This is a genomic window from Mesorhizobium sp. WSM4828, assembly GCF_055811175.1.
In genome coordinates this window covers 1-57671 of the sequence record NZ_JBVVQK010000032.1, presented here as the reverse complement: position 1 = coordinate 57671, position 57671 = coordinate 1, and the positions used below count along the sequence as shown (strand labels likewise).

Genomic DNA, 57671 nt, shown 5'->3' with positions numbered 1-57671 from the left:
CATCGAAGCCCGCTACCGCGAACGCGCCTCGTAGAAGGCTATCGCGGCGCAGTGCCGCAAGACGGGCGGTGCGGTCACGGACAAAGGTCGGGTTCCTATGCCAACCTGCCGTTTTCGCCGTGCAGGGCAGTTCTCGAACGTCCGCAAAAAGGCATTTAGGATTTGGCGACGGCATTTCGTTGTTCCTGCCGTTCAGCAGAAAGCATCGGCAGAATTGGTCGAGGGTACAGTCAAAAAATTCAGGATCGACATCGCATTCGATGGCCCTTGGCACGCTTCTGACTTCTGGCTGTCCTCGATCTGCATGAGCGGAAGGGTAATTTCCCCCATGGAAATCTCTCGAGTCAATTTCGGCGGCGTCAGGTGGGAGAAATAGTCTCGGCAGACGTCATCGATCGGGTTAATGGCCTTACCACCATACTGAGCCATCAAAAGCAGTGCCGTGTTTATGCCGGGGCTACCACCTCCAGTCTGGAGCCTAGCAAGCCGCCCGACTGGTTCAACCTTCCGTCACGGCCGGGCAGGGGGAGGGCGTGCGAAAGGGTTGGTACGACCTAATAAATGGTCAGGCGTCGAGTCAGTAGAGCGCTACCGCCTTTCGCCACATCCGCGTTACCTACTTCGTTGCTGCGGGTGAAGCGCCAGCTGGCTCCCCATTTGAGCACATACTGCGGAACGAGTATCCCAAAGGCTATGATCGAAACGCACTCGCGTTGTTGACGGGCTCGGCGGGAAAGCAACGACGCAATAGCAATCGTGTTGTATGGGTGTAATCTCTAAGTATCGATAAGAGGTAACTATCGATAGTGAGAAAGACGCCAGAGAAAATCCCCTGCAAGTCAACTTAACTGCCGGATAGCTTGAATAACGCGAATCGGCCATCATGAAAACAATGGCTTACACGCTCGACAAACTGCCCCTGGAAATCCTAATCGGACCGGTTTCCCGCGCCACCGAGGTTTTGGCCCGCCTTGACGAGCGGCTGGCTCGTTCTCCCGTCCGCGACGGTTTTGTCGAGCGCCAGCACTTCGTCGACCCAGCCGCCGCGCTCTGGCTCGAGGGCGAGCTCGTCCACCTCGAAGACCTCGTCCTGCACGACGCCCACATGGACATTCGCACCACAACCCACGAACTCACCCGCGCGCACGCGGTCCTGCGTACCCGTCGGCGCATTTTTGTGCAGAGGCCGGACTGGGCGCTCAGTCGCGACGGTTTTTTGGCCCTGACCCGTCGGGACGGCGCTACGCCTGCGGCGGGACAAAAAAGCCGGGAAGGGGAGGGGGGATAATACCATCTTTACGAAATTATCGAACTTGACGAACTTACGATCTGTAACCATATTGGTGACAGCAAGAGGTTGTCATCATGGCCGCTCCAAAACGCAGCAATCATAGCGGGACCGCATCCCATGCGGGAGTCGCCGCCCTGAGTTTTACCACAAAGTTGCCGGCACAGGCCGATTTCAAGAAGGCGTTGCTCGAACGCTATCAGGAGGCCATCGCACGCAGCCGCAAGATCGGCCATCGCGTGTCGTTCCGGGTAGAGGTCGACCCGGCGGCCGGCGCGCAGACGATCACGCCGGTCGAGGAACAGCCGAGCGCCTCAGATGCCTTTCCCGTCGAGGACACGGGCAAGCCCGACGCTGAACTTGAGGCAGCGCTCGCCGAGGCGCGCGAACGTGGTCTCAAGCGTGTTGCCGAAATTGTCGCCGGCGAGGACATGCTGAGCGCGGACGCCTTTGCCAAGCTGATCGGCACGTCGCGGGTGACGGTCAACGCCAAGCGGCAGAATGGCCAGGTGCTCGGGGTCGATGGCGCCAAGCGCGGCTTCCGCTTTCCCGTCTGGCAGCTCGACAAGGACGGCCGTCCGTTTGGGGCATTGCCGGCGCTCCATGCCATGTTGGGCAATGCGTGGGCGGTGTACCGATTTCTGGTGTCGCGCCACAGCGCGCTTGATGGGCGGACCGGCCTTCGAGCTCTCCAGCAGGGTGACAACGCCGCGGTGTTGGCAGTGGCAGAAGGCATGGCCAGGGGCGATTTCGACTGAATGCCTGGCGTTTCACCTCCACCCGATTTCGGGCGCGCAAAGCTCGAAATCGAGACCATACCGCCGGGGCGGACATTTGGTCGGATCTACTGGAGCACCTATCCTGATCCCCTCGGATACGGGAAGTCGACGAGCCGTTTCAGCGATCCGCGGCGTCGTGTTGCTGCCAACCGTTTTGGCGTTCTCTACCTCGGCGACTCTCTGAAGGTGTGCTTCCTCGAGACCGTGCTCCGAGATCGGCGCGAAGGACTATTCGACGACCTCCCGATAGAGGAGGTGGAACTGACCCTACGGCGCTATGCGGAGATCACCACCACTGCAGACCTTCGCCTTGTCGACCTCAGGGGCGACAATGCGGTCAGGATGGGTGTTCCCACCGACGTCGTTCGGGCACAGCGCCAGAACTTGGCGCGCTGGTGGTCGGTGGCGTTTCACGAGCACCCGTCTCAGCCTGATGGAATCATTTACCCCTCGCGCCTGAACGGCGCGACCGATCTCGCCATCTACGATCGTTCGATAGGAAAGCTACAGGCGAAGCGCGTTGTGACGCTCCTCGGCGCGCCGGGATTGGCCCAGGTTCTCGGGGATTTCAAAGTCGGTTTGGTGTAGTGCCTTTGGCCCGGTCGTGTGGCATGACAAGGGGCTGTCGGATCGGGTGGCATTAAACGACCGGAATTGGGGCCGACAGCAGATCGGCAGCTTTCGAGCATCCAGTTGGCAATGCAGCCATTCAGCTCACGACCCCAGGCGGACCCTCGTTCGCCCTTCGCCGAATTCGCGCCCCTGACCGATTCCAGACATTCGTCAGATCCTAGACCGAACATCTAGCTTGGAACTCAAGGGGGCGACCGAGCCGAAACGACCAGACTAGGAGGCAAGTTGACCACAATACTTGGCTGGTATGCTGTCCCGGTTGCGCGATCCAGAACGGTCACTCGTCGAGCCAGTATTGGCGGGAACAGCCGAACTGGCGCGAGGCGACAGATTGGCGCTTGGCGACAAATGCCATTGTGAAGAGACTCCGGGGCGAGTTGTTCGCTTTCACACCAGGCACGATCATGTAACCCTGATCGACCAGTTGCAATTTCAGCTCCCTGAGATGCCGTTTGAAGCCGTTCTCGATTTGACTCCGAGGGTAGCGCCATCCGCTTCTGCACGCTCGGATGAGAATGTCGGAATACAATTCGGCGCTAACGGCTCTCATAGCATCTTCGGAAATCAGCTTGCCACCAGATTGCGTGCCTTCGGACAAGCATGGTCCAGCCGACAAAGACAGCATCAGCATTGCGGCAAAGATAGATGACTTCGTCATGGAGACCTCCTGTTTCCAGAATGGATCGGGGGTTCTGCGACCCGACGAAACCCTTCGACAGGAACCCTAGAATTGCTGGCGGTCGGATGGGATCGTGCAAATGCAGTGTTTTCGAGATCGCATCTGTAGTATTTTGCCGTGCCGGGTCGGCCACAACTCGTAGCGGATCGGAGACTTGAAGCGATGCTTCGCGCCGTGAACAATCCTCTGACCAGTCTGTCGGACCGGGAGCGGGTGGTCGCTGCAAAATTCGCCGAGGGGATGACCTACCGTGAAATCGGCGAGACGCTCTTCATAGCGCCGACTACCGTTCGGACCCATCTGTCGGCCATCTATCGGAAACTCGATATTCGAAGCAAAGTGGCGCTTGCAACCTTGCTTGCCGACCAACGCGGGCAAGACACCGGCGGTGCACCATCCGGTGGCTTTTCGGTAGAGGACTCTGGGCCAACAGTCGTTGCGGTTCTCCCTTTCGACAATCTGAGCGTGGACGAGCCATGGAACCGCTTGGCCGATGGCCTGTCGGCGGACATCATGGTCGATCTCGCTCGCTACCCCGACCTTGCGGTTATCGCCCGCCAGACCATGCTCTCGTACAAGGGACGGCGCGATGACGTGCGTTCCATCGGGCGGGAACTGAAGGCGGATTACCTACTTGAGGGAACTTTGCAGGCGGCAGCGCAGCAGCTGCGGATCTGCGTCCAACTCGTCGACGCGCGCACTGGAGTCGATTTGTGGACAGCCCGCTATGATCGATCAGCGGAAGACCTGTTTGCGATGCAGGACATGGTCACCGAAAACGTCGTCAATGTCCTTGCTAGCTGTTGCGGCAAGCTCGCAAAACTTCGACGCGATGTTGTCCGGCGAAAACACCCCGCCAGCCTGCGTGCCTATGACTACTATCTGCTCGGCGTCGAGCAGCACAATTTGTACACGCACGCTTCGAATGCGGAAGCGGTGCGGCTTTTGACGCGTGCCATCGAACTCGACCCTGGTCTAGCCAGAGCCTGGACAGTCTTGGGGCTGGCGCACGCCGTCGCCGCCATCAATGCGTTTACCAATGACCCTTCCGCCGCAAAGGAGCGCTGGAAACTCTGCCTCGAACGAGCTTTGGCGCTCGACGCGGGTGATACCCATGCGCGCATATGTCTGGCCGAGCTTCGAGCCTTGCAGGGCGATCTCGATGCCACAGCAAGAGAACATGATCTTGCGTTAGCGGCCGCCCCGCACGATGCCGATACCCTCGCCTTGCTTGCCGGAGGAAAGGCATTCGTGACGGGCGACCCGCAGGAAGGATATGAACTGGCGAAGCGCGCGATCCGTCTCAATCCGCATGTTTCCTGGTACTATAGCATGCTGGGCCGATCGAGCTTCGTTGTTGGCCTCCACAGGGAGTGCCTGACCGCGTTCAGCCAAGCTCCGCCGGACTCGCCTGCAACGCTGCTGTTCCAGGCCATGGCGCACGCCATGCTCGGCGAAGCACCTCAGGCAATGAAGATTACCAACCGGTTGGCGAGAGAATTTGCAAACATTTCGGCCGAAGGGTTTATCGCCTCCTATCCAGTCACCAATCCTCCCGCTATTGCCGCGATCCGGGAGGGCGCCCGCCGCGCGGGGCTGGCCTAGCTTCAATTGAGATACCACTGCGGAGTCCTCGGCGCGACCAAGCGAATCTTAGCGACAATGTTGATTGCCTATTGTGTCGTAGACGCTGTCGGCTACGCGCAGGCGCAAAGTCCGCTCACCATCACCGCACCAGTCTCTGGCCAGACTGTGGATGGGACGCTCTCCTTTTCCGGGACGGCTTCCGTCAACAGCATTACACGGCGCGGAACTATTAGCGGACAGACCAATACCGGGGTCGAATGCCGAGGGACGGCTACCGTCAATCTCACGTTCTCGCATGGACAAGGAACGATCGTTTGCGGGCAACTCTCATCCCGGTTCGTGTTCTCGCTGACCAGCAGACAACCCCCAGCCGGCACAGGAACGGGAACCCTTTCCGACGGGCGCAAGGTGATGTTGAGAATAGGACAATGACCACAAATCGACAGCCCTTCTGTCGAGAAGTGGCGAGCTGAAACATTGGCGTAAGTTGGCTCGATTACTACTCCTGCCAAAGCCGATGCCGAGCCGGTCGATGCCCTCGCACGCGGAAAACGGAAGCCTGCGAGGCCCGGTCGTAGCGGATCAAGGGTGGGCGACGCTTTCTCACGGCGCCAAATAGCGCCACGTCAGCTGCGCTATTTGCGTGCGAGCACGACGTGAGCCTCTTGGGGGAATATCAGCTCCCCTCCAGTTGAATAGATTGCCAGCGAAGAACTTAGATCCGCCGTGATCGCTGCGATGACTGCGGCCCGATGTCCGGCCTCCATTCCGCTGATCAGCCCAGCCTGCGGAGTCGCTGCCAGCTGTAATCGCACATATTGCTTTGACGAGGGGAACCGGATGTTCTGCGTCGTCGTGTGGATGGTCACCTGACGAAATCCCGCCCCGGCCACCAATCGGTAAAGCTCGTCCGCATCGGCGAGTGAATGCTCGGACCGTTTCGTTGCCGAAGCGCCCGGACCGAGGTGTCGATCCAAGGCATCCGCCAACGCCTTGGCCGCGGGAGTGTGCTCGATGGCGCTGAAAACGCTTTAGACCAGTCGGCCGTCCGGCACCAGAACCCGGAACATCTCACGTAGCGCACTCGATCGGTCCGGAAAAAACTGCAGTCCGAGCTGGTAAAGAACCAAAATCAAAGGTGGAGTCAGGGAACGGCATTTCCAGCGCGCTTCCCTCGTGCCAGTCGATGAGCGGTCCAGCGCCTCTCGGGAGCGCGCGAGCAACGGCAAGCATCCCCGTGTTGATGTCGAGGCCGACGACCTGCCCATTTCCCATACGCTCGGCCGCCGAGCGTGCCACCACGCCGGTGCCGCAAGCTACGTCCAGAATCCGTTCACCAGATTGAGGCGCAGCACGATCCAAAAGGTCGGCAGCCCATAGGGCTGTGATTGCCGGGACCAGGTAGCGCTCGTAGAGTTCCGCAGCGCTGCCTTCCAGCTGCTACTGCTCCTGCTGGGCCATGGCGTCCCTCCCGCACAACGAGCCGCTCGGCGATGAAAACAAGGATACAGAGCAGATCACCTGGACGGTCGGCTCACCCCCCTAACGAGACGTCTACTGCTGTTTCGGCGGACGCCGGAAATGGCGCAACTGTGACCTCCAGTACCGTCGCCGGCGATGTCTGCTTCCAGGGAGCGACAAAGTTCTACGGCTGACATGCCGAAAGCAGACTGGCAGCTCGTGTTTGCCAAAGGCAGGGAGGCGGACATCAAGCTTAGAGCCTAGCCCTGCGCGGCACACCATTCGGATTGGGAGCCAATTCCGGTCTGTCTTTCGTCTCAACATTGTAGACGCGAACGTGCCCGTCTAGGCCTTTGAACTGGCGAGTACTGAGGTCAACGATCGGTATTTTGTCATGCAGATGGCGCGCTACTGAATAATCGATGAGTATTTGTCGATCCTCAGCGCACGAACACAGCCGCGACGCAAGGTTAACGACATTGCCGATCGCGGTGTAGTCAACGCGGGCTTCGTAACCAATGCGACCCACCGTTGCCCACCCCATCGCAAGCCCCATGCCGAAGCCAATCTGATAGCCACGCTGCCTCCACCCAGATATGAGTTCTTGAATTGCTTCCTGCATGTCGACACCCATTTTTACGGCATGAAGCGCCAGCTCTTCACATGGAACCGGGGCGTTGACGAGAATCATCAATCCATCCGCCGAAAAACTGGTCAGCATCACCTCATACCGGGTGATGATCGCGCCGAGCGCCTCGTAGTTCTCACGCAAGAGCTGCATGACGTCCTCAGGCTGAGCGTGCGCCGAAAATGCGGTGAAGCCACGCAAATCGCAAAAAACAGCGACCACTTCCGCGCGCTGTCCGGCGAGCATTCTCTCGTCGCCAGCCTTTTCTACGAGCTCCGCCACCTGTGGTGCCAGGAAGCGCTTCAAACGCGTCATTCGCTCAGCGCGGTCCGGCCATATGGCGAGTTCCTGCGCCATTTGGTTGAACCGCGCAGCCAGCCGCTCGAGTTCGTCTCCACTGACAATGTTGATCCGATGATCGAATTGCCCGGCACCGATCTTGAGGGCGCCTTCTTCCAGCAATCGGATGGGCCCGCTCATCCGTCTGGCAAGCCAATAGGCGAGTACCGCCGCAAGGACTGTGGCGGCGAGGAACAACCCGCCGGTCCGCCACAATGAAGCGTATAGAGGTGCAAAAGCCTCTGCCTGCGACTGCTCGACAATTACCGTCCAGCCGGCCGCGGTAACCGGCGCGCCAGCAGTCACAACGCGTTCATTCTCGGCGTTGCGGCTTGCAATCGCAGTGCCGCCTGCGGCAGCGATCGCATCCCGCAATCCGCGCAGGGCCAACGCTGCTCTCTCGTCGGCGCCCTGCATCATTTTGCTGATGGCGGGGTGAGCGATGAGGTGGCCGGCCTGGTCGACGACAAATGCCTGGCCGCTGCGGCCCACGCGGATTTCGGAAACGATGAGCCAGATAGGCTTCAGGCTGATTTCGGCGATTATCGTGTTTTTTAGGACTGTATCGTCGTAGTTCGCCATCGCCATGGTTACCGACGGTTCGGAACCCTGGCGATAGGCGACCGGGCCATACCAGACCTTCGCCGTCCTGGCGCCCACGACAGCGGGATCGCCCGAGCGATCCGCCCCGCCTTCCGTCCTGTTCGAGCCCGTGCGCGAGACGTGCAGCCGTTCAGCGCCGGCGCCGTCGACGAAACTGATGCCGAGAATTCCCGGGACCTGGTGCATCACGCGTACGACAAGGAGCCGAAGCTGTTTCACGCCGGCCTGGGCCGACACGTCCTCGGGGATCGTGGAGCCGAGCGGAATCTTGATGTCGTCGAGAAAGCTCTCGATCCTGTCGGCCGCCGATGTTGCCTCGGACCGCAGCAGGGCACTGAGGATCGCACGCTGGTCGACATAGCTGAACCACGTTTCGCTGATGCCACTAGCAGCCATCGGAAAAACGACCGCCGCGAACAAAACCAGAAAGTATTTCCGGAATAGCGATCGACGCATGGGAGCGGCTTTGGCCCCACAAAAGCGCCCGACGAGAAGTCGGACAATTCAATAGAGAAAGATACCCGAAGTTCCGTCCAATTGGTATGGGTGGGGGCGTCCACCACCCAATGTCTCCACCACGCTAGGTCCGTTCGTGTCGTTTGAACACAAAGCTGTAAGCGGTCTGTGGAGCTTCATCCACTTTCGGCGTGGATATGGCCGGGCTAATAAGCGCTAAGCGGAATATGGGCATCGCGCCGCGACGGTTGACATTTAATCGCGGCTCAGCGCTCGCCGGAGAGCACTGAAACGAATGCGATATTGCTGGGGCGTCAGTCCGATCTTGCGCCGGAACAGGCGCCCGAAAAAACTCGCATCCTCATAGCCCACTTCATTGGCCACCACCTCGACCTGCAGGTCGCCCGTCTCGAGCAGTTCCTTGGCCGCTTCGAGCCTGAGCGCGTGGATGTAGTCGATTGCCTTCATCTCCGTCGCCTTGGCGAAGCGGCGCACGAAGGAGCGCTCGGACAGGCCTGACAGCCTGGTCATGGCGGCGACGGGCGAGGGCGTCCGGTAGTTGAGCTCCGCCCATTTCTGGCAGCGGTTGATCACAGCGTCGCTGGTCTGGCGAAAGCGGATCAGCGCGGCGAAGGGCTGCTGGCCCATGTCGTGCCACTGCAGCATGTAGACCTTGGCGACCTCCATCGCCTCCTTGAGGCCGACGAAGCGGGCGATGAGATAGAGGGCGAGATCCTGCCAGCTCGAGCCGCCCCCGGCCATGACGATGCGCTGGGCCTCGCCGCTCAGCACCAGCGACTGGCCCGCCTTCACCTTCACACCGGGATAGTTGTTAGCGAGCGTCGCGACATAGCCCCAATGGATTGTGGCCTCGCGATTTTCCAGCAAGCCGGCTTCGCCGAGCAGGACCGCGCCGGAACAGGCGCTGGCCAACATGGCGCCGTCCGCATGCGCCTGCCGTAGCCAGCGGGCCTCGGCATCATACTGCCCGGCGACGCTTTCGCCCGGATTGACGAAGAAATCGGGGATGCAGACGATGTCGGGTCGCGGGCAGTCGGAAAGCGCGTGGTCCGGGCGTACCCAGACGCCGTTTGAGGCGCGAAACGCGCTGCCGTCCCCAGCAACCACATAGGGCCGCATGCGCGGCGTGCCCGCCGCACCGCTGGTGATGAACAGGAAATCCCTGCCGGGCGAGGAAAACAGGTCGAACATGCCGTAGATCGTGGAGGCGGTAGGCTCCGGAACGGCAAGGATCGCCACATTCAATGGGCCGGTCTGTTCAACCATGGCAGAAATGACCGCCTTCCAGCATTTTCGACTTTAGTGCCCGTGCCCGCGCTGCGCTAGCGTGTGTGAAACGAGGAGACCGCCACATGGCCACCGCCGCCACCCTTGCACCATCGAGCATCGAAAGCTTCCGTTCAACGATGCGTGGCGAGGTGCTGGAGCCGTCTAGCCCGTCCTACGATGCGACGCGGGTCGTCTGGAACGGCATGATCGACCGCCGTCCCGCCGTCATCGCGCGCTGCCGGAATGCTGCCGATGTCGCGGCATCGGTGAATTTCGCGCGCGAAGAGCGGCTGGCGATCGCGATCCGCTCGGGAGGCCATAATGTCGCAGGGTATGCCGTCTGCGACGGCGGCTTGATGATTGACATGTCGCTGATGAGTGGCGTGCGGGTCGCCGGCCTCGATCGTGTTTTCGTAGAGGGCGGCGCTATTTGGGCCGATGTCGATGCGACCACCACCCCGCTTGGCCGCGCCACGCCGGGCGGCCTGATCTCGGCAACTGGCGTTGCCGGCCTGACACTCTCAGGAGGCATCGGCTGGCTGCGCGGCAGCCACGGCCTCAGCGTCGACAATCTGCTGGCCGCCGATCTGGTGACCGCCGATGGACGCCTCATCCATGTCGATGCGACGCAGAACCCGGATCTCTTCTGGGCGTTGCGCGGCGGCGGCGGCAATTTCGGCGTGGTGACGAGCTTCGAGTTCAAGCTGCACCCGATCGAACCGGAGCTGATGTTCTGCGGTCCTGCCTATCCGGAAGAGCGCGCCAACGAGATCATTCCGCTTTGGCGCGACTTCATGCTAACCGCCCCCGACCGCCTGAGCGGGCTGGCCGAGTTCTCCACCCTTCCGGAGGATCCCTCCGTTCCCGAACACGCCTGGGGCCGCCGCGTCCTGGCGCTTGCGCATGTCTATGACGGACCGGCGGACGAGGGCGAGCGCGTCGCGGCGCCGCTGCGCAGCTTTGGCGAATCGCTCGTCGATTTCAGCGGCCGCATGCCATATCGCACCATCCAGTCGCTCTATGACGGCCTGTTCCCGAAAGGCCGCGACCGCTGCTACTGGAAATCCACCTACCTCTCGCGCCTCGACGACGAGGTCATCGGGGAGATCACCGCGCGGATGGCGAAGCGGCCCTCCGAGATGACCTTCGCCTCGATCTGGAAGTTCGGCGGTTTCGTCCAGCGCGTTGCAGCCGATGCGACCGCCTTCGGCGACCGCTCCATGCCCTTCATGCTCAGCCTCGACGCCATCTGGCCAGGCGCTGACGATGACGATGCGAACATCGGCTGGGTTCGCAGCTTCTGGCAGGACATGCAGCGCTATTCGACCGGCCGCTTCTATCTGAACTTCCCCGGCCATGGCGAAGGAGCGAATCTCGTGCGCGACGCCTTCGGAGCCGAGGTCTACGCGCGGCTCGCCAAGATCAAGCACAGATACGATCCGGACAATCTGTTCCGCCTCAACCAGAACATCCTGCCAATGCACTGACGTACAATCCAAATTGGGCGTACGGTTGCGTCTTTCGTCTCGGCCGTGGTGGCTTTGATCGCGCTGAGTCGCGAGCGTGGTCGCCGCGATGTCCGCTAAGTCAGCGTCCAAGGCCTGAGAGCCCAGGAGAACGCCCGCTTACAGGAATTAAGCAGATGGAGGCGAACGGCCGACATGAGGCGCCAAGCTGACCTTGAGGCGGCAAGTTCAACCTAAAGCATGTTCATGGTTTGTGCACCGAAAGTTGCATAAGAGTGCATTGTGGTGCCTCCTACCGAGTAGAACGGCGCGGTGCCGAGAGGGCGTCAAGCCCCTCCTGAAGGTGGCCGTTGAGGACAATCATTTCCTTGAGCGCCCTACTTTGATCGACTTTGTTCCCCGCACCAACCAGACCCAGTCCTGGTACCTAGTGGTGCGAATCTGACACTTGATGCATTGGTCGACTGCTGCGAGTGTAGTGAGCAATGCGGCTAACGCCCGAGTTGGTCGCCAGAGTGCTCAGTGCGGACGATTCTCTGCCACAGCCCTTCACCGCGCCGTCCGATGCCGACCATGATGACACCGTCCGGGCGATACTAGCCGCCGCACGGTCAGCTGATGATGTCTGGCTCTTTGCCTATGGATCTCTGATGTGGAACCCGGCCTGTGATTTCGTGGAGCAGCGGGTAGGCTTCGTGCCCGGGTGGCACCGCTCCTTCTGCCTCGGTTGGGACCGGTGGTTTCGTGGATCAGACAGCAAACCTGGTCTCATGTTGTCGCTCGACCGTGGCGGGCAGTGCAAAGGCGCGGTCTATCGCCTGCCGCCGGATGCTATCGAGGCCAATCTCGGCAGGCTCTTTCGTCGTGAGATGCGCGCCAAGCCGTCCGCTCATTCGCCGCGCTGGGTGAATGTTCGCACCGAGAACGGACCGCTCCAAGCGATCACCTTTGTGATTAACCGGAACAGCGGACGCTATGTCCGCGGGCTGTCGCTGGAACAGATCGCCGACGCGCTCGCGGTCGCGTGCGGTCCGTGGGGCTCCATGGCCGACTATCTTCACAGCACTGTAAGTCACCTTGAAGGTATGGGGATTCACGACGGCCAATTGTGGCGTTTGCAAGAGCTGATAGCCGAACGCATCGAAGCGTCGACGGCCGAGGATCTTCCCGTGAAATGAGCCAACGGGACTCAACCCTCGGACCATGCCCACTTAGGTGGCGAATTGGAAAGCAATGGCACCACGCCTGCCAAGTTCTTGGTTTGTGCTTCTGCAGACTGGAACGCGAGAGTGCAACTTGAGTCAGTTCGGAAAGAAGCTAATCGACGGGGCCGGCGCTGAGCACCAGCAAGTCGCAGCCGGCTATCTCGCACTGGCATCGTGCCCCACGTTTCGCGGCCACCATTCAATTGGCTGTTGCCACCATCGTCGTCTCCGTAGTTGAGTACCGGGCAAATGAGCGCGCGCAAATGAGCGTGCCCAGAGAAACCCAGGATAGCTATGGAAGGGCGGGCACGGCGCGTGTGCGTGATGTGGAGACCTGGGCGGCAGATTGCTGCAAGTGTTCAGAAACGATCGTGTGAGCCAAATTGTCTGGCGACAGAAGGCGGGAAGTTCCCCTGCCTTTTTCGGGCTTGCCTATCCTCCCGCGTAGGATGGTGGCCGCGCGGCATTGCCCGACGACCGCGTGCAGCTTGTTGCATCCTTGGCTCCATGGAGTGGCTACAGGTGGTCCACAGCAATGTCATTGAAAGAGAGCCTAAGTTGGCCCACATGGACATTGCGTCGGATGTCTCCTCCCATTTGTCCGGCGCGTTCCCTATTGGAGGTTTCAGCTTTCATACTTGGCCGGGGCTAAACAGTCCGGCCTTTTTCTTTTTGTCGTTCGGTGGGCTGCGGTCATCAGTTATGATGCGCATTCGCACATTCGCACTGTCCCGCTCGACAAGCATTATGACCAGTCAGGATCATTAAATGGCAAATCCTCCACGCCGACCCACAGATCCGATGTCAGCCGCTGAAGCCGCCTTTAAGCCGATCAAAAGGCCGGCGGTGCCGGTTCGCGGACCGTTCGCTGCTCCGAACATCAGAGAGCTTGTTTCGATCAGGATCGACAGGGCCGTGCTGGACCATTTCCAGGAAGAGGGGCCGGGCTGGCAGGATCGGATAAACGACACCTTGCGGCGCGTTATCTCCAAAAAACCGTCCAATGCGGATGGCGAACGATCAAACGACTACTGATCGGCACGGCGCCGATAGCGGCGAGCAGATGGAGTTGAAACGGAAGCGTAAAGCGTAAGCGATTGCCTTTTCGACCACCAACAACGCGTATCCTGGATTTTTGCATCGAGTCGCGGCCGAACCCCTCTATGCTCTGTGGGCGGAGACCCGAATGGCATTTCGATTCGTACACACGGCCGACATTCACCTCGACTCGCCGCTGCGTTCGCTGGCGCTGCGAAACCCTGATCTTGCCGAACTCGTCGGAGATGCCAGTCGTCAGGCGTTTGTTTCAATCGTGGATCTCTGCCTTGCCGAGCGCGTCGATGCGCTGGTCATTGCCGGCGATCTCTATGATGGCGATCAGACTTCGATGAAAACCGCCCGGTTCCTTGGCTCGCAATTGGCCCGCCTCCACCAGGCCAGTATCAGGGTTTTCAAGATCCGCGGCAATCACGACGCCCTGTCGCGCATATCGAAACAACTCGTCTTCCCCGACACTGTGACGATCTTCGGCGGCCGTCCCCAGTCCCTGCTGCAAACAGCCGGCGGGCTGGACGTCATGTTCCACGGATTGAGCTTCGCCAACCTCAAGGCGCCGGAAAGCCTGCTGCCCAAGTATCCGGCCGCCCGCGAAGGTGGGGTCAATGTGGGCATCATGCACACGAGCCTTGCTGGATCGCCCGGTCACGACGTCTATGCCCCTTGCAGCGTCGCAGACCTGCACAGCCATGGTTTTGACTATTGGGCACTCGGACATATCCACGTCCGCCAAGTCCATGCTGGAGCAAGCACGGTGGTGATGCCGGGAATGCCGCAGGGCAGGGACATCAACGAGGCAGGAGAGAAATCCGTTACTCTGGTAACGATACGAGATGACCGGTCCGTCGAAATAGAGGAAAGACTGACCAGTGTCGCGCAGTTCGAGCGGGCGAGCGTCGATCTGACCGGGACGGTGGAATGGTCCGAGGTCGTCGGCCGTGTCCGATCCGCGCTCGAAGAGATCCGGGCTTCCGTCAGGTCCCGCCATGCTGTGGTCCGTCTCGGACTGGCCGGGGCGGCGCCTTTGTCCTGGGCGCTGATCCGCGATAGGGACTTGCTGCTGGCCGAAGCCGAGCAGGCGGCGGAACAGACGGGCGACACATGGGTGGAAAAGCTTGAGCTTGATCTCGTTCCACAGAGCGCGGAAACACCCGACGGCATCGCTGATCCGATTTTCGAACTCGCCGAGTCCATGCATGCCGATGCCAAGTCAGAGGCCTTCCGCGCCGAGGCGAGGGCGCTTGTCCAGAAGATGGTTGCCGATCTGCCGCCGGACGGGCGCGACTTCGCCGGACGGGACGAAGCCGGGCTGGAACTGTTCCTCGACAGGGTGCTTGCCAGCGGCGCCGACCTGGTCACGGCCCGCCTCAAGGCAGGTGGGGCGCAATGAGGCTCCGGCGCCTTGATCTCATTCGTTACGGCAAGTTCACCGATGGGACGATCGACTTCGGCCCAAGGCCTCAGGCCGGTCCCGACTTCCATATTGTGTTCGGGCTGAACGAGGCCGGCAAGTCGACCGCGCTTTCCGGTTATCTGGACCTGCTGTTCGGTATCGAGGAACGCAGCCGCTACAATTTCCTGCACGAATACAGCGCGATGCGTATCGGCGGGGTGCTCGAACTCGCCGGGACTGAGCACACATTCACGCGCACCAAGCAGCGCACCAACTCGCTGCTGAACGCGATCGACCAACCGGTGAGCGAGGTGGCGATAACGGCGCATCTCGCAGGTCTGTCGCGTGACGCTTACGAGACCATGTTCTCGCTGGACGACGAGACGCTGGAAGCAGGCGGAAAATCGATCCTGGAGTCCCGCGGCGACCTGGGCAAGCTCCTGTTCACCGCCAGCGCCGGTCTTGGGCATGCGAGCGACACGCTGAGCGCACTGGAGGCCGAAGCGGACAGGCTCTATCGCAAGCAGGCGCACGGAACCGAACTTGCGCTGCTCAAGAAGCGGCTTGCGGAACTCAAGTCACGCAGGGACGCGATCGACACCTTGGCCTCGACTTTTGAGAGCCTTGAGGCCGAATGTCTCGACGCGACGGAAAAGTATGGCCGCAGTATCGCCGAACGGTCGTTGCTGTCGGCTCGGCTCGACACGATTGCCACGTATCTTCGCGCGATCCCAATCCTCGCCGACATCCGGCGCAAGGCAGCCCAGCTTGCCGAGTTGCCTGACATTCCCTCACCACTACGGACCTGGACAGGCAGCGTCACCGAACTGATCGACGACGACGCCAGCCTGAGAACGCGGCTGTCAGGGAACTTCGATGACGCCGAGCGCGTGACAATGAGAGTCGCGTCGTTCGATGTGGACGAGGCGATCCTGGCAATCTCCGAGCGGGTTCGGGCGCTCGCGGACCGCAAAGTGCGCTATGTCTCCGCAGGGCTGGACCTGCCAAGTCGCAGGACCGAGCTGCAGATACTCGACAAAGCCGTGGCGACTTGCCTTGCCGCGCTTGGGAGGTCGTCCGAGGCAGACCCGGCTGCGCTGCTTTTGCCTGCTGCCACCGTTGGCGCCGTCCGCGCCATGCTCGAGGAGCGATCGGGAATCGCCACCAGCGTGCGCGTTGCCCGCAACGAAGCCGCGGCGGCGCTCGATGCACTGCAGGCGGCACGCGAGCGGGTTGGGCAAGAGAGGGCTGTACCCGAACCTGCAAGGGCAAGGCTGGCCTCAGCTTTGTCGAAGGCGCGAGCCAGCGGGCACCTGAAAGACGTCAGGATGGCGCGCGAGGCGGAGGACGCGGGCACGGTTCGATGGGAGGCGGCAATCCCTCGCCTGCATCCCTGGTCCGGAGATGCCCAGACACTGGCCAGGCTGCCGGTTCCCAGTGCTGGGCAGGTTGGCGCCTGGAAAACTCGGGCAGCAGAGCTGGGAAAGGGCAGGGCTGTCCTGTCCGAACGCCTCGCCGAACACCAGGACAGTCAGGACCTGCTCTCGGCGCGCCTGGATGCGCTTCGTGCCTCGGTCGATGTAACCGACGATGAAGCGGCCTCTGCCATTCGCCGCGCCCGGGATGAGGCCTGGGCAAGGCATCGAGGTGAGCTCAGCGGCGAAACGGCGGACGAATTCGAGACCCTATTGGCGCGTGACGACAGTGTTGGAGTGGTTCGGCTGGCCAACGCGCGGGAGCTCGCCGAGATCCGCACAACAATCCGCAGCCTCGCTGAAACAACAGCCGCCATCACACGTATCCGCGACCAGCTCGCGCAGATCGACCTGGACGATCAGGCTGTACTCTTCGAACTTCGCGCGGTGGCCAGCGAGCTGCTGGCAGAATGCCTGGAATTCTCGCCCGAGCGTCTGATCGAAATCATGGAGGATCGTGCCTCTGGCCGCAGTGATGCGCTCGCGGCCTGGGAAGAAGTCGAGCTGGCACGCAAGAAAGCCCGCCGCGCGCTCGACGAGGGAGAGCAGGTACAGCTGGAGTTGATCCGGGCGCTGGCGAGCGTCGGCATAGACTCGGAACCCGGCGACAGCGTGGAGACAGCCATGGCCGTGGCAGAACTGTTCCTCGACAGGCAGCTCAAAGTCGATGCGGAACGTGCCGAGGCGCTTAAGACCGTGAGCGCGAAAGAGGAGGACTTGGCCGCCAGACGGCGGGCTTTGGACGTGGCTGAAAGGCGCGAGGAGGAATGGTTGGCCGGCATTACGGAGGCGCTTGCCGGCACCTGGCTTGAAAGCGGCATTTCGGCGCCTGGCGTCGGCAACGTGCTCGATCAATTGGCTGAGCTGTCGAAAAGCATGCAGGAGCGGGATGCCATGCAGCTCCGAATCGAGAAAATGGAGGCAGACAGAGACAATTTCATTGTCGAGGTCACCGCTGCCGCGGCTGAAGCGGGTGAGCCCGCGAACGGCGACGAACCGGAGCAGTTGGCCATTCGGTTAGCTGAGCGTCTGGAACGCGCCGATCGCGCCAGGGAGCTGAAGACAAACGTCATCAATGACCTGCAGCGCCTGCAGGACGCTCGTGACAGTCTCAATCTCGAGATAGCGGCGCATGAGCGACGCAAAAGTGAGGTCTTGGCCGCCTTCGGCGTGGCCACCTTGTCGGAAGTCGTCGAACGCGACGAGTTGCTACGGGAAAGGGATCGGCTGCGCGCTGCCGTTGCCGAGCTTGAGGAGCAGTTGTCGGCTGAGCTGGCGGTGGAAGGGTTCGACCAGGCGCGTTCCGTGCTGGATTGTGTCGAGGTCGATAGCCTCCTGGTCGTGAAGGCCGAAAGTGAGCAGCGGCTTCGGGATCTCGATGAAGCGATACAACAGCAGCTTATTCGCCAGACCCGGGCGGCCGACAAGCTGGACGCAATCGGCGGCGACAGCGCGGTTGCGCGGATAGATGCGGAGCGCCGCACCGTTCTTCTGGAAATCGAAGAAAAGGCGGTCCGCTACATCGAGCTGAAACTGGGCGTCATGGCCGCCGGGAACGCTCTGCGCGTTTACCGCGAGCGCCATCGCTCCGGGATGATGAAGCGGGCATCTGACGCTTTCGCACTCATCACGCGCGGTCAGTATTCGGGGCTTGCGACCCAACCTGTGAAAGGCGGGGAAGTCCTCATTGCATTGCAGCGCGACGGGCAGTCCAAGGTCGCCGACGCGCTCTCAAAGGGGGCGCGTTTTCAGCTCTATCTGGCGCTGCGGCTTGCCGGTTATTACGAGTTCGCCCAATTCCGACCCTCAGTGCCATTCATTGCCGATGACATCATGGAGACCTTCGACCATTTCCGGTCCGAGGAGGTTTTCAGGTTGTTTGGCGAGATGGCAAGTGCGGGTCAGGTGATTTATCTGACGCATCACCAGCACCTGTGCGAAATTGCCAAGGCTGTTGTGCCGGGCGTAACGATCCACGAGCTCGCATAGTTGCCTGCTGTCGCGTGGCATGAGTTGATGCCCCTGCTACCAAGACGACTTTCCTAGGCCGAACCTTGGATGACCGCTTCGCGCCTATCTCGGCCGTTGCGGCGAGCTTTGCCACTGGCTGAAAGCGGACGCTAGTCTAGCGGCGATCACAAGCCAGATCTGGCCGAGCACCCAGAAGGAAAGCGCCGACGGGAGCAGCAGCCAGAGATGCGGTGTTGGTATTTTTCAGACCCCGCTGTTAATTCGGTCGTCTGAGTTTGATGGAGAAGTTCGAACAGGCCAGGCATTGATCGGCAGCAGCATCAATTCTATCAGGATCAGCGGCAAGCTGCCGATGAGGGATTGATCCTACCTGTACTTCTAACGAACGCTTTGCATGCGGGGACAGCTGATTGATCGTGTTTTGAAGGTCACATTTCCCAATTGGTGTCATTGGGCAAGGGTTTGTAGTTGGGTCCGCATTTGGAAGTTTTGAAAGCTTTTGCCTCCACAAGCCGACTCCAGCATGGTGGCCCGTCGAGTAAAAGTTAATCATTCCGGAAAGCCAGCCTTGCGAAGGCCTTCGAGGTACATGTCTCGCAAGGCCAGGTCGCGATAGGGCTGGGATTCGACCCAATGGCTAATTTTGAAATGGTGGTTTGTTGCCAGATATAGCGTGGCCTCTTCACGCGCTTCCTCTAACCGGCCGAGCCGCGCCAGGATCGAGGCCAAATTAACCCTGGATTCGGTTCGATAGGTTGCATCATTCCTCAGAGTTTTCACTGCTTCCTCATACTTACCGGCAGCGGATTGGGCACCTCCGAGTAACCAGAAATACCAGCTCGGCGGGCGCGGATTCAGGCGAAATGCCTTCTCGATGCAGGCGATGGCCTCTGCTCCGCGACCCTCATAGGTCTTCAAATCCCCGAAGTTAGCCCAAGCATCGGCATCGTTTGGATTGAGGCGGAGCGAAATCTCGTACTCTTTGGCAGACTCATCCCATTGGCGCTCAAGGAGGAGTATGAACGCGAGCACCCAATGCGTGCCAGAATTTTCGGGATCGAGTTCAATCGCCTTTCTTGCCGACGCCACAGACTGTTGACGAAGGGGATTCATCGGATGGTTCCTAAAGACCCAAGCCTCGCACTGACTGATTGCCAACCAGCGATAGGCATCCGCGTAGTTAGGATCGAGCGCGATGGCCCGCTCGAACAAGGGAATGGCCGCAACGCCTGCCTCGGTGGAGTGTGCCCATTCAGCCCGCCCCCGTAGATACAGATCATAGGCCCCCAGGTTCGTTGGCCGATAACGCTCCTTCAGGTTTGCCGCGGCCAACTTGCCGGCGAGCCCTTCCACAATCTTGCCGACGACTTCGTCTTGTGCCGCGAAGACATCGGCAAGGTCCCGGTCGAAGCGATCCGCCCAGATGTGCCCACCGGCGGGTGCATCGATGAGCTGGGCATTGATTCGCACCCGGTCCGCCACCCGTCGGGCGCTACCCTCCAGTACATATTTCACGCCCAGTTCGCGAGCGATCTGGCGGGTGTCTACCGACCTGCCCTTATAGGCAAAGGATGAGTTCCGGGCGATGACGAAGAGCTCGTGCACTTTGGAGAGGTCGGTAATCAGATCCTCCGTCAATCCATCGACGAAATACGCCTGCTCGGCGTCAGCACTCATATTCACAAAGGGGAGGACCACTATTGACGGCTTATTGGGAAGAGAAAGTTCGACGGCGGAGACTATCGCCGCGGCTCCATCCTTGCCCGCGAGCCGATAGGTTTGGATCGGTCGATCGATGTTTTTGAGAGTCTGCGGGCCCGACGAAACGAATGAATATGGCAGCTTGCCGTTGATCTGCTCGAAGACGCTTCCCGAGATGCATAATCCACCGGGCTCCGACAGACTCTCGAGCCGAGCAGCAACGTTGACTCCGTCGCCGTAGAGATCGCTGCCCTCCACCATCACATCGCCGAGATTAATTCCAGCACGCAATACAATGCGTCGGTCCACAGCCACATCTGCATTCGCGGCATCCATAGCTTTCTGCAATTCGACAGCGCAGTCTACGGCGTTGACCGCGCTTCCGAACTCTATTAGCGCGCCATCCCCTATCAGTTTGATGAGGCGACCGCGATGTTTGGAGATCACTGGATGAAGGATCTCTCGGCGTCGAGATTTGAGCGTAGCCAAGGTACCTACCTCGTCGCGCTCCGTGAGGCGGCTATAGCCAACCACGTCGATGGCCAGAATGGCAGCAAGGCGGCGTTGAACGCGCTCTTCGGACATCGCAGGGGTGCTCTCACTGCGGCAAATTGTATTAGTATCACGAGGAGGAGTCTATTCGCCTACCTTTCCGCTCTGGTCCGTGCACGTCGGTTTGACTTGCCTTCGCCGTCCCAACGCGCGAGCAGGGTTCATAGGTGGCGCGGTACATCCTCCTTCCCGTTCTGTGCCAGCAACGGCATGTTGCGGCTATATGAGACGCCACATCGCCAAGATTTATCCCGATGCAGAACACAATCCGCTCATGCTCCGGCAGTCCACCATTGCGAACGGCCACATCTTTTTGAATTTCGGCTGCGCAGATTACCGCATCGACCACGCTGTCGAAGACGCCGACAAGTGCGCCATCTCCTAATAGTTTGACAATTCGACCCTGGTGCAGAGCGATCGCCGTATCGGTTACGTCGGCCCGGATGCATTGGCAGTGCGATACGGACTGAGATACAAGCTGTGATACAAATCGCTATGGAATGGTCCATTTGGACTGGAACATAGCGGAATGACGCCCGCATCTCGCGTGCGCAATGACCCAAGCTTGCATCAAATCGACGCAAACTACGTTGTCGGATCCGACGCAGATGACGCGACTTCAACGACTCAGGGCGTGCAGCGCCCTTTGTGCCGCGATGAGGTCGACGATTGGATACTTGGTGTTAAATGTGTGGACCACCGCTTGCAGACGCGTCGCGGCCTCGTGGTCACGACCTTGACGTGCCAGAACTGGTGCGAGTTGCGTTGCGGCGCGAAGCTCGAACAGTTTTGCTTGCTGCCGACGGGCAGTGGCAATTGCTGTTTCGAATAGCCGAGCGGCACCCGTCAGGTCACCTCGGCGAGCGGCGATTTGGCCACGGAAGCGAATACATTCTGTTAGATGGCATGCTTCGTCCGTATCGAGAATGAGCGCATCGACGTCATCAAGCACTTGCGATGCTTCTTCGATGCGACCGGCCCGCAGGAGAAGATCGCAGAGTGCGCATATTTTCTCGGGGGTATGAAATACGACGCCCTGCCCACGCCAGAGAATCGTGCTCTCCCGGACGTCATCGATGCCGGCTTCAAGTTCACCTAAATGCGAGCGGGCATAGCCACGCCACCTGATGCCGCTGCTTCGCCGCGCCGCGTAGCCATGCCGCTCGCAAATTTGGACGATCTTCGTGGCGGTCTCAAGTAGTTCCTCGTATTGACCGAATATAGCAAAAAATTCACACTGAGCGAGAAGATACCAGGCGAGGTCGAAGGGTTTATCGGGCTGACTGACGGTTCGAATCAGTTGCTCTTTTTCTTCGATGGCTTCGTCAAAGAAGCCCAATATGATCAGTGAGTCGCTAAGATATTCTTGGGCAGAGAGACGTTGATCCGCACCAGCGAACAAGATGCGACGACTTGCTTCAACACGTTCAATCAGAGCTAAGGCCTTGCGTAGGGCCTCCGCTGCCAGCGGTTGTTCTCCCCGGTTGTAGTGAGCAATCCCCTTTGCCGCCCAAAGTGCACTCAGATAGGCCGCTGGAACGAGATTGGCATCGTTTGCGAGCTGCTCTTCGGCCAGGGTCAGGTAATCTTGATTGCGCCCAGTGGCATAAAAAAATGGAGCGAGTGAAAGCGCAACGTCACATTGCAATTCGACCGATGCAGTGTTCGCGGCGGCAAGACGTGCATCTTCAAGCGTCTTCCCAAGGCGCTCAGAACGATACCCTTCAGCCTGCATCAAGGCATTGGCCATCGCAAGGTGGAGACGGGTCATCCGTTCGGCGCCGCCGGACACATCGCCAAGTCTCCTGCTGCAGTCGATAGCACTGGCAAAGTGCGACACGGCTTCCCGAGTGGCAGCTCTGGCCGCGGCGGCCCTTCCCGCCTTTTGCCAGTGATCGAGCGCGCCGGCCCAATCCCCAGCTTCCTGAAGGTGGTGCGCGAGGAGCTCGGGTTGCGCTTCAGTGAGTTCGGTCCACTTTTCCTCCAACACATCTGCGACACGCTTATGTATCTCCTGCCGCTTGGCGCGCAGCAGCGTGCCATACGCTGCGTCCTGAACGAGCGCATGCTTGAAGAGGTAAGTGGCCACTGGCCGCCTCCCGCGGCAGAACACCAGACCGGCGCCGACGAGTTGATCCAGGGCGTCATTTAGATCAGCGGCATTTCGCTGTGCGACCGCTGCCAGCAATTCGTAGGAGAACTCCCGACCGAGAACCGCGCCGACCTGTGCGACCTCCTTAACCGTTGAGCCGAGGCGATCGAGCCGCGCCATCAACGATGCATGCAGCGTGGCGGGGACGTTCAACGCCGTCGCAGCAGCTCTTGAGAGCACTGTCCTGGCGTTGCCGCTCTCCAACACCGCCTTGGTCAGCTCCTCGACGAACAATGGCACCCCATCCGTGCGCTCGATGATCTCCGCGACAACGTCGCTCGGCAGCTCTCCTGTGCCGACGACCCGCTGGACCAGCGCGGCGCCTTCACGACGGTCGAGCCGATTGAGGACCAGAACCGTGACTTGCGACTGCCCGATCCACGGCGGTTGAAACTCGGGGCGAAACGTGAGGAGAAGCAGCACTGGCAGGCGCGGCACCCGCTCGATGACCAGGTCGAGCAGCTCGCGAGAGCTGGGGTCGACCCAGTGCACATCCTCGAAGAGCATCAGCACCGGACCTTGTCGCGCCAGGTCTTCGAGCTGCCGGAGCAGCGCATCGAAGGTTTTCTCTTTTTTGCGCTGGGGCGTCAGTTGGAGAGGCGGGAAGCGGCCTTCGGTCGGCAACGACAGCAGCTCGGCCAGCAGCGCCCCATCCTCCGGCGAGGCCGGGCCAAACAGGGCCGCAAGCTTATCCAGCTTCCTCTCAAGCGTGTCGTCACGCTCCAACCCGGCGGCACGTTCTAGCTGCGCAATGGTCGGGTGGAGCGCGCTGTCTTGATGGTGCGGCGAGCAGAAATAGCGCAAGCGGGTGTGTGGCTCATTCTGGATCCGCTCCTGCAAGGTCACGGTCAGGCGCGACTTCCCGATGCCGGGCTCGCCTGAGAGCAGCACCACGCGACCTTCACCACTTTTCGCGCGATGCCAGTGGCGCTGCAGCAGGTCGATCTCGTCGTCACGCCCGACCAGCGGTGTGGGCGTCGTCCCATGCAGCGCCTCGAACCGGCTTTCGACAGAACTCTCACGAACCACTTGATAGGGATGGATCGGCTCCGGAAAGCCTTTCACCTCGACGGCGCCAAGATCGCGGTATTCGAAGAGATCGCCGACCAGCTGCCGCGTTTGCGGCCCGATCACGACCGCGTCGGGTTCGGCAAGAGCTTGCAGGCGGGCGGCGAGGTTCGGCGTCTCGCCGACGACGCCGCGCTCTTGCCCTTCGCCGGCGGTGATCAGATCGCCAACGACGACCTGTCCGGTGCCGATGCCGATACGAACCCGCAATGGCTCGGGCTCTGGGAGTAGCCTAACGGCATCGACGAGAGCAAGGCCAGCGCGCACCGCCTGCTCGGCGGCGTTCTCGTGCGCCTGCGGATAGCCGAAATACACCAAAACTCCGTCACCCATATACTTGGCGACAAAGCCGCCGAAGTGGACGACCGTATCGGAGACACAGCGGTGATACGCTCCGATGGTCTCACGCAGGTCTTCGGGATCCAGACGCGTCGCCAGCGCCGTCGAGCCGACGAGATCCACGAACATGACGGTCAGCTGTCGACGCTCCGCGCTCGGTTCCTGGGTGCGGCTCTGAGCCGCGATGTCATCGGTGCTCGCGTCGGAATGGCTTGGCGACGGCCCCAGCCACGCTACCGCCTTGCGGAATCGCTTGCGATGACCGAGGAGCATACCGAGCTTCTCGAGGTCGGCATCGGTCAGTTCCGGCAGGACTTCCGCGTCGATCGCGTTGTCGCGAAATGCCTGCTCGTATTGCTGGAGGCCGAGACCTCGCAACCAAGCAGCAACGTCCACACAGCTCTCCCTAGGCTGAATTAGGTCCTCAACCGCAATATTAACTCAGATGCCAGGGAAATGCTGTAGTCCGACACGGTTACCGGGGCGGTGATAGCTTCTGGCAGCAAAGCGGACGATACGCTCCTAGTGGTCAAGCGTCCGCATCGGTCAGGTGAGGACAGAGCCTACGCCTGTCGATGCCGGCTCAATACTCCCCAGAAGTGCCGTTTGAATCTTCCCCAGTTTAGCGCTGTCGCCGGTCTTCCGGAGCGCGCTCCGGGAGACCGGCGGCGCATGATCGTTGATGCTTCTCCTGATGGTCGGGAGAGGGATTTCGGTGATCAAGATCGGGGAGATGATGATGATACTGGATTTGCATCGGCAGGGCCTGTCGGTGTCGGCGATCGCCAGGGAGAGCGGGATCGACCGCAAGACGGTGCGCAAATACATTGCGCGCGGGCTCGAGGCTCCGGCCTACGGACCGCGCAAGCCGCGTCAGGCGGTAATCGATCCCTTCACGGCCCATCTTCGCGAACATGTCACGCGATGTCCTGGGCTCACCGGCAGCCGGCTTTTCCGCGAACTGAAGGACCTCGGCTATGGCGGCGGCTACACGGCCGTTACCGACTTCCTGCGCGACGTCCGTCCTGCCGCGGCGGAGCGTGGATACGAGGTTCGCTTCGAGACCCCGCCCGGCGAGCAGGCGCAGGTCGACTTCGCCCAGTTCAATGTCGTCTTTGCCGATGAGCCGACCACGCCGAGAATCGTCTGGCTATTCTCCTTGGTGCTTGGCTTCAGTCGCCTTATCTGGGCACGCTTCGTCGTCCACCAGGATCTGCCGACTGTCTTGCGCTGCCATGCCGGGGCTTTCGAGGCGCTGGGCGGCGCTCCTCGCGAAGTGCTTTTACGACCGTATGAAGACGGCTGTGATCGGCGAAGGCGATACCGGCGGCATCGTCTACAACCGTGCCCTCGTTGATCTTGCCCGCCACTATGGTTTCCATCCCAAGGCGTGTCGGCCTTACCGCGCCAAAACGAAAGGCAAGGTCGAGCGGCCGTTCCGCTACATTCGCGAGGACTTCTTCCGGGCCCGGTCCTTTCGCAATCTCGAAGACCTGAACGCCCAGTTGCGTCACTGGCTGGACACGGTCGCAAACCCGAGGGTTCACGCCACCACAAGGCGTGTCGTCAACGAAGCTTTCGCCGAGGAGCGGGTCGCAACATCCACGTCCACAAGCGCCGACAAAGACTGAGGAACGACGAGGTCATTCTTCATGGCTCGGGCGACAGGGTCGCTCAGCGCCCGTTGGCCTTCTACGACGCCGTCGCCCGGGTGATGGCGAAGGAGCAACGTCCATGACGAACGCGCTCGACACCACGCCCTCCACCATCGACCGGATCCGCCGCGACCTCGTCGGCCTGAAGATGCCGCGGGCGCTCGAAGCGCTCGATCATGTCGTGCGCCGGCTCGAGAAAGGCGAGATCGCCGCCCTCGAAGCCATGGACATCCTGCTCTCGGAAGAGTTGACCCTGCGCGAGAACAGCCGGATCAAGACGGCACTGCGCATGGGGCGCCTGGCCACGGTCAAGACGCTCGCCGGCTTCGACTTCTCTTTCCAGCCCTCGCTCGACCGTGATCGAATCTTCACGCTGGCCCAACTCGGCTTCGTCGCCCGCTGCGAGGTCGTCCACTTCCTCGGCCTGCCCGGCACAGGCAAGAGCCATCTGGCCATTGCGCTTGCCGTCGAGGCTGTGAAGGCTGGAAAGAGCGTCTATTTCTGCACGCTCGCCGAACTCATCGCCGCGCTGGCAAGGGCCGAACGCGAAGGCCGCCTGCAGGAACGCATCCGCTTCTTCTGCCGGCCTGCTCTGCTCGTTGTCGATGAGATCGGCTACCTGCCCGTGTCCACGGTGGCGGCAATCTGTTCTTCCAACTCGTCAACGCCCGCTACGAGAAGGGCGCAATGATTCTCACCTCAAATCGCGGCTTCGCCGAATGGGGCGAGGTCTTCGGCGATCCTGTCGTCGCAACCGCACTTCTCGATCGCCTGCTTCACCATGCGGTCGTCGTCCAGATCGAAGGATCGAGTTATCGGCTCCGCCAGCACGCCGAGCTCATGCCCGAACACTTGCGATCGAAAGCCTCCATCACGCTGCCGACATTAAATCCACCATCGCGGCCGCGCGGCCGGCCACCGAAAAATGGACACCCCTCCGCGACAGTCTGAGCGGCGAAACTGGGGAATTTTACTTCGGCACTTTTGGGGAAAATTCGAGCGGCATTGACAACGCCGAGCTGAATGTTCGCTCATTTACACCTCACACTGGAAGCCGCCAGCCAGCTATCGGCCCACACCCTGCCGGGCGGCAATGCACCGGCATGTCGGCCATTCCATCGGCTATCGCCGTCCACCAAAAGCGACATCGCTCGTCCAAGCGCTAACTTTCTACTTCGCCCCAGGAGCTGCAGTGAGCCCCGGCAATCGGATTGGGAGCGTTTTGGAGCAGCGGGTGCGCAATCCTTGGGGCGGTCCGATTGACATTTTTAGTATGTGCGTTTGACTGCCTCGATGGATCATCAGCAGGGCGGCAAGGAGATCGCTTCATGGCTGCAAGGCTTGGGCCTTGAGCAGTATGCCGGCGCATTCATCGACAACGACATTGATCCGGCAATTCTACCAAAGCTCTCCGACGATGACCTTCGGGAGCTTGGCGTAAAGTCTGTTGGTCACCGGAGAAGAATCCTAACCGCCATCGACGAGCTCTCGCGTCCACCGGCCCAACCGCCGAAAGCAGGCGACGATGCCAAGCGGGATGCGCTCCAAAGTGCAGTACCCAAGCGAGAGGGGAGTGAGGCAGAGAGGCGCCACCTCACAGTCATGTTCGTCGACCTCGTGGAATCGACCGCGCTGGCGTCGACGCTCGATCCAGAGGACTGGGGCTCGGTCTTAGCCGCATATCAATCGTTGGTCGCTGCAGAGGTCGCCCGTTATGATGGCTACGTCGCCAAATTCATGGGCGACGGCGTGCTGTGCTATTTCGGCTGGCCACACGCTCACGAGGAGGACGCCGAGCGGGCGGTCCGCTCTGGACGTTCCATAGTGAAAGCTGTCGCCAGTTTGCGCACTCCTGGTCAAGTGCCACTGGCAGCTAGAGTGGGAATTGCCACGGGATTATGTGTCGTCGGAGACGTCATCGGGACTGGGTCCGCACACGAAGAAGTGGTCGTCGGCGAAACACCCAATCTCGCCGCTCGGCTGCAAGCCCTGGCCCAACCGGGATATGTGGTGGTCGCGGAGAGCACGAGAAAGTTGCTCGGCGGAATATTCGCGGTTGAGAGCCTTGGCTCTATCGAGCTGAAGGGATTTTCGACACCCGTCTCGCCATTTCTGGTTGTCGGGGAACATGCCGTGGAGACACGCTATGACGCGCGCGTCACGAGCGCTCCTCAAATCATGTTCGGGAGAGACCTCGAACTCGGACTTGCTCTCGAACGTTGGGGGCAAGCGAAGAGGGGCGAAGGCCAGCTCGTGCTTCTCAGCGGCGAGGCGGGTATCGGCAAATCTCGCATCACCCGCGCCTTGATCGACGCGGTCTCTCAAGAGAAACATGTGCGGCTGAGCTATCAGTGCTCGCCGTATTACTCTGGCTCGCCGCTCTATCCAGCTGTTCAGCAGCTCCGCCGCACTATCGGTATTGGAGAAGCCGACGGGGACGAAGAGAAGGTCAGAAAACTCGAAGGCACCAAAGGTCCAGCGAATCCGTTGTTGCCTATCTTCGCTTCCCTGCTCGATCTTCAAAACTATCAGAGAGATGCTTTGACGGGCCTGAATCCGCAGCAGCTGCGAGCGCGAACGCTTGACGGATTATTGAACGACATCCTCGACGCGGCAGCAAGGCTGCCATTGTTGTTCGTGATCGAGGACATCCACTGGATTGACGCGACAACGCTCGAATTGTTGGATCAATGTGTCGAACGGATTCAGCACGCTCGGGTCATGATGATGGTGACGACGAGACCGACCTTCGAACACGGTTTTGGCGGACATCCCATAGTGACGAAATTGGCGCTTAATCGCCTGGGCCGTGAACAGACCACCGCTTTCATCGAGAAGCTCGCTGGCGATATTCGACTACCGCCCACCATTGTGGACAAGATCATCGCCACGACGGATGGTGTGCCGCTGTTCATTGAAGAGCTGACAAAGGGTGTTCTCGAAGCCCGCCACTTCGATCGCGCAGCCGTCTTCGACGAAGATCATGCCAGACTCGCAAATCTCGACATTCCGCTAACGTTGCACGATTCGCTGATGGCCCGCCTCGACCGATTGCAACCGGTCAAGGAAGTTGCGCAAATGGCCGCATGCATCGGCCGCGAATTCCGCCACGACCTCCTTGGATCCGTCACGCGGCTCAGCGGTGCCCAGTTGGAAGAGGCACTCGATAAGCTCGTGGATGCCGAGCTGATCTTCCGTCGCGGAAGAGGCTCGGACGCTCGATACACGTTCAAGCACGCGCTCGTTCGCGATGCTGCCTATCACAGTATGTTGAAATCGGTGCGCCAGGACATACACAGCCGGCTGGCCGACAAACTCGGCTCGGAGTCGACGGCCGAACCGGAGCTGGTTGCACATCACCTTGTGGCGGCAAAACGGTATAGTGAGGCAGCTGAATGCTTCCTCCAAGCTGGGCGAGCTGCCGCGGCGCGATTTGCCAATCCGGAGGCGGTCGCGCATTTCACGGGCGCGCTAGATGCCCTGGAAGCAGTCACTAGATCGGGCGATACAAATGAGCTTGAACTCAGAATCCGGATTGAAATGGGCGTCCCGCTGAACGCGTCAGCTGGATATGCGTCGGAGAAGGTTGAAGCGAACTTTCTCCGTGCCGAAGAGCTTTGTATAGCCACGGGCCTCACCTCCAACCTCTTTTTTGTCCGACGTTCGCTTTGGAACTTCTACCTTGACCGGCCTGACCTGCACCGGAGCCGAGACCTGGCCAAGCAACTCCTTGCCGAAACCTCGCGCGGAGAAAACGTTGAGGAAACGACTTTGGCGCATCGGGCGCTCGCTACGTCCTATTTCTATCTCGGTGCCATTGGGGATGCTGCACGGGAAGCCGAGGCCGGAATTAATGCCTGGGCGACCTCCGATAGGGATTTCGATGTCGCAAGATATGGAGAGGACGGCCCCTCGATCTGTCGCAGCTATCTGGGCGTGGCGCAGGTGCTCGCAGGGCGGGTCGACACCGGGCTCGCCAATTGTGCGTCAAGCGTGGAAACCGCGGAGCGGCTTGATCATCCGCTTAATCTGGCATTTATCCTCATGAATCTCGCTCTTGCCCGACGTTTCCGCAATGAGCCGGCCGAGTGCCGTGAGATCGCTGAACGGATGCTCATTTTAGCTGATGACCGCAGACTGGCATCCTGGTCTGGCGGTGCTCGCACTCTGCTCGGCTGGGCCATAGGCAGCGACCTGCCCGACGAAGGGCTCAGAATGCTGCGCGATGGCATTAACCGATGGCGCTCGACTGGCTCGGAGCTGCACTTGCCACACTTCTATTCGTCGATTGCGGACATTTGCCTCCTGCATGGACGGATCGATGAGGGCCTCGCGGCGATCGAAAATGCTATCGAGGCGATGGACAAGACCGACGAAAAATGGGCGCGGGCTGAAATAGAACGTATTGAGGGTTGCTTGGTAGCCAAGGCGGATGTGACCCGAGGGATGAAAGTCCTAAGTAGAGCCTATGATACTGCGATAAGTCAGGGCGCGTGTTGGTTGGCGGTTCGTGCAGCAACCGAGTTGGCCAAGCTCTCAAAAGGGTCGGGCCAGGAGCTCCGAGCTGACTATCGGAATCAGCTTCGGATTAGCGAAATCGCTGAAGGCCTAGAAACCTCGGTTATCCGCGAAGCTGCTGCCATTTTCTAGATCACCGCATCGTGTTGGAGGCTAACTAGCAGGCAATGCAATCCGACGAGGGGCTGGGCCTCAGCTGCCAAGCGCCAGGGTGATCCTGAGGTCTGCTGCTCGCAAGGGTCTGCTTGTGAGCAGAGCGGATGATGCTCGCCAACTCATTGAGGGTCCGCTTCGGGTCAACTCACAACGTCCGACATTGGAAGTTCAACGTCCGCACGTCGCGAGTTCGAGATCATAACCGTTGTTGGCGATATAGCTCTTTGGTGAAGCGCCGCCGCGCGACATCGCGCGGTCCGGCCGTGGCGCCTTCGACGACATGGATGTAGACGATGTCCAAGGCGTCGAGTTGATCGAACGCTCACGGTCTCGACGTCGAATACCAACTGGACACCTATATCGGTCTGGTCGACCATGCTACTTCAAACGCTCTTCGGTTCCGTGACAAACTTCTGATCGCCGGCGCTGGGTCGCGGGAGGGGATGTGGCATGGTGGATTCTGATAGGATCAACAAGCTGATCGCAGCGGTGCCCGCCGCCTTGGCGCTTCGCGCCGGACTGGACTTCGGCATCTTCACCCGGCTCGGTGGCAGCGCGATGACCGCTGACAGCCTGGGGGCCGCGCTCAAAGTCGAGCCCGATCGTCTGTCGCGGCTCCTCTACGCGCTCGCCAGCATTGGTCTCCTCGAAGTCAAGGATGGTCAATTTAGCAACGGAGCCGAAGCGTCAGCCTTCCTCGACGCGACCAAGCCGACTTATCGCGGCGGCGATCATGCACTCCTGCGCGAGCTCTGGGGAGCCGACTTGCTGACCGCAGAGTCGCTGCGACAGAACCGGCCGGCTGCGCTGCACGACTTTTCCGAAGCCGGGCCCGAGGCCGCGGCGGCTTTCAGCCGCAGGCTCGCACCGGGCGGAGTGATTTTCGGCCGACATCTGGCCCGGGCGATGGACCTCTCGGCGATCGGTTCGGTGATCGACATCGGCGGGGGCCCCGGGACAATTCTCGTCGGACTTCGCGAGCGGTGGCCGCATATTGCGGCGACGCTGATGGAACTGCCAACGGTCGCAGCGGCCGCGCCAGATATCCTGTCAGAATACGGTGCCGACGACGTGGTTGTCGAAGAGGGGGACATAACTGTCGCGCCATCGATCGGTCGGCACGATCTGGCGATCCTGAAGGCCGTCGTCCAGGTCCTTCCGCCTGACCAGGCGCGCAGTTCGATCCTGAACGCGGCGCGTTGCCTCACACCGGGAGGCGAGATCGCAATTGCGGGGTGGGGCGTCGTCGATGACGACCGCCTCGGCCCGCCTGAGGGTGTCTTTCTCAATGTCACTTTCTTGAACCTCTATCGCCACGGCGAATCGTACACTGAAGGTCAGTATCGCGCGTGGATGACCGACGCTGGATTCCGGGATATCTCCAGGTCGCGCCTGACGGACGGCTCCACCTTGTTTCGTGCGCGCCTCACGGGCTGATCGTGGCTGAAGAGTTGGTTTTTGGTCTCCGGGACAGCGGCATGGGCGAGTTCGAGTTCCTGTTCAAGAGCTCATTGGCGAGCAGGCAGCTCTTGGTCTTTATCAGAACCAGGCGAGCCGCCATCTTCCGATCTGGCTGTCAATTTCAGGTGGCCGATTCCATGGACGAGGCCGATCGGGCCGAATCGAAGTCCATTTATTTGTTTTTGCTGGGGCGCCAGGTCGGGAGGAAATCTCCCGATTGTGGCGGGTATCCTGCTCTTTTTGGAGATATCTATGAAGGATTCCCCATTCCCGGGGCAGTCTTAACGGCTATGTCAGAGGAGACCCACGTCATCCGCGCTTATCGGGAGCACCTTGGATATTCGATTGAGGACTGTCAGCAAATTCGCCCGGGTGGGCGGCTGCGTCGCCTACGAAGGTAGCCAGCGCAACCACCCGCGGAGCGCCGCTAAGGCTCTGTCAAAAGCAAAGCCTCACGGCTGATCACCGGCAAGCACATCCGAGAGAAGCGCCTAGGGGCGAAAGACCCGCACGTCCTGGTCAGTGACCGTGCGGGTCCAACTTCGGGAGTGCTCAAGGAAACGAGGGGTCGGGTGAAAGCCCGGCTCCTCAGCCAAACATAGCGCTTGCGCGTTGATCGATCAAGTTGAGGGTGAATATGGCCAAAAAGGACCAGGAACGCGCGAAATTCGCCTGGATGTATGGTTCCCAGGCCCGCAAGGACGGCAAGGAGCGCCAGGTGTCGGAATTCTGGGCAGAATACGCCGAGGCCTGGCTGCAGGGCTATGACGACCAGGCGCTGACCGGCGAACCGGCAATGGGCACCGCAAAATAGCGCGCTTGCCTTGGAACAGGCTGGCCTCCCCGAAAGTTTATAAGGCGCAGCAAAATTCTACTCCCCTCTGTAATTGCTGCAATGATCGGTGGCGTCCGATCCGGCCCGCGTCTTCTTTTCCGTTCACGCCCGAAGATGCGGGCCTTTATTAGATGCCGCCAGCGCCCAGCCGATCCCCTCAATGCGATGTGCGACAGTGAAGCATAGCAACGCATTGAAGGGAGCTTCACATGGCACGTCAGATTTCAAAGCCGTTCCGTTTTCACACGCGGAGTGGTGTCATCTCGACGTCGGGCGCTATGTTCGACAGGATCTCCGCGCTCGTCATGCGCTGCAACGGCGCCTACGCTGCGCGGAGGGGTGAATATGATGGCATCATGGCGGATCTTTTCGCAGCCAAGGCGGAAATGCCGGACCACTTCAACGACAAGGGCGACCACGTCCTTGGCACCGTCGAGTGGGCAGCATGACAGAGAAAATCTGGATCGACGGTGTCGGCATCGAAGGTGAGACTGAGAAGATCAAGCCCATCGTCGAGGCCTATATCGAGGCCAGGGTGAAGGCCGGTCTTGGTGCGGTGATCACCGATGCCACGGGCGAGCTGACGCAGTGGGCGGTCGAGCTGGAGAAGAAGTTCCCCTGGACAGCGCCGGAAGCGGGGTTGACCGCGACGCCGGAGGTCCACGCCAAGACCCGCTATTACAAGAGCCTGAAGCCATGAGCCGACATCTTCCACCAAGGGTCAAGACCTGGACCGTGGCTCCGAAGATCGCCTATCTCGAGCAGTAGATCCGGCTGTGCGAAATCGAGGCTCGGGACGATCGAGTCTGGAAGCACCATAAGGACATTCGAGCTAACCCAGGGGAGGCAGTTCACCTGGGCAGACGCGCAGCCGGCGGTGGTGTTGGCATAAAAACAACCCCCGCAGACAGAGCCTGGTTCGGTCTTCCCAGGTGATCTGTTGGAGAAGGCGAGCTGCAAATCGCCTTTTCCTTTTACCAGACAGCAGCCATGGAACCCCTTGGCCTCAGCAGCGTTCGCTCGCGATGATGGAAGGGCTCCGCTCGTGGCAAGCAGGCAGGACGTTCTATCGTTGATGGCAAAGCTGCTGGCTCAGCACTTCGCTAGAGACGACCGCGTCGACATCGCCCAGACCAGGCAATGCGTCTACCTCAGGCTCGACGACAAGGTCTATCACCTCACCGCTGAATCAATCGCCGCCATCGACGACGCCAGGGATCCTGTAGGCGCCGGCAAGCGCTTCATGGCCACCATGGATCCAACGCCAAAGCCCCGCAAGCGAGTAAAAGGCAGAACCAGCATCATTCCCGGCGTGCAGGTCCGGATCAGACACAGGCGCGGCTGAACGTCAACAACAGGTCCCGAAGCAGACCTTACGTTTCCTGCCAGGGCCGGTTGAAAATCGAACGCAGGCATCACTGCCTTCGGGCAATAATCTCGACCGGCGCAATCAGCCCAGCTGAAATACTTTCGCTCATGTTTCGGACCATCTGGGGCCGCCGCCCTCCCATGAGAGTCTGGACGCCCAGTACTGCCCGCCCGGTGGCCGGCACGCTGCCGGGCAAAATAGTCAAGCGCGGCATCGCGCCGCTGGCGTTCCGACAAAATCTCGAACCCTGCCGCGGAAAGTGTGTCGCGGTACTGCTCCGGCGCGGCGATCGCGTTGGTGTCTGCCGTACTCGCCCAGGGCAGCGGATAAGACAACTCGCCGGCTCCAGTGCGCATGACGTCGAAGACACCGAAACGCGCACCCGCGCGCAGGACCCGCGCAACCTCCGAGAATAGTGCGCTCTTGTCGGCAATGTTCATTCCGACATGCAACATGTATGCGGCTGTAAATGCTCCATCTGCGAACGGCAGCCGCAAAGCATCGCCCTGCTGCAACGAGACGCATCGGAGCGGGCGTGGACAGGCTGCTGCGTGCGTTACCCGGGCTGCAGCCTCGAACTCGGTGCGGGGCTATTTGGCGAAGCGGCTTCGGAATTCGGTAGTGGTGTTGCTGTGGGGGAAGGGTTCGGCCGGGATCGGCACGCCGAGAAAGGCGCACAGGTTCGGCCAACCTTCGGCCACCTGATAGACCAGCAGGCGCGACGGCGTGAAAGCCGAGATCACTTCGGCGTTGTGGGCTTCGAGCACTTCGATAGTATGGGTTTCGTCGTCGAGACGACCGCCGAAAATTTTCGTCTCTATGACGGCCCGGCCAAAACTTTGCGGGTCGGAGGTCTCGCCCATGGTGTTGAAGATCGTGGCGCGTGCGCTCCTGTACCAGCCCTCGGGGTTGCGAACGGTGAGGATGAGCTTGGCGTCGGGGAAATACTCGGCGAGTTCGCGCCAGAAATAGGCCGTCGGCCAGTCGACTGCCGACTTGTAACCGGCATAGACGACGTCCCAATCCACCGGCTCGCCGCGCCCGGCGGCGCGGATCAGGTCGCGGTGCTCGGGGTTAGAGTTGACGTCCTCCATGTGATGGCACGGACCCAACCCGAGCATTTCAAGCGCCAAGTTCAGAGTGTGCGTGCCGGTGCGGCCGAACCCAGCCCCGATAACAGATAATGCCATGCGATCCTCCTGTGACGGGAGCGGGTCATAGATTGCAGAGGTTGGGAAGGGAGGATGGTCCTGGCGCTCACCCCGAGAGACCAAATCGGCATATCGAGCGATGCGCCGAATTCGCTCTGCCCGAAGGCTACATAGCGGGCCGGCCGGTTACGGCGTCGATAGCGATCCGAGCCGCAGGAGCTAGGCGGCAGCCTTCGTTTCCAGCATCATAGCCCCGACAAGGGTCGCTTCGGGCCCATTTCGGCCTCTGGCACTAGGTGATCGTGTGTCCGCTTTCTCGTTGCACAGCCATGAAGCTGTCGGTTAGCTCCCTGCCCCAAGGCTGACTGTCAGCAACGGGCCGCCAAATCGACCGTCCATCTACGAACCCTTTGCCGCGCGAAAGCCGACATCCCTGTTGAGGACGTTAGGCGGAGTGATGAGCCCCTCATCTGCCGGACATCGCATCATCGGGGGCTCTAATGGCCTTCTTGGTGGGCTTCATCCACCTGAATGCCTCCTTGACGGCGGCAGCGTCACCCAGGCCGAAAAATGTTCGTTTGCGTGAAGAAGGTCGGACTCTCGTAGGAATTGGTGCTCAGGATGAGGTCAGAACAAGTTTGTCCACGATCCACGAAGCAATCGGACACGCGACACAAGCCGGTAGTGTTGACCTCGAAGGCTATTCCACCTCTGCCAGTGGCGCCACCGCCGGCCCGTTCAAGGCCGTGCCGTCGACGGCAAAGTGCGAGCCGTGGCAGGGGCAGTCCCAGCAGCGTTCCAACGAGTTCCAATGGACATGGCAGCCGACATGGGTACATGAGGCCGAGCGCCTGTGGAGCGTGCCGTCTTCATCGCGAAATGCCGCGACTTTGGTAAGTCCCTCGCGAACGATAGCGCCTTGTCCCGGCCGCAGCTTGTCTGCGGAATCGATTTCGCCAGGCGCGACATACTCGGCAAAACTCCTAATTGCTGTCGCATTCTCCGCCAGATAGTCGCCGATCGCCCGCACCGTCTTGCGGGAGGGTTCGTAAAGTTCCCGCCAGGGGCTTTCCCCCTTCAGGATCAGGTCCGAAATCAACAGGCCTGCCACGACCCCATGAGTGATGCCCTGGCCGGAATCGCCAGTAGCAACGAAGACACGCCGATCACCGGGATTGCGGCCTATGAAGCCGGCATAGTCGACGGTCTCCATTACCTGCCCGGACCATCGATTGGCTTCCGCGCCGATATCGGGCACCAATTTTTTGATCCAGGCCGCCAGGGCCGCGAAGCGGTCGTCGGCATCGTCGGCCTGCCCTGTCTTATGGTCCTCACCACCGACGATCAGAAAGTCGGTCTTGCCTTCGCCAGACTGCAGACGGACGTAGTGATAGGGGTCCAGCGTGTCCCAATAGAGTGCATCCGGCAAAACGTCGCGCGCGATCCCGAACGCCATCGCGTAGGTCCGATAGGGCGCTTGCTTGGTATGGAGCGCGACCCGATCGTTGATCGGCGAATTGGTGGCGACAACGGCCGATCTGGCAGATACGGCAAAGCCCGAGACCGTGCTTACGCGCACGCCGCCGTCGGTCTCCTCGACCTTGTCGACGATGGTCTCAGCATAAAGCGCGCCGCCGCGCGCGCGAATGCCGGCAGCCAGCCCGCGGAGATATTTGAGCGGGTGGAATGTCGCCTGATTGACGTAGCGAAGGATCGGTGCATCCGAAAAGCCTGCAAGCGGCACGCCCACGGTTTTCTCGACGTCGACACCGATTTTCAGAGCGGCGTCCAGTTCGCGCTCGATGACGGATTCCTTCCTGCCCGACGCCGGAAACAGAAAACCGTCGAGGCGGCGGAAGTCACACGCGATACCCTCCGCCTCCAGGATCGATTGGATACGGTCGATAGCGGCCGACTGGCTTTGGTAGTAAATCCGCGCCAGTTCCTCGCCGCGCAATTTGATCAGTTCCGAAAAATAGTCGTCGCAGATCGATGACAGATGCGCCGTGGTGCGTGCGGTCATGCCGCTTCCGATCCGGCCGCGATCGAGCACCGCCACCTTTTGCCCGGCGATGGCCAGTTCGTAGGCGACCGACAGTCCGGCAATGCCCGATCCGACGACCACGACATCGACTTCTTCACTCCGCCCGAGCGGAACCGCATCAGGGGCTACTTCGGTTTTCGCCCAAACGGATACAGTCCTTTCGTCGCCGACATTCATGGCGGGGCTCTCCAAGACACTAAATCGACGTAGCGGCTCTAAAGTTCCCGTATCATTGGCCGCTGACGGATGATGCCTCTTTCGATTTCATGCCTAAAACCTGAGAACATTGGGCTTTTCGCTCCGCCGCTCTGTCGAGCTTGCCAGTCGAAAATATGCAGTCGTCGAAAAGTCGCGTGAGTTCACGCTCGTGCCATGGCGCCGGTGCTCGATCGACACATGGCAAGGAGGTTTCTGGGATCGTGAGCGGGGAGGGCGCTGTGATGGTTTGCCTGGGGCGGCTTCTGGCCGCTGCTGGTGTCGGGTCGCGGGCCACTGGCAGCACCGGACCAGCGGTCGCCTTCAAGCAATTCTACGACGATCCGGAGGCTCTGGGTTCTCGGACATGGAGAGCAGTCGCGTTACAGCGTCTACGAGAGCGGCATCGTCATGGGTGAGGGCGCCCTCCTTTCGATGCCCAACTCGCCTCGTTTGCCGTGCCTCGCGCCAGGCGTCGCCTTCTGGTGCTCATTGTGTGCAGCAGCGGATCGGCGCAGACAATGGATGGAATGGCATGGATGGGGGTAGCGCAGGAACTCTGCTCACCCCACCAGCAGGTCATCGCCCCTCTTTGGCCGACACGCAGCTCTCGCTTCCGCTGCTCCTTTGGCGAGCCGGCTGCGAATCGAGCCGGTGAGCGTCGCGTTTCCGCGCCCTTTGCAGGAACTGGAGGGCATTTGCGCCAGGGCTGTCCGCGGCGGAACGCTTGGCGCACGATCACGTGGCGGAGATACTCGCCAGTATTCTTGGCTGGGGATGCCCAGCGCTTTTCACGTGATCTTGTTGCCAGCGTGGCGGATTTCGGGCCGGCTCACTTCTTGTCTAATTTATCTTCAACCTTCTTGCGACTGTTACCGACCGATTTCACGGCCGATTTGACGTCAGCCTTGCTGGCTCCGGTCTTGCCTGCCTCGTACTTCACTTCATGACCCTGCCCGCCAGCGACCTTCGCGCGATCCTGGCTGCGCCCGCGAGTTGTTTGAGTGCTAGCCATTTCTTCCTCCAAGGATGCATTCCAATCACCATTTAACGCAGCCGGACTTTTCTGGTTCAATCCTTTGACGCACGGGCTTGGAACCGAATCCCACGCGGGTTATTGAATCCGACTATGTATTCGAGTTCAGCATGTCGGCCGTAGAGGCCGCTCTCTCCAAGAAGCGCACACGGCGCAGGGACTCAGAATCTACCCCGCGATACCCGCTACCCAAGTTTCGTCCGTTTCAGCTCTGCACGCTGACCGACGACATTCCGGTTGGCGCCAATTGGCTCTTCGAAATGAAGTTCGACGGCTATCGTGCGCAGGCCGCGATCTCGGGATCGGAGGTCGTCGTCTACACGCGCAACGGCTACGACTGGACCCGCCAGTTCAAGGTGATCCTGCCGCCGCTTCAGGCACTCACCAAGGGCTCGGCGCTGATCGACGGCGAGATCGTCGCGATCGACAGCCAAGGCCGCACCAACTTCTCCATGCTGAAAACCGGAATTGCCGCGGGCATGCCGCTCAAGTTCTACGCCTTCGACCTGCTGGAATTGAACGGCGAGGATCAGTCCAGCCGGCCCTTGCTCGAGCGCAAGGAACGGCTTGCCAAACTTCTGGGGGAGAGGGACCCGGACGACAGCCTGCAGTTCTCCAGCCATATCGCCGACAGCAAGAAGGTCTTCGATACGATGTGCGCCGGCGGACACGAAGGCATCATCGCCAAGCGTGCGGACAGTCGCTATGTCGGCGACCGCACCGCCAGCTGGCTCAAGATCAAGTGCACGAAACGACAGGAGTTCGTAGTCGGCGGCTACCGCCCAAGCGATACCGGGCGCGGCATGGCCTCGCTGATTCTTGGCACCTATGAAAACGGCAAGCTGATCTATCGCGGCCGCGTCGGCACCGGCTTCACCCAGGCGATGCGCAAATCTATTCTCGCGGAGTTGGAGAAGCGGCCTCTGAAGAAGCCGGCCTTCGTATCCGTACCGCGCGACATCGCGCGCCGCGCCAACTGGGTGAAGCCCGAGCTCGTCGCCGAGGTCACCTATTCGGAGGTGACACCCGACGGCAGCCTGCGTCACCCGAGTTTTGAGGGGATGCGCGAAGACAAGCGCGCCGACCAGGTGGTGATGGAAACGCCCAGGACGATCGCGACCGTCGCCACGGCCAATCTGGATCCCCATATGGGCAAGGAGATCGCCCGCGCGGTTGGCGTGAACCTGACCCATCCAGAGAAGGTCATGTATCCTGGCACAGAAGTGACGAAGGCGACGCTCGCCGCCTATTACGCCGCAGTCGCTGAGAAGATGTTGCCGCATATCCAGGATCGACCCCTGTCGCTGGTGCGCGACACCGAGGGCGACCTGCAGCAGACCTTTTTTCAGAAGCACAAATTACCTGGAATGCCCAAGGCCATCCATGACGGCCAGTTGGAGAAGATGTCCGGCAAGGAAAGCCGCATCCTGTGGGTCAATGACCTGGCGGGGCTTATCGCCGGCGTGCAGATGAACGTGCTCGAGTTCCACGTCTGGGGCAGCCTGCGCCAGCAACCCAAACTGCCTCACCGCATGATCTTCGACATCGACCCCGACGAGGGACTGGATTTCAATGACGTCAAGCAGGCGGCCCTCGACATCCGCGGCGTTCTGGAGGCACTCGGCCTTCAATCCTGGCCGCTGCTGTCCGGGGGGAAGGGCGTGCATGTAGTCGTTCCGCTCGTTCCCAAGGCCGACTGGGAAGAGGTCAAAAGCTTCTGTCAAGATTTCGCTGAACTGCTGGCCCGCACCGATCCCTCCCGCTTCGTCGCCAACATGAGCAAGGCGCGGCGGAAAGGCCGCATGTTCCTCGACTACCTGCGCAACGGCCAGGGCGCCACGGCAATTTGTCCCTGGTCGACGCGGGCGCGAGCTGGTGCCAAGTGTGCCGTACCCGTGAGCTGGGATGAGTTGCCGAACTTCAAAACTGCCAGCGCATTTGACGTTTTCGCCGCAGCTGCGCGGGCTCAGCAGGCCGACGCCTGGGAAGGCTATTTCGAGGTCGAACAGACGCTGACAGCCCGAATCCGAAAAGCAGTCCGATAGCGGCGGCGAGTCCTGGTCTAACCACCGACTGTGTGAGACGCGCTCGCTGATGTTCAGCTGAGTTCTTGGGCGAGTCCAATCAAAAGCCCTCCAGGCCCGCGGATGTAGCAGAGCCGATAGGTGTCTTGATACTGGACGACTTCGCCTACGAGCTGCGCGCCGCGGCTGCGGAGCTTTTCAAGCGTCTCGTCGATGTCGTCCACGGTGAACATGACGCGGAGATAGCCCAGGGCGTTAACTGGCGCGTTGCGGTGATCCACCACGACAGGCGGCCTGAGGAAGCGGGATAGCTCAAGCCGGCCATGGCCATCGGGCGTGCGCATCATGGCAATCTCGACGTGCTGATCGCCCAGTCCAGTGACGCGTCCGGCCCATTCACCTTCGATCATCGCCCGCCCTTCGAGCTCAAGGCCGAGCTCGCGAAAGAAATCAATCGTCCCTCCGAGGTCCTCGACGACGATACCTATGTTGTCCATCCGTTTGAGCGCCATGTCTCCAATCTCCAAGGTTTCGTCTAGATCGTCAAAGACATCTGCCGGTCTGGCTCAGCGCGTGTTCCGCTCAAACTCGAAAGCCCAATTGCAAATCGCTTGTTGCCTGCGAGCGAGCGGTAGATCGCCATTTAGTCGCTACACATGCGCCCGACCAAAAATCACTTTTCAAAAGTTTCCCGGACCCGTGCGCGATTGGCTACGATCAGTCCGGACACACCGCCATCGATGACCTCCGGAACGGCGCCGCGTCTGAAGGCTATAACCGGGGTCCCGCCGGCCATCGCCTCAATGGTCACGAGGCTGAACGGTTCCGGCCAGTCGATGGGACACGGCAGCGCTGTCGCACTGCCCAAAGAGTTCCGCCTTCTGCTGCTCGACCTCGCCTACGAACTCGGCATTTGAATGCTGAAGCACCTGTGGTTTCGATCCTGTCACTCCAAAATGATTCAATCGCGTCGATCTTGGCCGCGATCTTCAGCGGCATTCCGGCGCGCCCGGAAGTGCCGGGCCGCCTGGTTATGCCGATACGGCAGGTGTGCCTGTGTCAATCCGGTGATGGGGCCCCTGCGCGCAGTCCAATCACTAGCGGAAGGGACAGCACACACAGTCCCGCCATCATGAGGAACCCGGGCGGGCCATAGGCTCCATATAGCTGCCCTGATACCCAGACAAGGCCCGCGGTGGCGAGCCCCGGGCCCATCGCGTAGAGGGCCTGCGCGGTGGCGGCAAGATGTGCGGGCACGCTGCTGGCGATAACACGCATACAGGCAAGATGCAGCAGTGCGAAGGTTATGCCGTGAAGCGGTTGCACGAACGCAAGTATCCAGACCACCGCCGTTTCCGCTTCCACGACCCAGCGCAGGATTCCGGCCACCGCGGCCAGAGCGGCGACCCCGGCCACGCCAAGCCGGCGCAGTAGGATCGGCCCGACCACAAGGAACACCACCACCTCCGCCGTGACCGCTTCCGACCAAAGTATGCTGCTCGCCGCCGTGCCGACCCCGGCCGCTGTCCAGCGGATGACGGAGAAGGTGTCATGCATCGCGTGGCTGCCATAGATCAGCGCCGCAATCACCACGATGCGCCGGAAAGTCCGAAGATGGAGCAGCTCGCGGAGCCCGCCGATTACGTTTTGCCCGACCGGGTCCGCAGCCCGCTCGGCGCCAGTGTCTGATTCCGGCACCAGCGCGGCGGCACCCAGCGCTGCGGCGAGCAGCGCCGCGTACATCCATATTATCGCGTCCAGCTCGAAAACTCCGAGCACTTGGCCAGCCGCGAGGGTGCCAGCAACGAAGGCCGCTGATGCCGCACCCCGCACCCAACCATACTCAAAACCGGGCTCGCGCACCGATGCGCGCGCCGCAAGGGCGTCGGCGAGGGTTGTGATCGGTGCTAGCCCGGCCGACTGGGCCAGATAAACGGCCATCAGAAGAAAGAGAGCTTGCACGGCAGCCAGCCCAAGCGTCGCCGCCACCGCGATCCCGATGCAGACCGCCAGGGTGCCACGGAGAGCGCCGAGAATATCTGCAATTCGATTGGCAAGCGGTCCGGCAATCAGCCGGGCCGCGTTGCCTAACCCGAACAGAACGCCCAGCTCTTCAGGTGTCAGGCCACGCGCCTCAAAATACCGGGGCCAGAACGGGGACGCTATCCCGAATGCAGCATACATGAGGGCATAGAGCGCTAAAAACGCCAGCAGCGGGCCTAGACGTGCCATGCCAAAGTTCTGCCACGGACGTGCCTCGCGTTACAGGGGGAATTGGGATCTGGCGAGTGATGCTTCCTCTGCGAATACTGGGCCCGCTGAATTGGCTTCGACACGCTACGCTGACTCAGAATATGACCGCCTTGCGCCGACGCTCGCGGTGGAGGTGCACACCGGGCACGATCGAGCCATTCCGAATCGAAGTATTGAACGGAATGAATGCAGCGTGGTCCCTATGTGGATCACATCGCCGAGCTGCGTCAAGAAGATGTCGATTCCGTCATCACCCACCTCGGCGACCGTAGAGCCCGACGCACACAGGTGATCGAAATAAGCCGCCTCGTTTCCCGGATATTGCATGCCCGGGCTTGGCGGAGGTCTTTTCTGACCGTTGCTTTCCGTTACCAGTAGCGAACGGCACGGTATCGGTCGAGCCGATGGTATTGGCCGACGCGTTCTTGCGCTGCATGTTCGCCATTTTTGCTCCGATGTTGCAACCAAGTTCGAATGTCGCGTTGCTGGCAAAGTAGAAATGTCGCAAAGGGGCAATTCGCAGGGCAGGTCGCAGCAATCTAGAAGCGCGACAGTGACGCGCTTCTTGGCGTTGGTGCGTGTAGTGGCGATCATCGCTGTATGGTTGAGGTGTAGGTTATCTGTATTGCCCGCAAAGCGCTCATGACACGGATGGGAAAGCGCGACTGATCGCCGTCGCCTTTGTGGTGTTGACTTCTGTCTGTTCATCCTAAGCCTATGGCGTCCTCGAATGGATTGGGTCTGACCAAGGACCGCCTTCGCTTCGCTCAGTCTCGATCGTCTTCGCGCAACGACGCCGCTTCGTTTTCTTCCCCTGGCCGTACCACCCCACCACGCAGGCGGTGGCGGGGACCCCGGTTTGCGTCCATTCCTCGCGGCCCAAGAAAGCCTCGCGCCGTCGTCTTTCACTTCGTTTCAGCCACTTTGGGGTGCGGCCCAATCGTCCCCGGTCTCACGACCACCATCGAGGCCGCGATAGGCGCCGCCCGAGATAGCAGAAGGAACCACCACCATGGCGACGATCGGTACATTCTCCCGCACCGCGAACGGCTTCTCCGGCTCGGTCAAGACCCTGAACCTCAACGTCAAGACGGTGACTTTGACCCCGGCCGAAGGCGACAACGAGAAAGGTCCGGACTTCCGCATCTTTGCCGGCGCCACCGAGTTCGGAGCCGCATGGAAGAAGACCTCGCGCGAGGGCCGCGACTACCACTCCGTCAAGCTCGATGACCCGAGCTTCCCCGCTCCGATCTATGCAAGCCTGGTTGAGACCGACACTGACGGCGAGTTCTCGCTCATCTGGTCCCGACGCACTGCAGAGTGATCTGACCAACACGAAGCCCCGCTGCAAAGGTGGGGCTTCGCCATTTCAGGTCCGCTGCTGTCTGGCACATCGGTCGGGTGCAGCACGCTACGCTTTGACGAGTGCCTTTCGCGCCTTCTTCACCGGCGACTTGATTGCCGTTGCGGTTGTTGTCGCCGCCGCCGCGCGAGCACCTCGTTTTGGTTTTTCTGCCGCAACTGGTACGGGCGCTGCCTTGCGGCCGAGCCCGATTGATTTTGCCAGAGCCGAGCGGGTGGCTGCGTAGTTCGGCGCCACCATCGGGTAATCCGAGGGCAGGCTCCATTTCTGCCGGTATTGGTCAGGGCTCAGATTGTAATGCGTCCCGATATGTCGCTTCAAGGATTTGAACTTCTTCCCGTCCTCCAGGCAGATGATGAAATCAGGTGACACTGATTTCTTGATCGATACCGCCGGCTCCAGCTTGACTGCGGCCGGAGCGACAGGCGTGCCGATCCCTTGCAAGGCAACATAGGTGTCCCCAATCAGCTTCGACACCTCGCCGACCGGCAGCGGATTGTTCGACACGTAGGCGGAAACGATGTCGGCGGTAATTGCTACGAGATCATCGTTGTAGTTTCGGTCTGCAGGAACGGTCATCAAGTTTTCCTTTTTGTGTAAGGGCGCGCGTTCAAACGGATGAGCTGTTTATTGCCGATCAGGCAAACAATTCGTTATTTCCGCCAACAAACCTCATTCGTTGCAAATATCAAGCCGGCAAGCTTCGCTTCCATCGTTCTGTCCGGCCGCGATGACGTTGCTGATCGCGTCGGAGAAGCGAGATTTTCCGCTCGCGCGGGCAGGCGCCCAGACCTGGACACACCACCGCCAGAACGTATCGCTCCTGCGCTGCACGATTGAGCGACGAAAGTGCGCAACAATTACCGCCGCGACACTCGGCGGCCGCGGTCACCCTCGTCGCGCCGGCGTGAATTGGACCTTCGAGCGCAGTTCATCTGGAATGCATCGGAGCGTTCAGGTGGCTTCTATTATTATGTCGGCCAAGGTCACTGGCCTCGTTCGGGCGGCGGGGCGCAGCACCTAAAGCGGCCGAAGCATAGTCGAGCGTCTTGCTGCTCTTGCAGATGCCGTGCAGGGTGCCACCGCAGTGTCCGCAGGCGGGGCTGTGGACGTCGATGACCAGTTCAACGCGCAGCGGATGATCGGGCAACGGGCCGCGCTTTGGTTCGCTTTGCCGGGTTAATGGTCGCGCACTCGCTCGATATCCCTCGATGTCCTCCGCGAGCTCGAAACTCGTCGCGGGGTCCATGCGTTTGGAATCCGAGATGGGACCGTTTTCAGTTGCTCCTGGATTAGTGTGGCGAGCCGTCGAGGTCGCCTTGCGCATGTCGGTATGACCGAGCGCCAGGTGCGCCTTCACGCCCGCCCGGAACGACGATCATGATGCTTTCTCCTTACAGTGAGCTGCCGCTCACCGCAGTCGGAGTACTGCTGCCCGGTGCAAACACGCGCCGTCATCAGCCAGCTCAATCGCCACCATGCCGTCTGGCGGCTGCACCAGATCGCGCAAGGCCGCGAGCGCAGGCGGCTCATTTGCTGCGCCGTCGGCAAGCACCATGGTTGCCAACCGCCGCGCCTTGCGAGCGGTCAGGCCGACCTCGACCCGCCAGCGGAACCCACGCTGGTGGCGACGCGATGGCGGCGGCAGACCTGCGCGATGGCGACGCCGGGCTTCTACGTCTCCTGCACGATCGCCCGCTTCTGGTCTGAAGCGGCGCCGGCCGATCGCGTCCGGCGTCAAGCGGTGTTTGCGTCGCACGCAATCAGCAGCGCTGCTTAATCGGGCTCGGGCACTCGCGATGAAGCAGGGATCGCCACTCGGTTCCTTCGCCGGATTCTCCAGGCGATTGCGCCAGATCCGCAACGCATGAGGCGACAGACCAAGTGCAGCGGCATACTCCGCATGCCCCATGCCGCTCCAGTTCATCGCCTCGACATGCATGCTCCAGAACGCCCGCAGAGCGATCGGGCCGCTGTCCGTGCGCCTGCCGTAGCGATAGCCGCTTGCGTCGCTTCGGCGGCCCTTTCTTGCCTCACTTTTGCAACTTCTTCTGGCGCTGTTTCCGGGATATTCCGTACGTTTGCGCCGATCTTTCGGGCTCACCACATGACGCACCACAGCTCAAAAGTCGTCGTTGAAAGCTGGTGCCGCCAATATTCCCAGCCTCAAAAGGCCAGGTCGCGACATGCTTCGACCAGTACGAGTTGTTAGCCTTGTCCCAGGCACCTTGAGGCACCGCCGGAGATCCTCCTCGACAAGAAGGAACGTCACAGTTGCCAGATTGCCATCCGAAAGATGTGCAGGAGCCGGATGGTTGCGCGAGGGTGGATTAGGACAGCGAGGGTGCGAGGGTGGATTAGGACGGCCGCCCGTAATCGGGGCGGGCGCCTGGCGGGACGGCAAAGCTATGCGTCGGCCGCGGCGCGACTGGTGGTGGCTGGCGACTCGGCGGCAAGATCTGCGCCTGTGAAGCAACGCAGGAGGCGAACAATGGAATTCTTTTGTGGACTGGATGTTGCGATGGATGAGACGGCGGTGTGCGTCGTCGACGATCGCGGCGCGGTGCATCTGCAGGCGACGGCTCTGACCGATCCCGACGCGCTGCTGGCCGTGTTGAAGCCTTTCCTGCCGCGGCTGAGAAGGGTCGGTCACGAGGCCGGTTCGCTGTCGCCCTGGCTGCATCCGGAACTGCTGAAGCTCGGGCTTCCGGCGGTCTGTCTGGAGACGCAGCACGTGCGCGCGGCGATGTCGGCGCAACGCAACAAGACCGACGCGGCCGATGCGCTGGGCATTGCCCACATCATGCGCACCGGCTGGTTCCGGCACGCGCACGTCAAGTCGCAAGCCTGTTATCGGATGCGGTTGCTGCTGACGCACAGGCGCAATCTGAAGCGCAAGTTCCTCGATCTGGAGAGCGCCATCCGCCATTCGCTCTTCGGCATTCGCCTGAGCAAGGCCGGGCGGAAGGCTTTCGATCAGGCTGTGCGCGATGCGACGACTGGCGATGCGCTGACATCAGAGCTGATGGACGCCATGCTGACGGCACGCGCCGCGCTGTGGAAGCAGTACTGCCGGCTGCACGAGCTGGTCGTGAGGTTCGTCGCCCGCGACGAGCTATGCCACCGCTTCATGGCGATCCCCGGCGTCGGCCCGGTGACCGCGCTGAGCTTCATGACGGCGGTCGAGGACCCGTCCCGCTTCCGCCGCTCGCGCGACGTGGCAGCCTATTTTGGCCTGACGTCGCGGCGTTGGCAGTCGGGCACCTCGATCGACTCGCAGGGGCGTATATCGAAGGCCGGCGACGCGGAACGTCCGGCGCGCCCCCTACGAGGCGGCGTCGGCGCTGATGACGCGCTTCCGCGGCAAGGACAAGCTCAGGAGCTGGGGAACGATGCTCGCGAAGCGGGGCAATCACCGCATGGCGACCGTCGCGGTGGCGCGCAAGCTGGCGGTGATCATGCATGCCATGTGGACGGACGGGACGTGCTATGTCGGCGACCCGGCGGCGCGCGAAACCGACCTTGTTGCGCGCGCCCGGGTCAAGGCCTGGAAAACGCTTGGCGCAGCCCGATGAACGGCGCGACGACGCTTGACGTGCAACGACTGCGCAGCATGACAGACGCAAACTGAACACACGAGCTCCGCTGCGAAGCGGATGAGGACCGGTGCAGACCAGGAACGACGGGACGCACGCTATCTTGCTTGCGGCCGAGCCGATCGAAAGACGGCCGGACCGCGTTGGACTGCCTGTGATGATGCCCCGTGAATCCGATGGAAAGTTGCACCCCGACGGCAAAAGCGCTGCCAGCATGCAGCCCGAAAACGCCGTCGGCGAGTGCGGAGGACCGCACCGGCGCACCGGATCTCGGCCGTTTCGCGGACAAGCATGTTGCGGAAAGCCGCAAAGTGTTTTTGAGTAAAAAAGAGGAGAGACGACGATGGTGAAAAGAGTACCGGAAGCACAACCGATTAGGACAGCAAGATAAAGCGAGCTGGCGCTCGCCCTCGCTTTGCTCTAAGTGTCTGTCTGCACATTGTTTTTCCGGGCGGATGTCGACGCAACGCAGAATGACGCGAGGTGCGGGGTTGACGGTCTATGGCTATGCTGTTGATTGGAAAAGCAAAGCTGTCGTGCCGCAGCGATGTGCGATCGGTTGTTCTACGCCGCAGCAAGTCTTTGCGCGCCGTAGAACGCCCGGCGCTCCGGCCACCTTGAAGCACCAAATCCGACTCCCGATGCTGTCGTCATGGCAGATCGTGACAGCGACAGATTCGAGGTTCGCATTGGCCGGATCCGGCGCAGCAGCACGCCGGTCAATTCGCGCACGCTGCCCTTTCTGCGCCAGGTCGAGATTGCCATCCGCAAGCAGGGCGGCAATCCCAATCGCCTCGGCGCAAGCAGGAACGACGGGCAGGGGAGCGGCCGCTTCAACGCGCGGGGCCGCGGCGGCAAGGTGGCGGCAGGATTGCCGAAGGACGGCGGTAGGTGGAAGCAGGACTCCAATGGCGTTCGCTTTCGCTCCCGCCGCGTCGTGGTGAAGGCCCGCGTCGTCAAGCTGCCGGGACGAGGGAAGAGGACCAGCGCGCGGGGCCAAAAATTCGTGACGACCAGCAAGGCCGTCGATGCGCATCTGCGCTATCTCCAGCGCGACGGCGTGACCAGGGACGGCGAGAAGGGCCGGGTGTACTCGGCCGTCGACGACGAGGCCGACGGCAAGGCTTTTGTCGAGCGCGGGCGCGGCGACCGCCATCAGTTCCGCTTCATCGTTGCGCCTGAGGATGCCGCCGATATGGAAGACCTGCGCTCCTTCACCCGCGATCTCATGCGGCAGATGGAGAGCGACCTCAACACGCGCCTCGACTGGATCGCCGTCGACCACCACAACACCGGTCATCCGCACACCCATATCCTGGTGCGCGGCATCACCGACGACGGCAAGATCCTGAACATCGCCGGCGACTACATCGCCCATGGCATCCGCCACCGGGCAGGCCAGCTGGTGGAACGGGAACTCGGGCTGCAAAGCGAGCTCGAGGTCGCCCGCAAGCTGGCCAACGAGATCGGAGCCGAACGGCTGACCCGGCTCGACCGCATGCTGGTCGCCGAACAGCAGGAGCACGATCTTGTCGATCTCCGTCCCAATGCCAGCGACAGCTACACCATTTCCAGTAACCGCTATCTGCTGATCGATCGGGCGAAGAGACTGCAGCACTTCGGCCTGGCGAGCGAGATCGAGCCCGGCCGGTGGGTGGTCTCCGACAAAGCCGAAAGCACGCTGCGGGCGCTTGGCGAACGCAACGACATCATCAAGACCATGCACCGGGCGCTGGAGGAACACGGCCTCGCCGATGAGCGGGGTGCTGCGCAATATGTCATGCACCGGAAGACCATCACCGAGCCGGTCCTCGGCCGTGTACTCGCCAAGGGGCTCGCCGGTGATGAGATGAGCGACCGGCTGTCGCTGGTCATCGACGGCGTCGACGGGCGCACCCACTATGTCGAGACCGCGGATGCGGCAAAGTTCGACGACATCCAGCACGGTCATATCGTGGCGCTCGATCCGATCCTGCCAAAGCAGGAGCCACGTGCGGCCGACCGCAACATCAGCAGCGTAGCGGGCGAGGACGGCATCTATCGGCCGAGCCAACACCTGGAGGCGATCCGCGAGACATTTTTGCAGCAGGGCAAGGACCCGGACGCCTTCGTCCGTTTCCATGTCCGACGCCTCGAAGCACTGCGCCGGGCCGGCCATGTCGAGCGCATCGACGAAGACCACTGGCGCATTCCAAAAAACCTGTCCGAGCGCGGTATCGCCTATGATGGCCGGAACGCCGAGAAGGACTTTTCCGTCCGCGTGCTTTCGACGTTCGATCTTGATGCGCAGGTCGGCAGCGACGGTGCCACCTGGCTCGACCGGGAGCTTACGGCCACAAGCCCGGTGCCGCTGGTGAGGTCAGGTTTTGGTCTTGAGGTGGACACCGCGCTCGACAGGCGGGCCGCCCAGCTCGTCACGATGGGCCATGCCGAACGCGATCCAACCAGCGGGACCATCACCTTCGCGCGCGACCTTGTTGCTACGCTGGAGGGCCAGGAGGTCACGCGGGTCGGCAAGCAAATGGCCGCCGCACGCGGCCTCACCTTCGTGCCCGTTCAGCCCGGCAACCATGTCAGCGGTAGGCTGCTCGGCTCGGCCAACCTTGCCAGCGGGCGTTTCGCCATGCTGGACGACGGGCTCGGGTTTCAACTGGTGCCGTGGCAGCCCATGCTCGACAAGCGCATCGGCCAGCACATCAGCGGGGTCGTGCAAAGCAGCGGCGGCATCGACTGGAGCTTCGGCAGAAAGCGGGGGTTAGGGTTGTGAGAGCGCCCGTCGGCCGGCACTGTCACCTGTTGTTTTCGTCGGCAACAATTAGCCAAGCGTACTGGCAGACAGGTGTCAGATGGGGCCTCTTAAGCGGATACCATTTTCGGACAAGAACTCGATTCCGGCCCTCTCAAGCGTTTGCCTTATACTTATCAGATTGTTGGCGATCGGGATCCGCGCCCCTCGCTCAAAATCCGCAATCGTCTGTCGAGCAACATTTGCCGCTTTAGCTAATTCGTCTTGGCTCCACCCAAGCATCGCCCGAGCGCCGCGACACTGCTCTATCGTTAGCGCATTTTGCAAGGCTTACAATCCGATTGACGTCAATCAATTTGTATAAGAGGATATTTTCCAAATCGGCCGAGCTGAGCGCTGACACGCTTAGCCCGACCTGACCACAACCAAGCTGTTAGGAGCTCGGATCATGGCTGATTCCGACAATACCACGACTCTGCCTTTCGTCACCCGTAGGCAAGTGCTTGCGGGAGGAATGACCGCGTCCACCGCTTCAATGCTTGAGAAAAGTACTCTTGCCGGCAACGCTACCGCGACGAACATGTCCCTCTTCGACCCAGCGCTGGCGCTTTGTCGGGAATGGCAGACAGCCCACAGGCTGAGCGAGCGGCTTTGCCGCGAGCAACAGCGTCTGGAGACGAGGCTTGTCGAGAGCGTCGGCTTTCCTCGCGCGACCGTCCGCCTGCCCGCGGGTGAGGACGTGACGGTCCACTCGATCGAGATGCTCAATGAAGTACTCGGCAAAGGGCCGGACATGGTGGCTCTCCGCGAGAAGGCCGAAGCTGATTTCGCGGCGCATCAAGCACGCTGGGATGCGGCTGCCGAGGAGAATGGTTACACCGCCGCGCTCAGAGCTGAGCGTGACGCTTGCGACCGGGCACAGGATCTGCTGGAAGCGTTCTCAACGACTCCCGCTACGACCCTCGCCGGTGTAGCGGGCAAGCTCGACGCCGTGTTGCGAGAGGGCGAGGCCTGGGAGGAATGCTCCGAATTCCCATGGCTGCAAATCCGCTCGGCACTCAGCGATTTGATACGCATCGCAGAGCAGATGACGCCGGAACAGGTCTTTAAAGGCGAGCAGCGTCCCAAGCTCTGGCGGGCTGGCTGCTGTTTCAGCGCCTGAAAGACGAAGAAGGAGGCGAGATATGAAGATCCGCCCAACCCAACTTCCAGCTTCGCATCGCGGTGGCGCGTGCCGCGCCAGCCTTGATCGGCAGTTTTCGGTCCGACGGACGCTTCGGACGCACGTGCGATACCGCTCCATTTCTCAGGGAGCGTTAATCCGGCAATTCGTCGCCCTTGATCGGCGCCTTCCCTTTGCCGGCCCGTTTCAGGATGTCCAGCGCCTTTGGGATGTCGGCACGGGCAGCGCGTTCCTGAAAGTAACTTTCCGTGCGCAGCGCCGAAAGCTTCTCGGCGACTGCCACATTAATGAACTGGTTGAGCGGCACGCCTTCGCTCTCCGCCACCTTGCGCGCCTCATCGAGAAGCGAGAGCTGAAGCCGCAGTGCGAAATTGCTTCTCCTCATGTCTTTCTCTCCAATCGTCTCGGCGCCTCGCCCGGCGACAGGACCATGATACCGAAGCGATCGGCCACCTTGCCGAAGTCGCGCAGGTTGAACGTCACGATAGCATCCGCCCGTCCATTTACCGCAGCTTCCAGCAGCATGTCGTCGTCCGGGTCGCGCACGGCGGGCCGCCAGAGGAAGACAAGGCGAACCGGCTCGGCGACGGCCGTCACGGTATCTAGAAACGCGTTCACTTCCTCGGCCGACAGGCCGGAAGCCTCAAGGTGCTCAGGTCTTGTCATGACCGCCTGGTACTCGATCATCAGCGTCACCGAAGCGATGAGCGTCAGCCGGCGATCCAAGGCCGCCACCAACAGTTGGCGCGAGGCGCCAGCGTCACTTCGGATCGCAGCCACCATGGTCGCCGTATCGAAAAGCAGTCTCATGCAGGCATATTGGATATCGCGTGCGATATTGCTAGAGAGCGCAGAGCTTTTGGTAATAGTCCGGCTTCGAATTTCCCAAATCGCAGCGCGCAAGTATTTTCACGCCACACTACGACCGCGCGGCAACTGAACTTGTCTTGCCGATCATCACGCCGCTCAATGCCCTTGATCTACACAGAACAGCGGGCATGCCATGGTGGACGAGGCCAAACCTGGGAACGACAGCGCAAGCCATGATTACAGGGCTGACATGTCGGCACGAGACATGGCTGAACGAGCCGTCCTGTCGATCGCCCGTTTGTTGGGTCGGCGGGTTGCTCGGGAGCATTTTGAACAATTGCATGCGGCCAATGACAACAAAGTTCATCCTCTTGAGAAAAGACCGTCAGAATGGGAGGATGGGGACGGCGGCGGACATTAGCAGACAGAGGCAGAGGAGCGATCCATGACCCGTGTCGCGCTGTATGCTCGTTACTCATCCGACAACCAGCGCGAAGCCTCTATCGAGGATCAGCTGCGGCTTTGCCGAGAGCACGCGGACAGGGAGAAATGGACTGTCGTTGGGACCTATGCCGATGCCGCCGTGTCCGGTGCAAGCATCATCCGCCGACCAGACATCCAGCGGCTTCTAGCCGATGCTCAAAGCGGGCAATTCGAGATCGTTCTAGCCGAGGCACTCGATCGCTTGTCACGCGACCAGGAGGACGTAGCCGGCCTCTTCAAGCGACTGCGCTTTGCCGGTGTCAGGATCGTCACTCTCTCGGAGGGTGCTGTAGACGAACTGCACGTCGGCCTGAAAGGAACGATGAACGCGTTGTTCCTGCGCGATCTTGCCGCCAAAATCAGGCGGGGCCAAAGCGGCCGCATATTGAACGGCTACAACGCCGGCGGCCTCTCCTACGGCTATCGCGTGGTCAAAAAGCTCGATGAACGCGGCGAACCTATCCGCGGTCTGCGCGAGATCGATGAGGATCAAGCCGAGGTCGTGCGTCGGATTTTTCTGGAGTTCGCGGCTGGCAAATCGGCACGTACGATAGCCGCAGGCCTCAACAAGGAAGGTATCCCATCACCGTTTGGCGGTGCGTGGGGCGCCTCGACCATAAATGGCAATCTCAAGCGGCGAAGCGGCTTTCTCTATAACGAAGCCTATATCGGGCTGCTCGTCTTCAATCGTCTCCAAATGCGCAAGGATCCCGAGACTGGGAAGCGCATCTCGCGACCGAATCCGCCGGAAGCCTGGCAGGTCGTTGAAGTGCCGCATCTGCGTATCATCGACGATGAGCTGTGGGATACGGTGCAAGCCCGCAAGAAGCTCTATGGAGGCATGAAACTCCATCACCGCCGACGGCCGAAGCACATGTTCTCGGGGCTTGTGCGGTGCGGCTGCTGTAGCGCTTCCTATACGGTGAAGAACAGCGACCAGCTTGCTTGCGCCGCCCACCGTGAGAAAGGCACTTGTACCAATAACAGGACGATCCGTGTTGGCGAGCTTGAGAAGCGTGTGCTTGAAGGCATCCAGCGGCGCTTGCTGGCGCCAGATGCCACTGCGGGCTTCCTTGCTGAATATCATGCCGAGCATAAGCGACTGAACGCCATGAACCGCGAACGGCAAAGGGAAGTCGAAAGGCGGCATGCCGGCATCGACAGGCAGATCGTTAACATCGTCGATGCTATCGCTGACGGTGTCGCGACGACCAGCATGAAATCGAAGCTACTGGCCCTCGAGCGCGAAAAGGAGAATCTGGCCCGAGAGCTTCAGGCGATGGCGGCCGCAGAAAGCATTGTGGAGTTTCATCCGGCAGCGGTGACGGTTTACCGTCGGCAAGTATCCGAGCTCCAGGACGCGTTGCAGTCCGATGAGCGTGAGCGGCACGAGGCGGCGAAGATCATCCGCTCACTGGTCACGGGGATCGAGGTCATTCCGACGGAGGGTCGGGGACAGGTTGAGCTGAAAGTCCGCGGTGCGCTGGCGGAGCTTCTCAGCCTGCCAAATCGCAAGCCGGGAGAGGCGCCCAACGCTGCAGTGATGGTAGCGGGAGAGGGACTTGAACCCCCGACCCCAGGATTATGATTCCCGTGCTCTAACCAACTGAGCTACCCCGCCAGGGCGGCGAAGGCCCGAAATCCAGCTTAAATCGGCAGGCATATCGGCGCATTCGCCAAGGTCGCGCGGATATAAGGTTGCGAGGCCAAGCCTGTCAAGCATCGAAGTGGCTGCCGCGCCGGCATATTGCTGGCGCCTAAAGCTTTGCCGGGCAGACATTTGGGCGCACAGGCCGGGGTTGAGTTCAGCGAGGCACGTCGCTATGTCTCGGCCACGAAAGCCATGGTCAAGAATTGATGAAACCGCGCATTGCAGTCCTCGGTTGCGGATACTGGGGCAGCAACCACATCCGCACCCTCAAGGCGCTCGGCGCGCTGCATGCGGTTTCGGACGTCAATCCGGCGCGTGCGGAGGGTTTTGCCAGCGAGCAGGATTGCCTGGCGATCGAGCCAGAGGCGCTGTTTGCCCGCGACGATGTCGATGCCATTGTCATGGCGCTGCCGCCGCAGTTCCATGCCGACATGGCGGTGCGCGCCGTGCTCGGCGGCAAGGACGTTCTGGTGGAGAAGCCGATCGCGCTGACGGTGGCCGATGCCGAGCGCTCGGTGCAGACGGCCGCCGACAATGCTCGTGTCTTCATGGTCGGCCACGTGCTGCGCTTCCATCCCGCCTTCGAGACGCTGAAGGCGCTGATCGACAATGGCGAGCTAGGCGAGGTCCGCTACATCCACTCGCATCGGCTCGGCCTCGGCAAGTTCCACACCGAAAACGACGCGTTGTGGGATCTGGCGCCGCATGATCTGTCGATGATCCTGGCCATCACCGGCACCGAGCCGGTCGAGGTGCGTGGCGAAGGCGCTGCTCTTCTCGACAATCTCAGCGATTTTGCGCATCTGCACATGCGCTTTCCCAACGGCCTGCGCGGCCATCTGTTTGCCTCGCGGCTCAACCCTTACCGCGAACGGCGGCTGACCGTTGTCGGCACCAAGGCGATGGCGGTGTTTGACGACGTCGAGCCGTGGGAGCGCAAGCTTGCCGTCTACCGCCACGCGGTCTGGCAGGACAGCGGCCAATGGGCGTTCACCGCCAACGAGCCGTCCTATGTGGCGGTCGGCGAGGGCATGCCGCTGACGCGCGAGCTGGAGCATTTCATCCACTGCATCGAAACGCGGGCCGAACCGCGCACCAGCGGCGAGGAAGCCATCAGGGTGCTGCGCATCCTGACCGCCGGCACCGTCGCCCATACAAGGTCCTAAGCGAAACGCCGCCTATTCGGCGGGAACCCGCGCCGGCTGGACGGCCAGCCGCGTCAGCATCGCCTCGGCTTCGGCACCGCGCTCGGAGCGCTCGATGAAGCCGCCGCCGAACACACGCGCCTCGTTGCCATCGTCGGAATAGAGCACGCAAGCCTGTCCGGGCGCGATGCCGGATTCGCCGTCGACCAGCTCCACCGAAGTGACGCCGGCGCGGTGATGCAGCACGGCTGGGCGCGGCGGCCGCGTCGAGCGCACCTTGGCAAAAAGCTCAAGCCCGGTCGCCGGGATAGCTGTCAGCGGGCCATCGCCCAGCCAGTTCATGTTGCGCAAGAAGATCTTGTGGGTCTCCAGCGCCTCGCGCGGGCCGACCACGACACGGGCCCGGTCGGCGTCGAGATGAACGACGTAGAGCGGCTCGCCCGAGGCGATGCCGATGCCGCGGCGCTGACCGACGGTGTAGCGCAAAATGCCCTCGTGGCGGCCAAGCACGCGCCCGTCTATATGGACGATGTCGCCCGGATTGGCGGCAGCGGGCTTCAGCTTGGCGATGATGTCGGAATATTTGCCCTGCGGCACGAAGCAGATATCCTGGCTGTCCTGCTTGGCGGCGACTGTCAGTCCCATCTCCTCGGCGATGGCGCGAACCTCAGGCTTCGACAGGCCGCCGAGCGGAAAGCGCAGATAGTCGATCTGCGCCTGGGTGGTGGCGAACAGGAAGTAGCTCTGGTCGCGGTCGGCGTCGACCGGCCGGTAAAGCGCGCGGTGGGCGCCATTGGCGCCGGAACGGATGTAGTGGCCGGTGGCCAGCGCGTCGGCGCCGAGTTCCTTGGCGGTCGCAAGCAGGTCGGCGAACTTCACCGTCTGATTGCAGGAAACGCAAGGGATCGGCGTTTCGCCGGCGACATAGCTCTCGGCGAACGGGTCGATCACCGCCTTGCGGAAGCGCTCCTCGTAATCGAGGACATAGTGCGGGATGCCGAGCGTCTCGGAGACGCGACGGGCATCGTCGATGTCCTGGCCGGCGCAGCATGAGCCGGCCCGATGCGTTGCCGCGCCGTGGTCATAAAGCTGCAGCGTAACGCCGACGACGTCGTAGCCCTCGCGCTTCACGAGACCGGCAACGACCGACGAATCGACACCGCCCGACATGGCGACGACGACGCGGGTGTTTTCGGGGCGTCCGGGAAGGTCGAGGCTGTTCATGGTTCTTTCGTTCTGCGCGGCGCTTCAATGCCAATGGCCGGAATATAGGTCAAGCGTCTCGGCTGCGCCAGCTTTGCCGGGGCGGCTCATTTTTCCTGCCGGGTTCAACGCGCTTGCCGGCAGATGTTTCAAATGCCGATGAAAAGGCTAACGCCGCGTTCATGATCCTTACCTAACCATTAGGGTCTGCTTAGGCAAATTTTAAAGCTGTGGCGGTAATGTGGTGGGGATTGGGTCTTTGAGTTTTTTGTAGAGAGTACGATGACCGATCTAATTAGACCGCGAGTCAAATATGTTATCGGGCCAGACGGCAGCCCACTTACCATCGCCGATCTGCCGCCGACAAACACACGTCGCTGGGTTATCCGGCGCAAGGCGGAAGTTGTGGCGGCGGTGCGTGGCGGGCTTTTGAGCCTCGAAGAGGCGTGCCAGCGCTACAAGCTCACCACCGAGGAATTCCTGTCCTGGCAGGCGTCGATCGACGAATATGGCCTTGCCGGCCTGCGCACCACGCGCATTCAGCAATACCGGCATTAGATCGGTCCAAGCAGTGATAGAGGGCGCGGTCGGCGCCCTTTTGTTGTGTGCCGAGCATGATCGACAGCTTGGAGGTGCAAGTCCTCTACCCAGCCTGATGACGGCGAAGGGTTAG

The 57671-nt window shown here is 61.1% G+C and carries 43 protein-coding genes, 1 tRNA gene and 7 pseudogenes; 27 read left to right on the top strand and 24 right to left on the bottom strand.

All coding sequences use genetic code 11. The features are described from left to right. Positions 1-192 precede the first annotated feature (192 nt). A complete protein-coding gene (locus AC0L2X_RS27365; RefSeq protein ID WP_473562084.1) occupies positions 193-450 on the bottom strand; it encodes a pyocin activator PrtN family protein in 258 nt (85 codons plus the stop codon). Between the two features lie 442 nt (positions 451-892). Between AC0L2X_RS27365 and AC0L2X_RS27360 the strand changes: the two genes are divergently transcribed. The 3 genes from AC0L2X_RS27360 to AC0L2X_RS27350 all read left to right on the top strand — a co-directional run bounded on the left by AC0L2X_RS27360 (position 893) and on the right by AC0L2X_RS27350 (position 2655). Then, a complete protein-coding gene (locus AC0L2X_RS27360; RefSeq protein WP_473562068.1) occupies positions 893-1288 on the top strand; it encodes a hypothetical protein in 396 nt (131 codons plus the stop codon). Between the two features lie 77 nt (positions 1289-1365). Next, positions 1366-2046: an XRE family transcriptional regulator gene (locus AC0L2X_RS27355; protein WP_473562069.1), complete on the top strand. Its 681-nt coding sequence runs from the start codon at positions 1366-1368 to the stop codon at positions 2044-2046. After that, entirely contained in the window at positions 2047-2655 is a 609-nt protein-coding gene (locus tag AC0L2X_RS27350; protein ID WP_473562070.1) for an RES family NAD+ phosphorylase, read from the top strand. Positions 2656-2977: 322 nt separating this feature from the next. Here the strand turns inward: AC0L2X_RS27350 and AC0L2X_RS27345 are convergent, their stop codons facing one another. Beyond that, positions 2978-3358: a hypothetical protein gene (locus AC0L2X_RS27345; RefSeq protein ID WP_473562071.1), complete on the bottom strand. Its 381-nt coding sequence runs from the start codon at positions 3356-3358 to the stop codon at positions 2978-2980. A gap of 183 nt (positions 3359-3541) precedes the next feature. Here AC0L2X_RS27345 and AC0L2X_RS27340 point away from each other — a divergent pair, with 183 nt between their 5' ends. Then, positions 3542-4984: a LuxR C-terminal-related transcriptional regulator gene (locus AC0L2X_RS27340; RefSeq protein WP_473600687.1), complete on the top strand. Its 1443-nt coding sequence runs from the start codon at positions 3542-3544 to the stop codon at positions 4982-4984. A gap of 1013 nt (positions 4985-5997) precedes the next feature. Here AC0L2X_RS27340 and AC0L2X_RS27335 read toward each other — a convergent pair. The 4 genes and pseudogenes from AC0L2X_RS27335 to AC0L2X_RS27320 all read right to left on the bottom strand — a co-directional run bounded on the left by AC0L2X_RS27335 (position 5998) and on the right by AC0L2X_RS27320 (position 9740). Continuing rightward, complete coding sequence (locus tag AC0L2X_RS27335) at positions 5998-6234, bottom strand: class I SAM-dependent methyltransferase (protein ID WP_473562085.1); 237 nt, start codon at positions 6232-6234, stop codon at positions 5998-6000. Further along, a pseudogene (locus tag AC0L2X_RS27330) lies at positions 6155-6328 on the bottom strand (methyltransferase domain-containing protein); the annotation flags it as partial. The gene AC0L2X_RS27335 and the pseudogene AC0L2X_RS27330, both read right to left, overlap by 80 nt. Positions 6329-6680: 352 nt before the next feature. Next, complete coding sequence (locus AC0L2X_RS27325; protein ID WP_473562073.1) at positions 6681-8453, bottom strand: adenylate/guanylate cyclase domain-containing protein; 1773 nt, start codon at positions 8451-8453, stop codon at positions 6681-6683. 255 nt (positions 8454-8708) lie between these two features. Continuing rightward, on the bottom strand, positions 8709-9740 hold the full coding sequence (locus AC0L2X_RS27320; RefSeq protein ID WP_473600686.1) for a GlxA family transcriptional regulator: 1032 nt from the start codon (positions 9738-9740) through the stop codon (positions 8709-8711). Between the two features lie 86 nt (positions 9741-9826). On the opposite strand from AC0L2X_RS27320, the gene AC0L2X_RS27315 reads away from it, so the two are divergent. From AC0L2X_RS27315 to AC0L2X_RS27295, 5 genes are all read left to right on the top strand, one after another. Further along, on the top strand, positions 9827-11230 hold the full coding sequence (locus AC0L2X_RS27315) for an FAD-binding oxidoreductase (protein WP_473600685.1): 1404 nt from the start codon (positions 9827-9829) through the stop codon (positions 11228-11230). Between the two features lie 494 nt (positions 11231-11724). Further along, positions 11725-12387, top strand: a complete 663-nt coding sequence (locus tag AC0L2X_RS27310) for a gamma-glutamylcyclotransferase (RefSeq protein ID WP_473562076.1) — start codon at positions 11725-11727, stop codon at positions 12385-12387. Between the two features lie 795 nt (positions 12388-13182). Continuing rightward, on the top strand, positions 13183-13449 hold the full coding sequence (locus tag AC0L2X_RS27305) for a BrnA antitoxin family protein (RefSeq protein ID WP_473562077.1): 267 nt from the start codon (positions 13183-13185) through the stop codon (positions 13447-13449). A 151-nt stretch (positions 13450-13600) separates the two neighbouring features. Continuing rightward, positions 13601-14860, top strand: coding sequence for a metallophosphoesterase family protein (locus AC0L2X_RS27300; RefSeq protein WP_473562078.1), 1260 nt, complete (start codon positions 13601-13603; stop codon positions 14858-14860). After that, on the top strand, positions 14857-18327 hold the full coding sequence (locus AC0L2X_RS27295) for an ATP-binding protein (RefSeq protein ID WP_473562079.1): 3471 nt from the start codon (positions 14857-14859) through the stop codon (positions 18325-18327). The genes AC0L2X_RS27300 and AC0L2X_RS27295 overlap by 4 nt, the downstream gene beginning before the upstream one ends. Positions 18328-18858: 531 nt before the next feature. On the opposite strand, the gene AC0L2X_RS27290 is transcribed toward AC0L2X_RS27295, so the two are convergent. Then, entirely contained in the window at positions 18859-20595 is a 1737-nt protein-coding gene (locus tag AC0L2X_RS27290) for an adenylate/guanylate cyclase domain-containing protein (RefSeq protein WP_473562080.1), read from the bottom strand. A gap of 190 nt (positions 20596-20785) precedes the next feature. Between AC0L2X_RS27290 and AC0L2X_RS27285 the strand changes: the two genes are divergently transcribed. Next, positions 20786-20947 carry a hypothetical protein gene (locus AC0L2X_RS27285; RefSeq protein ID WP_473562081.1) on the top strand — a complete coding sequence of 54 codons (162 nt, stop codon included), beginning with the start codon at positions 20786-20788 and terminating at the stop codon, positions 20945-20947. A gap of 234 nt (positions 20948-21181) precedes the next feature. Here AC0L2X_RS27285 and AC0L2X_RS27280 read toward each other — a convergent pair whose 3' ends face one another. Beyond that, on the bottom strand, positions 21182-24517 hold the full coding sequence (locus tag AC0L2X_RS27280; protein ID WP_473600684.1) for an AAA family ATPase: 3336 nt from the start codon (positions 24515-24517) through the stop codon (positions 21182-21184). Positions 24518-24836: 319 nt separating this feature from the next. Between AC0L2X_RS27280 and istA the strand changes: the two are divergent. From istA to AC0L2X_RS27265, 3 genes and pseudogenes are all read left to right on the top strand, one after another. Next, positions 24837-25713, top strand: a pseudogene (istA, locus tag AC0L2X_RS27275) (IS21 family transposase); the annotation flags it as partial. Between the two features lie 142 nt (positions 25714-25855). Continuing rightward, positions 25856-26727 (top strand): annotated as a pseudogene (gene istB, locus AC0L2X_RS27270) (IS21-like element helper ATPase IstB). A 342-nt stretch (positions 26728-27069) separates the two neighbouring features. Then, a complete protein-coding gene (locus AC0L2X_RS27265) occupies positions 27070-30426 on the top strand; it encodes an AAA family ATPase (RefSeq protein ID WP_473562225.1) in 3357 nt (1118 codons plus the stop codon). Between the two features lie 204 nt (positions 30427-30630). Here the strand turns inward: AC0L2X_RS27265 and AC0L2X_RS27260 are convergent. Beyond that, positions 30631-30766 (bottom strand): annotated as a pseudogene (locus tag AC0L2X_RS27260) (alkene reductase); the annotation flags it as partial. A gap of 134 nt (positions 30767-30900) precedes the next feature. Between AC0L2X_RS27260 and AC0L2X_RS27255 the strand changes: the two are divergent. The 5 genes from AC0L2X_RS27255 (at position 30901) to AC0L2X_RS27235 (ending at position 34091) form a co-directional block, all read left to right on the top strand. Then, a complete protein-coding gene (locus AC0L2X_RS27255; RefSeq protein ID WP_473600683.1) occupies positions 30901-31887 on the top strand; it encodes a methyltransferase in 987 nt (328 codons plus the stop codon). 661 nt (positions 31888-32548) lie between these two features. After that, positions 32549-32725, top strand: coding sequence for a hypothetical protein (locus tag AC0L2X_RS27250; protein WP_473562223.1), 177 nt, complete (start codon positions 32549-32551; stop codon positions 32723-32725). Between the two features lie 230 nt (positions 32726-32955). After that, on the top strand, positions 32956-33195 hold the full coding sequence (locus AC0L2X_RS27245; protein WP_473562222.1) for a hypothetical protein: 240 nt from the start codon (positions 32956-32958) through the stop codon (positions 33193-33195). Beyond that, entirely contained in the window at positions 33192-33446 is a 255-nt protein-coding gene (locus AC0L2X_RS27240; protein WP_473562221.1) for a hypothetical protein, read from the top strand. The genes AC0L2X_RS27245 and AC0L2X_RS27240 overlap by 4 nt, the downstream gene beginning before the upstream one ends. Positions 33447-33821: 375 nt before the next feature. Further along, on the top strand, positions 33822-34091 hold the full coding sequence (locus AC0L2X_RS27235; protein ID WP_473562220.1) for a hypothetical protein: 270 nt from the start codon (positions 33822-33824) through the stop codon (positions 34089-34091). Positions 34092-34498: 407 nt separating this feature from the next. Here AC0L2X_RS27235 and AC0L2X_RS27230 read toward each other — a convergent pair. From AC0L2X_RS27230 to AC0L2X_RS27220, 3 genes and pseudogenes are all read right to left on the bottom strand, one after another. Beyond that, positions 34499-34648 (bottom strand): annotated as a pseudogene (locus tag AC0L2X_RS27230) (class I SAM-dependent methyltransferase); the annotation flags it as partial. Between the two features lie 57 nt (positions 34649-34705). Beyond that, positions 34706-35305, bottom strand: a complete 600-nt coding sequence (locus AC0L2X_RS27225) for a sulfotransferase family protein (protein ID WP_473562219.1) — start codon at positions 35303-35305, stop codon at positions 34706-34708. A 661-nt stretch (positions 35306-35966) separates the two neighbouring features. Further along, the gene (locus AC0L2X_RS27220) at positions 35967-37487 is read right to left on the bottom strand and encodes an FAD-dependent oxidoreductase (protein ID WP_473562218.1); all 1521 of its coding nucleotides are present in this window, start codon (positions 37485-37487) and stop codon (positions 35967-35969) included. 130 nt (positions 37488-37617) lie between these two features. Between AC0L2X_RS27220 and AC0L2X_RS27215 the strand changes: the two are divergent. After that, a pseudogene (locus AC0L2X_RS27215) lies at positions 37618-37768 on the top strand (DUF3363 domain-containing protein); the annotation flags it as partial. Between the two features lie 569 nt (positions 37769-38337). Here AC0L2X_RS27215 and AC0L2X_RS27210 read toward each other — a convergent pair. After that, positions 38338-38520, bottom strand: coding sequence for a DUF3606 domain-containing protein (locus tag AC0L2X_RS27210; protein ID WP_473562217.1), 183 nt, complete (start codon positions 38518-38520; stop codon positions 38338-38340). 131 nt (positions 38521-38651) lie between these two features. Between AC0L2X_RS27210 and ligD the strand changes: the two genes are divergently transcribed. After that, a complete protein-coding gene (gene ligD / locus AC0L2X_RS27205) occupies positions 38652-40586 on the top strand; it encodes a DNA ligase D (protein WP_473562216.1) in 1935 nt (644 codons plus the stop codon). 53 nt (positions 40587-40639) lie between these two features. Here ligD and AC0L2X_RS27200 read toward each other — a convergent pair whose 3' ends face one another. The 3 genes from AC0L2X_RS27200 to AC0L2X_RS27190 all read right to left on the bottom strand — a co-directional run bounded on the left by AC0L2X_RS27200 (position 40640) and on the right by AC0L2X_RS27190 (position 42797). After that, positions 40640-41077, bottom strand: a complete 438-nt coding sequence (locus AC0L2X_RS27200) for a VOC family protein (protein ID WP_473562215.1) — start codon at positions 41075-41077, stop codon at positions 40640-40642. 161 nt (positions 41078-41238) lie between these two features. Continuing rightward, a complete protein-coding gene (locus AC0L2X_RS27195) occupies positions 41239-41376 on the bottom strand; it encodes a glycosyltransferase (RefSeq protein ID WP_473562214.1) in 138 nt (45 codons plus the stop codon). Between the two features lie 248 nt (positions 41377-41624). Next, positions 41625-42797, bottom strand: coding sequence for an MFS transporter (locus AC0L2X_RS27190; protein ID WP_473562213.1), 1173 nt, complete (start codon positions 42795-42797; stop codon positions 41625-41627). Between the two features lie 1033 nt (positions 42798-43830). Here AC0L2X_RS27190 and AC0L2X_RS27185 point away from each other — a divergent pair. After that, positions 43831-44142, top strand: a complete 312-nt coding sequence (locus tag AC0L2X_RS27185; protein ID WP_473600682.1) for a DUF736 domain-containing protein — start codon at positions 43831-43833, stop codon at positions 44140-44142. An 87-nt stretch (positions 44143-44229) separates the two neighbouring features. Here the strand turns inward: AC0L2X_RS27185 and AC0L2X_RS27180 are convergent, their stop codons facing one another. From AC0L2X_RS27180 to AC0L2X_RS27170, 3 genes are all read right to left on the bottom strand, one after another. Next, positions 44230-44760, bottom strand: a complete 531-nt coding sequence (locus AC0L2X_RS27180) for a Ros/MucR family transcriptional regulator (RefSeq protein ID WP_473562331.1) — start codon at positions 44758-44760, stop codon at positions 44230-44232. 352 nt (positions 44761-45112) lie between these two features. Further along, positions 45113-45508 (bottom strand): hypothetical protein, encoded by a 396-nt coding sequence (locus AC0L2X_RS27175; RefSeq protein ID WP_473562300.1) that lies wholly within the window; start codon positions 45506-45508, stop codon positions 45113-45115. An 84-nt stretch (positions 45509-45592) separates the two neighbouring features. After that, entirely contained in the window at positions 45593-46123 is a 531-nt protein-coding gene (locus tag AC0L2X_RS27170; protein WP_473562301.1) for a hypothetical protein, read from the bottom strand. Between the two features lie 549 nt (positions 46124-46672). On the opposite strand from AC0L2X_RS27170, the pseudogene AC0L2X_RS27165 reads away from it, so the two are divergent. Beyond that, positions 46673-47756 (top strand): annotated as a pseudogene (locus AC0L2X_RS27165) (IS110 family RNA-guided transposase). Between the two features lie 673 nt (positions 47757-48429). Next, positions 48430-50544, top strand: a complete 2115-nt coding sequence (locus AC0L2X_RS27160) for a DUF3363 domain-containing protein (RefSeq protein WP_473600681.1) — start codon at positions 48430-48432, stop codon at positions 50542-50544. A 75-nt stretch (positions 50545-50619) separates the two neighbouring features. Here AC0L2X_RS27160 and AC0L2X_RS27155 read toward each other — a convergent pair whose 3' ends face one another. Beyond that, on the bottom strand, positions 50620-50805 hold the full coding sequence (locus AC0L2X_RS27155; RefSeq protein ID WP_473562282.1) for a helix-turn-helix transcriptional regulator: 186 nt from the start codon (positions 50803-50805) through the stop codon (positions 50620-50622). A 166-nt stretch (positions 50806-50971) separates the two neighbouring features. Here AC0L2X_RS27155 and AC0L2X_RS27150 point away from each other — a divergent pair, with 166 nt between their 5' ends. Next, positions 50972-51685 (top strand): hypothetical protein, encoded by a 714-nt coding sequence (locus AC0L2X_RS27150; RefSeq protein ID WP_473562277.1) that lies wholly within the window; start codon positions 50972-50974, stop codon positions 51683-51685. A 154-nt stretch (positions 51686-51839) separates the two neighbouring features. Here the strand turns inward: AC0L2X_RS27150 and AC0L2X_RS27145 are convergent, their stop codons facing one another. Together AC0L2X_RS27145 and AC0L2X_RS27140 are read right to left on the bottom strand one after the other, a co-directional pair. Next, positions 51840-52091, bottom strand: a complete 252-nt coding sequence (locus AC0L2X_RS27145; RefSeq protein ID WP_140533520.1) for a hypothetical protein — start codon at positions 52089-52091, stop codon at positions 51840-51842. After that, positions 52088-52609 (bottom strand): putative toxin-antitoxin system toxin component, PIN family, encoded by a 522-nt coding sequence (locus tag AC0L2X_RS27140; RefSeq protein ID WP_473600680.1) that lies wholly within the window; start codon positions 52607-52609, stop codon positions 52088-52090. The genes AC0L2X_RS27145 and AC0L2X_RS27140 overlap by 4 nt, the downstream gene beginning before the upstream one ends. 352 nt (positions 52610-52961) lie before the next feature. Between AC0L2X_RS27140 and AC0L2X_RS27135 the strand changes: the two genes are divergently transcribed. Beyond that, complete coding sequence (locus AC0L2X_RS27135; protein ID WP_473562283.1) at positions 52962-54587, top strand: recombinase family protein; 1626 nt, start codon at positions 52962-52964, stop codon at positions 54585-54587. On the opposite strand, the gene AC0L2X_RS27130 is transcribed toward AC0L2X_RS27135, so the two are convergent. After that, positions 54544-54620: transfer RNA gene (locus AC0L2X_RS27130), tRNA-Met, on the bottom strand. The genes AC0L2X_RS27135 and AC0L2X_RS27130 overlap by 44 nt on opposite strands. A 236-nt stretch (positions 54621-54856) precedes the next feature. Here AC0L2X_RS27130 and AC0L2X_RS27125 point away from each other — a divergent pair. Next, positions 54857-55816 carry a Gfo/Idh/MocA family protein gene (locus tag AC0L2X_RS27125; protein WP_473562279.1) on the top strand — a complete coding sequence of 320 codons (960 nt, stop codon included), beginning with the start codon at positions 54857-54859 and terminating at the stop codon, positions 55814-55816. 12 nt (positions 55817-55828) lie between these two features. Here AC0L2X_RS27125 and mnmA read toward each other — a convergent pair whose 3' ends face one another. Then, positions 55829-57019: a tRNA 2-thiouridine(34) synthase MnmA gene (gene mnmA / locus AC0L2X_RS27120; protein WP_473562280.1), complete on the bottom strand. Its 1191-nt coding sequence runs from the start codon at positions 57017-57019 to the stop codon at positions 55829-55831. A gap of 261 nt (positions 57020-57280) precedes the next feature. On the opposite strand from mnmA, the gene sciP reads away from it, so the two are divergent. After that, on the top strand, positions 57281-57556 hold the full coding sequence (gene sciP / locus AC0L2X_RS27115; RefSeq protein WP_023679563.1) for a CtrA inhibitor SciP: 276 nt from the start codon (positions 57281-57283) through the stop codon (positions 57554-57556). Positions 57557-57671: the final 115 nt, after the last annotated feature.

Coding starts and splice junctions, on each gene's coding strand:
- AC0L2X_RS27360 (WP_473562068.1), top strand. CDS start 893: ATGGCTTACACGCTCGACAAACTGCCCCTGGAAATCCTAATCGGACCG.
- AC0L2X_RS27355 (WP_473562069.1), top strand. CDS start 1,366: ATGGCCGCTCCAAAACGCAGCAATCATAGCGGGACCGCATCCCATGCG.
- AC0L2X_RS27350 (WP_473562070.1), top strand. CDS start 2,047: ATGCCTGGCGTTTCACCTCCACCCGATTTCGGGCGCGCAAAGCTCGAA.
- AC0L2X_RS27345 (WP_473562071.1), bottom strand. CDS start 3,358: ATGACGAAGTCATCTATCTTTGCCGCAATGCTGATGCTGTCTTTGTCG.
- AC0L2X_RS27340 (WP_473600687.1), top strand. CDS start 3,542: ATGCTTCGCGCCGTGAACAATCCTCTGACCAGTCTGTCGGACCGGGAG.
- AC0L2X_RS27335 (WP_473562085.1), bottom strand. CDS start 6,234: ATGGGCAGGTCGTCGGCCTCGACATCAACACGGGGATGCTTGCCGTTG.
- AC0L2X_RS27325 (WP_473562073.1), bottom strand. CDS start 8,453: ATGCGTCGATCGCTATTCCGGAAATACTTTCTGGTTTTGTTCGCGGCG.
- AC0L2X_RS27320 (WP_473600686.1), bottom strand. CDS start 9,740: ATGGTTGAACAGACCGGCCCATTGAATGTGGCGATCCTTGCCGTTCCG.
- AC0L2X_RS27315 (WP_473600685.1), top strand. CDS start 9,827: ATGGCCACCGCCGCCACCCTTGCACCATCGAGCATCGAAAGCTTCCGT.
- AC0L2X_RS27305 (WP_473562077.1), top strand. CDS start 13,183: ATGGCAAATCCTCCACGCCGACCCACAGATCCGATGTCAGCCGCTGAA.
- AC0L2X_RS27300 (WP_473562078.1), top strand. CDS start 13,601: ATGGCATTTCGATTCGTACACACGGCCGACATTCACCTCGACTCGCCG.
- AC0L2X_RS27295 (WP_473562079.1), top strand. CDS start 14,857: ATGAGGCTCCGGCGCCTTGATCTCATTCGTTACGGCAAGTTCACCGAT.
- AC0L2X_RS27290 (WP_473562080.1), bottom strand. CDS start 20,595: ATGTCCGAAGAGCGCGTTCAACGCCGCCTTGCTGCCATTCTGGCCATC.
- AC0L2X_RS27285 (WP_473562081.1), top strand. CDS start 20,786: ATGAGACGCCACATCGCCAAGATTTATCCCGATGCAGAACACAATCCG.
- AC0L2X_RS27265 (WP_473562225.1), top strand. CDS start 27,070: ATGGATCATCAGCAGGGCGGCAAGGAGATCGCTTCATGGCTGCAAGGC.
- AC0L2X_RS27255 (WP_473600683.1), top strand. CDS start 30,901: ATGGTGGATTCTGATAGGATCAACAAGCTGATCGCAGCGGTGCCCGCC.
- AC0L2X_RS27250 (WP_473562223.1), top strand. CDS start 32,549: ATGGCCAAAAAGGACCAGGAACGCGCGAAATTCGCCTGGATGTATGGT.
- AC0L2X_RS27245 (WP_473562222.1), top strand. CDS start 32,956: ATGGCACGTCAGATTTCAAAGCCGTTCCGTTTTCACACGCGGAGTGGT.
- AC0L2X_RS27240 (WP_473562221.1), top strand. CDS start 33,192: ATGACAGAGAAAATCTGGATCGACGGTGTCGGCATCGAAGGTGAGACT.
- AC0L2X_RS27235 (WP_473562220.1), top strand. CDS start 33,822: ATGGCAAAGCTGCTGGCTCAGCACTTCGCTAGAGACGACCGCGTCGAC.
- AC0L2X_RS27225 (WP_473562219.1), bottom strand. CDS start 35,305: ATGGCATTATCTGTTATCGGGGCTGGGTTCGGCCGCACCGGCACGCAC.
- AC0L2X_RS27220 (WP_473562218.1), bottom strand. CDS start 37,487: ATGAATGTCGGCGACGAAAGGACTGTATCCGTTTGGGCGAAAACCGAA.
- AC0L2X_RS27210 (WP_473562217.1), bottom strand. CDS start 38,520: ATGGCTAGCACTCAAACAACTCGCGGGCGCAGCCAGGATCGCGCGAAG.
- ligD (WP_473562216.1), top strand. CDS start 38,652: ATGTCGGCCGTAGAGGCCGCTCTCTCCAAGAAGCGCACACGGCGCAGG.
- AC0L2X_RS27200 (WP_473562215.1), bottom strand. CDS start 41,077: ATGGCGCTCAAACGGATGGACAACATAGGTATCGTCGTCGAGGACCTC.
- AC0L2X_RS27190 (WP_473562213.1), bottom strand. CDS start 42,797: ATGGCACGTCTAGGCCCGCTGCTGGCGTTTTTAGCGCTCTATGCCCTC.
- AC0L2X_RS27185 (WP_473600682.1), top strand. CDS start 43,831: ATGGCGACGATCGGTACATTCTCCCGCACCGCGAACGGCTTCTCCGGC.
- AC0L2X_RS27180 (WP_473562331.1), bottom strand. CDS start 44,760: ATGACCGTTCCTGCAGACCGAAACTACAACGATGATCTCGTAGCAATT.
- AC0L2X_RS27175 (WP_473562300.1), bottom strand. CDS start 45,508: ATGCGCAAGGCGACCTCGACGGCTCGCCACACTAATCCAGGAGCAACT.
- AC0L2X_RS27170 (WP_473562301.1), bottom strand. CDS start 46,123: ATGCATGTCGAGGCGATGAACTGGAGCGGCATGGGGCATGCGGAGTAT.
- AC0L2X_RS27160 (WP_473600681.1), top strand. CDS start 48,430: ATGGCAGATCGTGACAGCGACAGATTCGAGGTTCGCATTGGCCGGATC.
- AC0L2X_RS27155 (WP_473562282.1), bottom strand. CDS start 50,805: ATGCTTGGGTGGAGCCAAGACGAATTAGCTAAAGCGGCAAATGTTGCT.
- AC0L2X_RS27150 (WP_473562277.1), top strand. CDS start 50,972: ATGGCTGATTCCGACAATACCACGACTCTGCCTTTCGTCACCCGTAGG.
- AC0L2X_RS27145 (WP_140533520.1), bottom strand. CDS start 52,091: ATGAGGAGAAGCAATTTCGCACTGCGGCTTCAGCTCTCGCTTCTCGAT.
- AC0L2X_RS27135 (WP_473562283.1), top strand. CDS start 52,962: ATGACCCGTGTCGCGCTGTATGCTCGTTACTCATCCGACAACCAGCGC.
- AC0L2X_RS27125 (WP_473562279.1), top strand. CDS start 54,857: ATGAAACCGCGCATTGCAGTCCTCGGTTGCGGATACTGGGGCAGCAAC.
- mnmA (WP_473562280.1), bottom strand. CDS start 57,019: ATGAACAGCCTCGACCTTCCCGGACGCCCCGAAAACACCCGCGTCGTC.
- sciP (WP_023679563.1), top strand. CDS start 57,281: ATGACCGATCTAATTAGACCGCGAGTCAAATATGTTATCGGGCCAGAC.